56 protein-coding genes (2 of these 56 cut by a window edge) are annotated in these 55,220 nt (G+C 67.5%); 39 read left to right on the forward strand and 17 right to left on the reverse strand.

The genetic code is table 11. The features are described 5' to 3' along the window. The 3 genes in view from guaB to guaA are tightly spaced (at most 52 nt apart) and all read left to right on the forward strand, a layout consistent with a single transcriptional unit that may run on beyond the window. Nucleotides 1-50: the 3' portion of an IMP dehydrogenase gene (guaB, locus tag ACNI65_RS05730; protein ID WP_416761719.1), read on the forward strand. The gene continues 1,423 nt to the left of window position 1, outside the view; 50 of the gene's 1,473 nt are visible here — the last part of the coding sequence; the start codon falls outside the window, past its left edge; its stop codon occupies nt 48-50. Between the two features lie 5 nt (nt 51-55). Beyond that, entirely contained in the window at nt 56-1,351 is a 1,296-nt protein-coding gene (locus ACNI65_RS05735) for an MFS transporter (RefSeq protein WP_416761720.1), read from the forward strand. Between the two features lie 52 nt (nt 1,352-1,403). Continuing rightward, on the forward strand, nt 1,404-3,008 hold the full coding sequence (guaA, locus tag ACNI65_RS05740) for a glutamine-hydrolyzing GMP synthase (protein ID WP_416761721.1): 1,605 nt from the start codon (nt 1,404-1,406) through the stop codon (nt 3,006-3,008). A 124-nt stretch (nt 3,009-3,132) separates the two neighbouring features. Here guaA and ACNI65_RS05745 read toward each other — a convergent pair whose 3' ends face one another. Next, on the reverse strand, nt 3,133-3,639 hold the full coding sequence (locus tag ACNI65_RS05745; RefSeq protein WP_416761722.1) for a type II toxin-antitoxin system VapC family toxin: 507 nt from the start codon (nt 3,637-3,639) through the stop codon (nt 3,133-3,135). Continuing rightward, nucleotides 3,626-3,907, reverse strand: coding sequence for an AbrB/MazE/SpoVT family DNA-binding domain-containing protein (locus ACNI65_RS05750; RefSeq protein ID WP_416761724.1), 282 nt, complete (start codon nt 3,905-3,907; stop codon nt 3,626-3,628). The genes ACNI65_RS05745 and ACNI65_RS05750 overlap by 14 nt, the downstream gene beginning before the upstream one ends. 181 nt (nt 3,908-4,088) lie before the next feature. Here ACNI65_RS05750 and ACNI65_RS05755 point away from each other — a divergent pair, with 181 nt between their 5' ends. The 3 genes from ACNI65_RS05755 to ACNI65_RS05765 all read left to right on the forward strand — a co-directional run bounded on the left by ACNI65_RS05755 (nt 4,089) and on the right by ACNI65_RS05765 (nt 5,736). Continuing rightward, nucleotides 4,089-4,838, forward strand: coding sequence for an NIPSNAP family protein (locus tag ACNI65_RS05755; RefSeq protein WP_416761726.1), 750 nt, complete (start codon nt 4,089-4,091; stop codon nt 4,836-4,838). A gap of 98 nt (nt 4,839-4,936) precedes the next feature. Beyond that, nucleotides 4,937-5,161, forward strand: coding sequence for a hypothetical protein (locus ACNI65_RS05760; RefSeq protein ID WP_416761727.1), 225 nt, complete (start codon nt 4,937-4,939; stop codon nt 5,159-5,161). 23 nt (nt 5,162-5,184) lie between these two features. After that, entirely contained in the window at nt 5,185-5,736 is a 552-nt protein-coding gene (locus ACNI65_RS05765; protein ID WP_416761728.1) for a 2'-5' RNA ligase family protein, read from the forward strand. Between the two features lie 10 nt (nt 5,737-5,746). On the opposite strand, the gene ACNI65_RS05770 is transcribed toward ACNI65_RS05765, so the two are convergent. Then, nucleotides 5,747-6,874, reverse strand: coding sequence for a DUF72 domain-containing protein (locus ACNI65_RS05770; RefSeq protein WP_416761729.1), 1,128 nt, complete (start codon nt 6,872-6,874; stop codon nt 5,747-5,749). 142 nt (nt 6,875-7,016) lie between these two features. On the opposite strand from ACNI65_RS05770, the gene tadA reads away from it, so the two are divergent. The 13 genes from tadA (at nt 7,017) to ACNI65_RS05835 (ending at nt 24,108) form a co-directional block, all read left to right on the forward strand. Beyond that, complete coding sequence (tadA, locus tag ACNI65_RS05775; protein WP_416763579.1) at nt 7,017-7,652, forward strand: tRNA adenosine(34) deaminase TadA; 636 nt, start codon at nt 7,017-7,019, stop codon at nt 7,650-7,652. Next, the gene (locus ACNI65_RS05780) at nt 7,649-8,665 is read left to right on the forward strand and encodes an LD-carboxypeptidase (protein ID WP_416761730.1); all 1,017 of its coding nucleotides are present in this window, start codon (nt 7,649-7,651) and stop codon (nt 8,663-8,665) included. Before tadA ends, ACNI65_RS05780 begins: the two co-directional genes overlap by 4 nt. Before the next feature lie 141 nt (nt 8,666-8,806). Continuing rightward, nucleotides 8,807-11,161, forward strand: a complete 2,355-nt coding sequence (locus ACNI65_RS05785) for an ABC transporter substrate-binding protein (RefSeq protein WP_416761732.1) — start codon at nt 8,807-8,809, stop codon at nt 11,159-11,161. After that, nucleotides 11,161-12,144 (forward strand): ABC transporter permease, encoded by a 984-nt coding sequence (locus tag ACNI65_RS05790; protein WP_416761733.1) that lies wholly within the window; start codon nt 11,161-11,163, stop codon nt 12,142-12,144. The genes ACNI65_RS05785 and ACNI65_RS05790 overlap by 1 nt, the downstream gene beginning before the upstream one ends. A 24-nt stretch (nt 12,145-12,168) precedes the next feature. Next, complete coding sequence (locus ACNI65_RS05795) at nt 12,169-13,614, forward strand: ABC transporter permease (RefSeq protein ID WP_416761735.1); 1,446 nt, start codon at nt 12,169-12,171, stop codon at nt 13,612-13,614. A 10-nt stretch (nt 13,615-13,624) separates the two neighbouring features. Then, nucleotides 13,625-15,691: an ABC transporter ATP-binding protein gene (locus tag ACNI65_RS05800; RefSeq protein WP_416761736.1), complete on the forward strand. Its 2,067-nt coding sequence runs from the start codon at nt 13,625-13,627 to the stop codon at nt 15,689-15,691. A gap of 533 nt (nt 15,692-16,224) precedes the next feature. Continuing rightward, complete coding sequence (locus ACNI65_RS05805) at nt 16,225-18,909, forward strand: TonB-dependent receptor (protein ID WP_416761738.1); 2,685 nt, start codon at nt 16,225-16,227, stop codon at nt 18,907-18,909. 64 nt (nt 18,910-18,973) lie between these two features. After that, a complete protein-coding gene (locus ACNI65_RS05810) occupies nt 18,974-19,675 on the forward strand; it encodes a 2OG-Fe(II) oxygenase (protein WP_416761740.1) in 702 nt (233 codons plus the stop codon). A 609-nt stretch (nt 19,676-20,284) separates the two neighbouring features. Continuing rightward, a complete protein-coding gene (locus tag ACNI65_RS05815; protein WP_416761741.1) occupies nt 20,285-20,923 on the forward strand; it encodes an energy transducer TonB in 639 nt (212 codons plus the stop codon). 102 nt (nt 20,924-21,025) lie between these two features. Beyond that, nucleotides 21,026-21,877: a MotA/TolQ/ExbB proton channel family protein gene (locus ACNI65_RS05820; RefSeq protein WP_416761742.1), complete on the forward strand. Its 852-nt coding sequence runs from the start codon at nt 21,026-21,028 to the stop codon at nt 21,875-21,877. Nucleotides 21,878-21,899: 22 nt separating this feature from the next. After that, nucleotides 21,900-22,328: an ExbD/TolR family protein gene (locus tag ACNI65_RS05825; RefSeq protein WP_416761744.1), complete on the forward strand. Its 429-nt coding sequence runs from the start codon at nt 21,900-21,902 to the stop codon at nt 22,326-22,328. A 12-nt stretch (nt 22,329-22,340) separates the two neighbouring features. Beyond that, a complete protein-coding gene (locus ACNI65_RS05830) occupies nt 22,341-22,772 on the forward strand; it encodes an ExbD/TolR family protein (RefSeq protein ID WP_416761745.1) in 432 nt (143 codons plus the stop codon). Between the two features lie 85 nt (nt 22,773-22,857). Continuing rightward, entirely contained in the window at nt 22,858-24,108 is a 1,251-nt protein-coding gene (locus ACNI65_RS05835) for a hypothetical protein (RefSeq protein ID WP_416761746.1), read from the forward strand. Between the two features lie 98 nt (nt 24,109-24,206). Here ACNI65_RS05835 and ACNI65_RS05840 read toward each other — a convergent pair whose 3' ends face one another. From ACNI65_RS05840 to ACNI65_RS05870, 7 genes are all read right to left on the reverse strand, one after another. Further along, a complete protein-coding gene (locus ACNI65_RS05840; protein WP_416761747.1) occupies nt 24,207-24,965 on the reverse strand; it encodes a 3-hydroxyacyl-CoA dehydrogenase in 759 nt (252 codons plus the stop codon). 105 nt (nt 24,966-25,070) lie between these two features. Beyond that, complete coding sequence (gene adk, locus ACNI65_RS05845) at nt 25,071-25,724, reverse strand: adenylate kinase (RefSeq protein WP_416761748.1); 654 nt, start codon at nt 25,722-25,724, stop codon at nt 25,071-25,073. 157 nt (nt 25,725-25,881) lie between these two features. Continuing rightward, nucleotides 25,882-26,640: a 3-deoxy-manno-octulosonate cytidylyltransferase gene (kdsB, locus tag ACNI65_RS05850; protein ID WP_416761749.1), complete on the reverse strand. Its 759-nt coding sequence runs from the start codon at nt 26,638-26,640 to the stop codon at nt 25,882-25,884. Beyond that, nucleotides 26,637-26,840 (reverse strand): Trm112 family protein, encoded by a 204-nt coding sequence (locus tag ACNI65_RS05855; RefSeq protein WP_416761750.1) that lies wholly within the window; start codon nt 26,838-26,840, stop codon nt 26,637-26,639. The genes kdsB and ACNI65_RS05855 overlap by 4 nt, the downstream gene beginning before the upstream one ends. Further along, nucleotides 26,821-27,876, reverse strand: a complete 1,056-nt coding sequence (gene lpxK / locus ACNI65_RS05860; RefSeq protein ID WP_416761751.1) for a tetraacyldisaccharide 4'-kinase — start codon at nt 27,874-27,876, stop codon at nt 26,821-26,823. The genes ACNI65_RS05855 and lpxK overlap by 20 nt, the downstream gene beginning before the upstream one ends. An 18-nt stretch (nt 27,877-27,894) precedes the next feature. Next, nucleotides 27,895-28,308: an ExbD/TolR family protein gene (locus ACNI65_RS05865; RefSeq protein WP_416761752.1), complete on the reverse strand. Its 414-nt coding sequence runs from the start codon at nt 28,306-28,308 to the stop codon at nt 27,895-27,897. After that, nucleotides 28,305-29,009, reverse strand: coding sequence for a MotA/TolQ/ExbB proton channel family protein (locus ACNI65_RS05870; protein WP_416761753.1), 705 nt, complete (start codon nt 29,007-29,009; stop codon nt 28,305-28,307). Before ACNI65_RS05870 ends, ACNI65_RS05865 begins: the two co-directional genes overlap by 4 nt. Nucleotides 29,010-29,337: 328 nt before the next feature. Here ACNI65_RS05870 and xseA point away from each other — a divergent pair, with 328 nt between their 5' ends. After that, nucleotides 29,338-30,699: an exodeoxyribonuclease VII large subunit gene (gene xseA, locus ACNI65_RS05875; RefSeq protein WP_416761755.1), complete on the forward strand. Its 1,362-nt coding sequence runs from the start codon at nt 29,338-29,340 to the stop codon at nt 30,697-30,699. A 99-nt stretch (nt 30,700-30,798) separates the two neighbouring features. Beyond that, the gene (locus ACNI65_RS05880; protein ID WP_416761756.1) at nt 30,799-31,383 is read left to right on the forward strand and encodes a superoxide dismutase; all 585 of its coding nucleotides are present in this window, start codon (nt 30,799-30,801) and stop codon (nt 31,381-31,383) included. A 113-nt stretch (nt 31,384-31,496) separates the two neighbouring features. Here ACNI65_RS05880 and ACNI65_RS05885 read toward each other — a convergent pair whose 3' ends face one another. Then, complete coding sequence (locus ACNI65_RS05885; RefSeq protein ID WP_416761757.1) at nt 31,497-31,973, reverse strand: DUF192 domain-containing protein; 477 nt, start codon at nt 31,971-31,973, stop codon at nt 31,497-31,499. 35 nt (nt 31,974-32,008) lie between these two features. Here ACNI65_RS05885 and ACNI65_RS05890 point away from each other — a divergent pair, with 35 nt between their 5' ends. The 11 genes from ACNI65_RS05890 to icd all read left to right on the forward strand — a co-directional run bounded on the left by ACNI65_RS05890 (nt 32,009) and on the right by icd (nt 43,202). Next, on the forward strand, nt 32,009-34,387 hold the full coding sequence (locus tag ACNI65_RS05890; protein ID WP_416761759.1) for a heavy metal translocating P-type ATPase: 2,379 nt from the start codon (nt 32,009-32,011) through the stop codon (nt 34,385-34,387). A 27-nt stretch (nt 34,388-34,414) separates the two neighbouring features. Beyond that, nucleotides 34,415-34,561, forward strand: coding sequence for a cbb3-type cytochrome oxidase assembly protein CcoS (ccoS, locus tag ACNI65_RS05895; protein WP_416761760.1), 147 nt, complete (start codon nt 34,415-34,417; stop codon nt 34,559-34,561). Nucleotides 34,562-34,637: 76 nt separating this feature from the next. Then, complete coding sequence (gene ccoN / locus ACNI65_RS05900; protein WP_416761761.1) at nt 34,638-36,098, forward strand: cytochrome-c oxidase, cbb3-type subunit I; 1,461 nt, start codon at nt 34,638-34,640, stop codon at nt 36,096-36,098. A 24-nt stretch (nt 36,099-36,122) separates the two neighbouring features. Next, on the forward strand, nt 36,123-36,749 hold the full coding sequence (gene ccoO, locus ACNI65_RS05905) for a cytochrome-c oxidase, cbb3-type subunit II (RefSeq protein WP_416761762.1): 627 nt from the start codon (nt 36,123-36,125) through the stop codon (nt 36,747-36,749). Between the two features lie 11 nt (nt 36,750-36,760). Continuing rightward, complete coding sequence (locus ACNI65_RS05910; protein ID WP_416761763.1) at nt 36,761-36,937, forward strand: cbb3-type cytochrome oxidase subunit 3; 177 nt, start codon at nt 36,761-36,763, stop codon at nt 36,935-36,937. Further along, on the forward strand, nt 36,930-37,832 hold the full coding sequence (ccoP, locus tag ACNI65_RS05915) for a cytochrome-c oxidase, cbb3-type subunit III (protein ID WP_416761764.1): 903 nt from the start codon (nt 36,930-36,932) through the stop codon (nt 37,830-37,832). The genes ACNI65_RS05910 and ccoP overlap by 8 nt, the downstream gene beginning before the upstream one ends. Continuing rightward, nucleotides 37,819-39,246 carry a cytochrome c oxidase accessory protein CcoG gene (ccoG, locus tag ACNI65_RS05920; protein ID WP_416761765.1) on the forward strand — a complete coding sequence of 476 codons (1,428 nt, stop codon included), beginning with the start codon at nt 37,819-37,821 and terminating at the stop codon, nt 39,244-39,246. Before ccoP ends, ccoG begins: the two co-directional genes overlap by 14 nt. A 28-nt stretch (nt 39,247-39,274) precedes the next feature. Continuing rightward, nucleotides 39,275-39,562 carry a hypothetical protein gene (locus tag ACNI65_RS05925; RefSeq protein WP_416761766.1) on the forward strand — a complete coding sequence of 96 codons (288 nt, stop codon included), beginning with the start codon at nt 39,275-39,277 and terminating at the stop codon, nt 39,560-39,562. A gap of 46 nt (nt 39,563-39,608) precedes the next feature. After that, nucleotides 39,609-41,072, forward strand: coding sequence for an oxygen-independent coproporphyrinogen III oxidase (gene hemN / locus ACNI65_RS05930; RefSeq protein ID WP_416761768.1), 1,464 nt, complete (start codon nt 39,609-39,611; stop codon nt 41,070-41,072). Nucleotides 41,073-41,090: 18 nt separating this feature from the next. Next, the gene (locus ACNI65_RS05935; RefSeq protein ID WP_416761769.1) at nt 41,091-41,840 is read left to right on the forward strand and encodes a sulfite exporter TauE/SafE family protein; all 750 of its coding nucleotides are present in this window, start codon (nt 41,091-41,093) and stop codon (nt 41,838-41,840) included. Between the two features lie 108 nt (nt 41,841-41,948). Beyond that, entirely contained in the window at nt 41,949-43,202 is a 1,254-nt protein-coding gene (icd, locus tag ACNI65_RS05940) for an NADP-dependent isocitrate dehydrogenase (protein ID WP_416761770.1), read from the forward strand. A gap of 152 nt (nt 43,203-43,354) precedes the next feature. Here the strand turns inward: icd and ACNI65_RS05945 are convergent, their stop codons facing one another. Beyond that, nucleotides 43,355-43,660, reverse strand: coding sequence for a cold-shock protein (locus ACNI65_RS05945; protein WP_416761771.1), 306 nt, complete (start codon nt 43,658-43,660; stop codon nt 43,355-43,357). A 166-nt stretch (nt 43,661-43,826) separates the two neighbouring features. On the opposite strand from ACNI65_RS05945, the gene clpS reads away from it, so the two are divergent. Next, nucleotides 43,827-44,192, forward strand: coding sequence for an ATP-dependent Clp protease adapter ClpS (clpS, locus tag ACNI65_RS05950; RefSeq protein ID WP_416761772.1), 366 nt, complete (start codon nt 43,827-43,829; stop codon nt 44,190-44,192). Next, nucleotides 44,189-46,510, forward strand: a complete 2,322-nt coding sequence (gene clpA, locus ACNI65_RS05955; RefSeq protein WP_416761773.1) for an ATP-dependent Clp protease ATP-binding subunit ClpA — start codon at nt 44,189-44,191, stop codon at nt 46,508-46,510. Before clpS ends, clpA begins: the two co-directional genes overlap by 4 nt. 173 nt (nt 46,511-46,683) lie before the next feature. Here clpA and ACNI65_RS05960 read toward each other — a convergent pair whose 3' ends face one another. The 5 genes from ACNI65_RS05960 to ACNI65_RS05980 all read right to left on the reverse strand — a co-directional run bounded on the left by ACNI65_RS05960 (nt 46,684) and on the right by ACNI65_RS05980 (nt 49,992). Further along, a complete protein-coding gene (locus ACNI65_RS05960; RefSeq protein ID WP_416761774.1) occupies nt 46,684-47,475 on the reverse strand; it encodes a zinc-dependent peptidase in 792 nt (263 codons plus the stop codon). Continuing rightward, a complete protein-coding gene (locus ACNI65_RS05965) occupies nt 47,472-48,302 on the reverse strand; it encodes a UDP-2,3-diacylglucosamine diphosphatase (protein ID WP_416761775.1) in 831 nt (276 codons plus the stop codon). Before ACNI65_RS05965 ends, ACNI65_RS05960 begins: the two co-directional genes overlap by 4 nt. Next, complete coding sequence (locus ACNI65_RS05970; protein WP_416761776.1) at nt 48,299-48,802, reverse strand: peptidylprolyl isomerase; 504 nt, start codon at nt 48,800-48,802, stop codon at nt 48,299-48,301. The genes ACNI65_RS05965 and ACNI65_RS05970 overlap by 4 nt, the downstream gene beginning before the upstream one ends. Nucleotides 48,803-48,814: 12 nt before the next feature. Next, complete coding sequence (locus tag ACNI65_RS05975; RefSeq protein WP_416761777.1) at nt 48,815-49,390, reverse strand: peptidylprolyl isomerase; 576 nt, start codon at nt 49,388-49,390, stop codon at nt 48,815-48,817. A gap of 77 nt (nt 49,391-49,467) precedes the next feature. Then, entirely contained in the window at nt 49,468-49,992 is a 525-nt protein-coding gene (locus ACNI65_RS05980; RefSeq protein WP_416761778.1) for a tetratricopeptide repeat protein, read from the reverse strand. A gap of 210 nt (nt 49,993-50,202) precedes the next feature. On the opposite strand from ACNI65_RS05980, the gene cysS reads away from it, so the two are divergent. The 5 genes in view from cysS to ACNI65_RS06005 are tightly spaced (at most 36 nt apart) and all read left to right on the forward strand, a layout consistent with a single transcriptional unit that may run on beyond the window. Then, the gene (cysS, locus tag ACNI65_RS05985) at nt 50,203-51,600 is read left to right on the forward strand and encodes a cysteine--tRNA ligase (protein WP_416761779.1); all 1,398 of its coding nucleotides are present in this window, start codon (nt 50,203-50,205) and stop codon (nt 51,598-51,600) included. After that, a complete protein-coding gene (locus tag ACNI65_RS05990) occupies nt 51,600-52,253 on the forward strand; it encodes a DNA-3-methyladenine glycosylase family protein (RefSeq protein WP_416761781.1) in 654 nt (217 codons plus the stop codon). Before cysS ends, ACNI65_RS05990 begins: the two co-directional genes overlap by 1 nt. Before the next feature lie 2 nt (nt 52,254-52,255). Further along, the gene (locus tag ACNI65_RS05995) at nt 52,256-53,227 is read left to right on the forward strand and encodes an acetyl-CoA carboxylase carboxyltransferase subunit alpha (RefSeq protein ID WP_416761783.1); all 972 of its coding nucleotides are present in this window, start codon (nt 52,256-52,258) and stop codon (nt 53,225-53,227) included. Next, on the forward strand, nt 53,196-54,650 hold the full coding sequence (gene tilS / locus ACNI65_RS06000; protein ID WP_416761784.1) for a tRNA lysidine(34) synthetase TilS: 1,455 nt from the start codon (nt 53,196-53,198) through the stop codon (nt 54,648-54,650). Before ACNI65_RS05995 ends, tilS begins: the two co-directional genes overlap by 32 nt. Nucleotides 54,651-54,686: 36 nt before the next feature. Next, a protein-coding gene (locus tag ACNI65_RS06005; protein ID WP_416761786.1) for an aspartate kinase crosses the window boundary here: on the forward strand, nt 54,687-55,220 show its start. The gene runs 738 nt beyond the window's last position; the window shows 534 of its 1,272 coding nt (coding positions 1-534); it begins with the start codon at nt 54,687-54,689; its stop codon lies off the right edge, out of view.

Here is a 55,220-nt window from a genome sequence, read left to right on the forward strand (position 1 = left end):
TCCACGACGTGCAGATCACCAAGGAAGCCCCGAACTACCGCCTGGAGTGACGCTGGTGTCCGACACGGCCGACACGGCCCGGGGCGACAGCCCCGCGGCTGCCGCAGCATCCACGACGCATGGCGGCCGCAAGGCCGCCATGTCGTTCATCTTGATCGCCGTGCTGATCGACATGGTGTCGATCGGCCTGATCATTCCGGTGCTGCCGCCGCTGGTCGGGACCTTCACCCAGAACGAGACCCAGCACACGCTCGCCCAACTGGCGGTGGCGTTTGCCTTCGGTCTCGCCAATTTCTTCGGCTCGCCCATCCTGGGCGGGCTGTCCGACCGCTTCGGCCGCCGCAAGGTGATGCTGATCGGTTTCAGCGGGCTGGCGCTGAGCTTCTTCGTCACGGCGATGGCCGACGCGTTGTGGATGCTCGTCGTGGTCCGCCTGTTCTCGGGCGCGATGCAGGCCAACGCGGCCGTCGCCAACGCCTACGTCGCCGACATCACGCCGCCCGCCGATCGCGCCAAGCGCTTCGGGCTGCTGGGCGCGGCCTTCGGGATGGGGTTCATCCTCGGCCCGGTCATGGGCGGGCTGCTCGGCGCGATTGACCTGCACCTGCCGTTCTACGTCGCGGGCACGCTGGCGCTGCTGAACTGGCTCTACGGCTTCTTCGTGCTGCCGGAGTCGCTCGCGCCGGAGCACCGCCGGGCCTTCGACTGGCGCAAGGCCAACCCGTTCGCGGCGCTCGCGCGGCTGCGCCACCTGCGTGGCGTCGGCCCGTTGATCTACGTGATCGCGTGCTCGGGCCTGGCGCAGCTGGTGATCCAGACGAGCTGGGTGCTCTACAACCAGCACAAATTCGGCTGGGGCCCGAAGGAGAACGGCCTGTCGCTGTTCGTCGTGGGCGTGGTGGCGGTGCTCGTGCAGGGGGTGCTGCTGCAGCCGCTGTTGCGCTGGCTGGGACCGCGCCGGCTGGTGCTGATCGGCCTGGCGACCTCGGTGGCGACCAACCTGATCTGGGGTTTGTCCACCGAGGCGTGGATGATGGTCGCGGCGATCTTCCTGAACATCTGCGGCGTGGCGGCCGGCCCCGCGATGCAGGGCGTGATCTCCAACGCGGCCGACGCCCGCACGCAGGGCGAGACCATGGGCGCGGTGGCCGCGATCAACAGCCTGATGGCGGTGGTCTCGCCGATCGCCGGTCTCGGCCTGATGGCGCTGGTGGCCGATCTGCCCAAGACCGATTGGCGCCTTGGTGCGCCGTTCTACCTGTGCGCGCTGCTGCAGCTGGCCTCACTGGCCTTCGCCTGGCGCCACTTCAACATGGAGCCGCCGGCGCCGGTCGCCGCGGCCAAGGCATGAGCCCGTGGGCTCGGCCTGAACTCGAATTTCCAAGCATCGCTAGAAGCTGACCATGCACGACAAAGTCCTCATCCTCGACTTCGGCTCCCAGGTGACGCAGCTGATCGCGCGCCGCGTGCGCGAGGCCCACGTCTACTGCGAGATCCATCCCAACGACGTCAGCGACGACGTGATCCGGGCCTTCGCGCCCAAGGCGATCATCCTGTCGGGCAGCCACGCCTCGACCTACGAGGACCATGAGCTGCGCGCGCCGCAGTCGGTGTGGGACCTGGGCGTGCCGGTGCTGGGCATCTGCTACGGCATGCAGACGATGGCGGTGCAGCTCGGCGGCAAGGTCGAGTGGAGCGATCACCGCGAGTTCGGCTACGCCGAGGTCCGCGCGCATGGTCACACCAGGCTGCTGGACGGCATCCAGGACTTCGCCACGCCCGAGGGGCACGGCATGCTCAAGGTCTGGATGAGCCACGGTGACAAGGTGACCGCGCTGCCGCCGGGCTTCACGCTGATGGCGTCGACGCCGAGCTGCCCGATCGCGGGCATGGCCAACGAGGCCAAGGGCTACTACGCCTTCCAGTTCCACCCCGAAGTGACGCACACGCTGCAGGGCGCGGCGATGATCACGCGTTTCGTGCGCGAGATCGCCGGCTGCGCGGGCGACTGGATCATGGGCAACTACATCGATGAGGCCGTGGCGAAGATCCGCGAGCAGGTCGGTGACGAGGAAGTGATCCTGGGCCTGTCGGGCGGCGTGGACTCGTCGGTGGCGGCGGCGCTGATCCACCGCGCGATCGGCGACCAGCTGACCTGCGTGTTCGTCGATCACGGCCTGCTGCGCCTGAACGAGGGCGACATGGTGATGGACATGTTCGCGGGCAAGCTGCACGCGAAGGTGATCCGTGTCGATGCAAGCGAGCTGTTCCTGGGCCAACTGGCCGGGGTAACCGATCCGGAGCGCAAGCGCAAGATCATCGGCGGACTGTTTGTCGACGTGTTCAAGGCGGAAGCCGAAAAGCTCAAGGCCAGCGGTCAGGGTCACCAGGGCGCGACCTTCCTGGCGCAGGGCACGATCTACCCGGACGTGGTGGAGAGCGGCGGCACGAAGACCAAGAAGGCCACGACGATCAAGAGTCACCACAACGTGGGTGGACTGCCGGAACAGCTGGGCCTGAAGCTGCTGGAGCCGCTGCGTGAGCTGTTCAAGGACGAGGTCCGCGAGCTGGGCGTGGCGCTGGGCCTGCCGCCGGAGATGGTGTATCGCCATCCGTTCCCGGGACCGGGCCTGGGAGTGCGCATCCTCGGCGAGGTGAAGAAGGAGTATGCGGACCTGCTGCGCCGCGCTGACGCGATCTTCATCGAGGAACTGCGCAACACGCGCGACGAGGCGACGGGCAAGACCTGGTACGAGCTGACCAGCCAGGCCTTCACGGTGTTCCTGCCGGTGAAGAGCGTGGGCGTGATGGGCGACGGCCGGACCTATGACTACGTGGTGGCGCTGCGCGCGGTGCAGACCAGCGACTTCATGACGGCGGACTGGGCAGAGCTGCCGTACAGCCTGCTCAAGCGCTGCTCAGGTCGCATCATCAACGAGGTGCGCGGCATCAACCGCGTGACCTACGACGTGTCGAGCAAGCCGCCCGCGACGATCGAATGGGAATGAGCGCTTCGCGCAAGTGAACAAGGGCCCTGAGGGGCCCTTGTTTGCTATAGGGCTCAATCAATGGCGATCTCGCCCACGTCGACAACTATCCATGGATTCACCTTGAGCAAGTTCTCTCAGGGCGTCATTGCATCGGATCGGACATCTGGCGTGAAGTGGGCCAGCCGTTCCATTGCCCAGCCGCACCGCTCAAGGAAGCGTCGCCTCGTTGCCTTTCTCCCTTCGGGTGGTATTGAACAGAAGGCAGCTCCTTGAAGTGAGCGTCGCAGGTGACGACCTCGGCTTGAAACTTGAGCGCCGTGGCGTAGATCAGGGCATCAGCCATCGCGAGCTTGTGCCGCCGGTGCACCTGCGCAGCTCGTTTCGCCGTGGCCGTGTCGAGCCTGTCGACGGGGCAGTTGCCGAGTGTGCGATCGACATGCTCGTGCTGAACTTCGTCGAATGCCCTCAGTGCCCATTTTTCCAGTTCATGCTGGACGACGGTCGGAAGGATGCACTCCTCGAGCGGGGGCAATGACGGCTTGATGCGCTGGCCCAGCGCCGAGTCCGCGAAGTATTCGATCCAGGCCGAGGTGTCGACAACAACTCGTCCACGTTTGGAGCACTTTGGCGCGAGGTCAGTAGCGGTCATTGCGATCCCTGTAGCTGTCGGTATTGGCTCCACGGGCAATGCCACAAGCCATCTCAAGCGTCATCCGCTTGTAGATGAAAACGCCATCCTTGTGACGCTCGACGCTGAGGTCCTCGCCGGGTTTCCAATCGAGCGTGTCGCGAACTTCCTTCGGCAGGGCGACGCAATGCCGGGTCGATAGCTTGGTGTGGGGGATGGGCATGGCCTCTCCAGATGCAGGTGATGAAGGGAAGACCTGATTCTTCTCGTCCGGTTCGTCGCGATCCATGGCTTGAAACTGGGTTCGATCTCAAGGGCGCAACGGGAAGAGGTTGTGGCCTCACTTGAATGTGCTGAGGACGCATGGGATCGCCGCTCGCGGAGCGTTGACGCGCTTCCTGACACGCGATGACAGCACCGGTCTCCAGAATCGCCCGATCAATTCGAAGCCATCGCCGCAGGAGACCGCCATGTCCGACATCACCGATGCCCACCCCGTCTACGAGCTGCGCCAGTACAAGATCGTGAAGGGCGAGCGCGAGCGCTTCATGCGCCTGTTCGACGAGGCCTTCGTCGAATCGCAGGAAGCCGTCGGCATGCGGCTGTACGGCCAGTTCGCCGACCTCGATGACCCCGATCGCTTCGTCTGGATCCGCGGGTTCGACGACATGGCCGCGCGCGAGCGCAACTTGAGCGAGTTCTACTCCGGTCCCGTCTGGAAGGCCCGACGTGACGAAGCCAATCCGCTGCTGGTCGACAACGACAACGTGTTGCTACTGCGTCCGTCGCCAATGGAGGGAAGTCCTGCGCGCATCGATGTCGCGCGCGACGCGGCACGAGCTACATCAGGTGGCGGTCCGCGTTTCGTCGCGCTCCATGTCTGTCATCTCTGGAAGGATCCCGTGGATCCGGAGGAGGGCTTTCCTCGCTTCTTCGAGCAGACCTGCGTGCCTGCGATCGAGGCCGCGGGCCTGCCGGTGATCGGCACCTTCATCCCGGAGCGCTCGCCCAACAACTTCCCGCGACTGCCGGTGCGTGAGGGCGAGAAGGTCTTCGTGTGGATGACCCACGCAGCGGACGCGGATGATTGGGCGCTGCGCTGGAGCGCCTGTCGTCACTCGCCGGCCTGGCGCGCGCTGGAGCCGCGCTGGCGCGATGCGCTGGAACGCGCGCCGCAGATCCTGCGCTTGCGACCGGGCGTCGGATCGTCCACCGCTTGAGCACAGCTTTGACCGCTCGGTCTGCTTCACGGCCGAGCGCACTCGCTATGCTCCCGGCCTGTTCGTGCCCACCCCAACTGCCGACCTGGAGCCCTCGCATGCGCAGCGCCTTGTCCATCCTCGCCCTCGTCATCGTGCTGACCATCGTCATGCTGGTCGCCAAGAAGCAGATGCAGGCCATCAAGCCGCCAGCGGCGAGCGGCGCCGCCTCGTCCGCCACGGGAGGCGCTTCCGCTGCCGGTCTGCCTCAACCCGAGGCCGTCGGCCGCCAGGTCCAGGACCTGATGAAGCAAGGCGAGCAACGCGCCTCCGAGGCGCAGTGACGCCAATCTGAGCCCCAGCGCCCATGACGGTCCACGCGCTCTTCTTCTGCCTGCGGCCGGATCCGGTCACCGCGGCCCAGCTCACCGCGGTCTCCGACGCGCTCGTGCAGCGCTTCGGCCTGCGTGAGAAGCCGCCGCGCACCGAGCGCCTCCATGTGACCCTGCATCACCTGGGTTGGTTCGATGACGCCGATCCGGTCGCGCTCGCCGATGTGCGTCAGCGCGCCGAATCCGCCGCCGCGTCCTTGCGTGATGCGCCCGCGCGGGTCGACTTCGAGGAGATGCTCAGCTTCACGCGCAAGCCGCGCAACCGGCCCTTCGTGCTCAGCGGCGGCGCCTGCCTGGACGAGGTGCGCCGGCTTCGCGCCGCGCTGGGCGATGAACTCGCCGCGGTCGGACTGCCGGTCGATCCGCACTTCACGCCGCACCTCACGCTGCTCTACGACGACCTCGCCGTGCCCTCGCAGCCCCTGCCGATGCCCGCGCCCGGATGGACCGCCCGCCACCTTCACCTGATGGACAGCCTGCAAGGGCAGTCCACGCATGTGGCGCTCGCGCGCTGGTCGCTGGACTGAACGGCGCGAATCAGGCGGACGACGCTCCCGGCGTCACGATCTCCCTCGCCAGCGCCCGCAGGCTCAGCGGCGCCGAGCCCTCGGCGTGATTGGAGATCGTCACGTAGGCCGGATGACCGGCCTCAGCCGTCGCGCGGATGACCTTGGCCAGCACCGCGCGCGTGTCCGTGTCCGGATCCATCAGCTCGGCGTACTCGCCGTATTTCTTCTCCGCGTCCTCGTAGCCGAACGGGCCATGCATCCGGTGCAGGTTCCAGCGGCAGACCAAGGGCCCGGGCCACATCGCGCGCAACAGCGGCAACTGGTCCTGGATCGGCGGGAGCTTCGGATGCAGGCCCAGGCAGTAGCGCGCGCCCGTGTCCTTGAGCACCGCCACGAAATCGGGCGTCAGCCATTCCGGATCGCGCACCTCGACCGCCACGACCGCCTCCGGCGCGAGGTCCCGCAGCGAGGGCAGGGCGCTCAGCATCGCGTGGAGACGATCCAGCTGCTCGGGCATGCGGTCCAGCATCGCCAGCGGCAGCGGGCTGAGCTGGAAGACCAGCGCGCCGATGCGTGTCCCCAGGCCCTCCATCGCCGGTGCGAGGAACTCCTGCACCGCCAGCCGCGGATCGAGGAAGGCCGTGTTGGCCTGCCGGCCGCGCCCGTCCTCGGCGCGGACCTGCGCGTCGGTGATCACGCTGGGCGCCTTCACCGTGAAGCGGAAGTCCTCGGGCACGAGTTGCGCGTAACGCTCGTACTGGCTGGCCGTCAGCGATTGATAGAAGCCGCGATCGATGCCCACCGCGCGGTGCAGCGGTTGCGCCGCGTAGGCGGTCAGCCCGTTGCGCGACAGGTTGGACTCGCCGTGCCGGCCGGCCCAGACGAGGCCTTGCCAGCCCGGGTAGCTCCACGACGACGTGCCCAGCCGGATGCGCGGCGACAGCGTCTCGGCGAGGGCCTGTTGCTCGTCATCCACCGGCGCGGGCTGGATGCCGGCGCGCCGGCGCTTGGGCGCATCGCCGGTCGCCCCTTCGCCGACGCTGCTGTCGATCTCGTCATCGTCAGCGTCCTCGACCTGGGATGACTTCGGCGCCGGCGCCGGCGGCAGCAGCTCGCCGAAGAGATCGTCCTGAAGGGCAGGGGGCTCCTGTTGCATGGGGCGGCAGCATAGCGCTCGCGGCTACACTGCCGCGCGAGCCTCGCCAATGCCCATCGTGTCCGAAACTCCCCAGCCCACCGACGCCGTCGCGCTCCCACTCGTGGATCAGCCCGCGGATCAACCCGCCGACGAGTACGCGATGCGCCTGGCGCTGGACCAGGCCCAGAACGCGTGGCTCGTGGGCGAGGTGCCGGTGGGCGCGGTGATCATGCGCGGCGGCCAGGTGATCGCCACCGGCTACAACCGCCCGATCACCACGCACGACCCGACCGCGCACGCCGAGATCGTCGCGCTGCGACACGCCGCGCAGCTGCTGGGCAACTACCGGCTGCCCGAGTGCGAGCTCTACGTGACGCTCGAACCCTGCGCGATGTGCGCGATGGCGATGATGCATGCGCGGCTCAAGCGCGTGGTCTTCGCGGCTCCCGACCCCAAGACCGGCGTGGCCGGCTCGGTGCTGGACCTCTTCGGCCAGAAACAGCTCAACCACCACACCGCGCTGCACGGCGGCGTGCTGGCGGATGCGTCCGCGCGACTGCTGCGCGAGTTCTTCGCCGAGCGTCGCGAGGCCGCGCGCCAGCTGCGTGACGCGCGCCGGCGCGCCGCCACGTCGACCGATGCCGAGCTGGCCGGCGCGGTGGACCCGATGGCCGCGCTGCCCGAGGTGCAGGAGTTCCCGGTCATCCCGGTCGGCGACGCGCAGTACCTTTCCGTGAATCTCGATCCGCCCCAGGATCCCCCCTCGAATCCCCGACAGGACGACCCGCAGCGATGAGCTCCCTGACCCTCTACACCCCCTCCGGCGTCCTGGCCCAGGCCCAACCCCTCAAGCGCGCGGCCAAGCGGCTCGGCGCGCTGGGTTTCGACGTCAACATCGACGAGGCCGCGCTGGACAAGCATCAGCGCTTCGCCGGCGACGACGACACGCGACTGGCCGCGCTGCACCGCGTGGCGCAGGCCGCGCCCTCGGTGGCGCTGGCCACGCGCGGCGGCTACGGACTGACGCGCCTGCTGGACCGCATCGACTGGGCGCTGATGGCGCGCAGCGTCGAGCGCGGCACCCGCTGGGTCGGCCTGAGCGACGTGACCGCGCTGCAGCTGGCGATGCTCGCCCACACGAAGCAGACGAGCTGGGCCGGCCCGATCGCCTGCGACGACTTCGGCCGCGCCGACACCGACGGCGGCGTCGACGAGATCACGCGCGACTGCTTCCTCGAGGCGATGGACGGCTCGCTTGAAGCCATCGGCTTCCGCACCGAGACCGGCCTGGATGGCGTCGAGGCGCGCGGCACGCTGTGGGGCGGCAACCTGACGGTGCTGTGCTCGCTGCTGGGCACGCCGCACTTCCCCAAGGTCAAGGGCGGCATCCTGTTCCTGGAGGACGTGAACGAGCATCCGTATCGCGTCGAGCGCATGCTGCTGCAACTGTGGCAAGCCGGCGTGCTGGACGCGCAGAAGGCCGTGCTGCTGGGCAGCTTCAGCGGCTGGAAGAAATCGCCGCTGGATCGCGGCTACTCGATGAAGAGCTGCGTCGAGGCGCTGCGCCAGCGCGTGAAGGTGCCGTTGCTGACCGGGCTGCCGTTCGGGCATGTGCCGACCAAGGTCTGCCTGCCGGTGGGCGCGAAGGCCGAGATGATGGTCGAGGGCCGCGATGTCATCGTCGCCTGGGGGCACGTGGGTCCGGGCCATGACCACCATGACCATGGCGATCACGGCCATGACCACGGTCATCACGGTCACGGCCATGCGCACGGGCATGACCACGACCACCACGGGCACGACCACTGACGGACGTCACAGGCGCGCCGCGAACCGGCCCGCTATGATCCGCCCCGGCATCGGCCGGCCTCCACGAGAGGCACGGCCTTGGCAACAATCTGGCAATGCCGCATCCGCACGATGCGGCGTTTGCTTTTTGGAAGGATGACGATGTCGTCGGGGCTGTGGAACGCGTCGCTGCACGCGGCTGAAGGCTGGCGCGGGACGTGGGCCCGATGGACGGGAGCTCGCCGCCTGGCCGGGGCCGTGACGACGGCGTTGACCGCGACGCTCGCGGCCACGCTGCTGGCGGCCTGCAACAACAGCCCGTATCCGGCCGGCGCCGGCAAGGACAACACGCTGTACCTGTCCTTCGATGAACGCTCGCCGCGTTACCTCGATCCGACCGCGTCCTACACCGCGCCCGAAGCGGTCTACACCTACCAGATCATGGAGCCGCCCTACGGCTACCACTATCTGAAGCGGCCCTACGAGCTGATCCCGCGCGCCGCCGCCGCGGTCGTCAAGCCGTATTACCTCGACGCCCAGGGCAAGCGCCTGCCCGAGGACGCGCCCGCCGAGCAGATCGCGCAGAGCGTCTACGACGTGCCGATCCGCCCGGGCGTGACCTACGCGCCCAGCCCCGCCTTCGCCAAGGACGCGCAGGGCAATTACCGCTATCACCACCTCACCGCCAAGGACCTCGGCGACAAGCGCTCGCCGTGGCAGTTCGAGCACCTGGGCACACGCGAGCTCGAGGCCGAGGACTTCGTCTACGCGCTCAAGCGCCACGCGACGCCGCGCATCGAGGCGCCGATCTTCGGGCTGTTCTCCGAGCACGTGGTCGGGCTCAAGGAATACAGCGCGCTGATCCGCGCGGAGAACGCCAAGCTGCTGAAGGGCCTGCCCGAGAGCACGCCCGACAAGCCCTTCCTGGACTTCCGCAAGTGGCCGCTGGCCGGCGCGGAGGCGGTCGACAAGCACCTGCTGCGCGTGCGCATCAAGGGCAAGTACCCGCAATGGTCCTACTGGCTGTCGACGACCTTCATCGCGCCGGTGCCGTGGGAGGTCGACCTGTTCTACGCGCAGCCCGGCATGGCCGAGCACGGCCTGTCGTGGAACCAGTGGCCCGTGGGCACGGGTCCGTACATGATGACGGAGTACCAGCAGGACCGCCGTCACGTGTTGTCGCGCAACCCGAACTACCGCAAGGACGACCTGTATCCCTGCGAGGGCATGCCTGACGACGGCCCCGCGGGACGTCTGGCCGACTGCGGCAAGCCCATGCCGTTCATCGACAAGATCGTCGCCACGCTGATCAAGGAACGCGTGCCGCGCAAGGAGATGTTCAAGCAGGGCTACCTGGACATGCCCGACCTGGAGCGCGCGGACTGGGGCGTGGAGTTCTACGCCGACGCGAGCGATTCGGCGCAGACCGAGGCCTTCTTCAAGCAGCGCGGCTTCGCCTTCCCGCGCACCACCGAGCCCAACAACTGGTACCTCGGCTTCAACATGCTGGATCCGGTGGTCGGCAAGGGCAAGACGCCCGAGGACGAGCTCCGCCATCGCAAGCTGCGCCAGGCGCTGTCCATCGCGATCGACTGGGAGGAGGGCTACGGCCGCATCTTCAAGAACCGCGGCGGGGTGGCTGCATACGGGCCGGTGCCTCCTGGCGTCTTCGGCTCGCGCGAGGCGCAGCCCGGCTTCTTCAATCCGGTCACGCACAAGCTGGTCAATGGCAAGGTGGAGCGGCGCTCGATCGAGGATGCTCGCCAGCTGTTGGCCGAGGCCGGTTACCCCGACGGACGCGATGCCAAGACCGGCGCGCCGCTGGTGCTGAACTACGACTTCATGCGCGTGGTCACGCCCGAGGTGAAAGCCGAGAACGACTGGCTGATCAAGCAGTTCGCCAAGATCGGCGTACAGCTGGAAGTGCGCGCCACCGACTACAACCAGTTCCAGGAAAAGCTCCATCAAGGCAAGCATCAGATCTTCTGGTGGGGCTGGCTGGCAGACTACCCGGACGCCGAGAACTTCCTGTTCCTGCTCTACGGGCCCAACAGCAAGTCGCTGCATGAGGGCGAGAACTCGGCCAACTACGTGAACCTCGAGTTCGACCGCTTGTTCAAGCAGATGCAGGTGTTGGACGACGGCCCGGAGAAGCAGCGCGTGATCGACCGCATGGTGCAGATCGCGCAGGACGATGCGCCCTGGGCCTTCGGCTATTGGGCGTGGACCGGGCAGGCCTATCAGAGCTGGGTCCACAACGGCAAGCCGAGCATCGTCATCCGCGACCCGGTGCGCTACCACCGCCTCGATCCCAAGCAACGCGCCCAGCTGCAAGGCGAGTGGAACCGCCCGGTGTGGTGGCCGCTGCTGGTGCTGGTGGTGGGCTTCGCCGCCATCGTCTGGATGACCCGCCGCAGCTTCCGCCAGCGCGAGACCGCCACCGCGCGCGGCACCGCCGTCTCGACCCTTGCGCCGACCGTTGCGCCGACCGCCACCGCTGAGCGGGGATCCGACTGATGTTCAAGTACCTCGCACGCCGGCTCGCCTACGGGCTGGCCATCCTGGTCGGCGTCAACCTGCTGACCTTCTTCCTGTTCTTCACGGTCAACACGCCGGACGACATGGCCCGCCTGAACATCGGCGGCAAGCGTGTCACGCAGGAACAGATCGACAAGTGGAAGGCCGAGCGCGGCTACGACAAGCCGCTGTACTGGGACGCGTCGAAGAGCGGCACCGCGGCGGTCACGCACACGGTGTTCTGGGAACGCTCGGTGTCGCTGATGCTGCTGGACTTCGGCCGCTCGGACGCGCGCCAGGCCGTGGACATCGGCCATGAGATCAAGACCCGCATGGGGGTGAGCCTGCAGCTGGCGGTGCCGATCTTCGCGCTGCAGCTGATCGTGAGCGTGGCCTTCGCGCTGCTGCTCACGTTCTTCCGCAACTCGCGCATCGACTTCTGGGGCGTCGTGCTGTGCGTGCTCATGCTGTCGATCTCCAGCCTGTTCTACATCATCGTCGGCCAGTTCTTCTTCTCGCGCGTGCTGCGCCTGGTGCCGATCAACGGCTACGAGCCGGGCCTGGACGCGATCAAGTTCCTGGCGCTGCCGATCGTGCTGTCGCTGCTGTCGCGGCTGGGCGGCGAGGCGCGGCTGTACCGCGCGATGCTGCTGGAGGAGGTGGGCAAGGACTACGTGCGCACCGCCCGCGCCAAGGGGCTGTCCGAACCCGTCGTGCTGATGCGCCACGTGCTGCGCAACGCGCTGATCCCCATCATCACCAGCGCCGGCGCCTATCTGCCCTACGTCTTCCTGGGCAGCCTGGTGTTCGAGAGCTTCTTCGGCATTCCCGGCCTGGGCGCCTTCGTCATCGAGGCGATCACCGGACAGGATTTCGCCATCGTGCGCACCATGGTGTTCCTGGGCGCGCTGCTCTACATCGCCAGCAACGCGCTGATCGACGTGATCTACACCTGGGTCGACCCGCGCGTGCGGCTGACCTGAACACTGCGAGCATTGGGATTCGACATGGGATTCAAGGTCGTCATCCTCTGGACCGACGTGGCGCTGTGGGCGATGTTCGCGGCGCTGGGCTTCTACATCGTGCGGCTGATCCGCCGCCCGCACCTGCGCTCGAACTGGCAGCGCGTGCTGCGTGATCCGGCCGCGCTGAGCGCCGGCGTGGTGCTGGCGCTGTTCCTGGCGATCACCGCGCTGGACAGCCTGCACTTCCGGCGCGCGCTCGCCGACAGCCCGGCCGGGCAGCAGTTCTACGAGACCCGCACCGAGTCCGTGCTGGACCTGCTGCTGGCGCGCCAGATCGAGATGCGCGAGACGAGCTACTCGGCGCCGCTCGCGTACCAGGGCTTCACGCTGGACAGCGTGGCGCACGGCGACGAGATCGTGCGCGAGTATCCGCGGCTGGCCTTCGGCGGGGCGCACCTGCAGGACCCCGCGCGCGACTGGCACGCCGACCTGACGCGCCGCGCGCTGACCGGCCTGGCGCTGGGCGCGCTGGCCGCGGTGCTGATGGCGCTGGCCACGGCCGCGACGCTCGCGTCGCATCACGGCGGATTCGGCGCCGGACTGCGCGACCTGCTGGCCGACCGCACGCATTACCCGTGGCGCGCGGCGCTGGGCACGCTGACGGTGATCGCGCTGCTGGCCGGTCCGACGATCGCGCTGATGGGCCATTACCACGTGTTCGGCACCGACCAGACCGGCAACGACGTGCTGTACCAGGCGCTCAAGAGCATCCGCACCGCGTTCGTCATCGGCGCGCTGTCGACGCTGGCGACGCTGCCCTTCGCGCTGGTGCTGGGCATCCTCGCGGGCTACCTCAAGGGCTGGGTGGACGAGGCGATCCAGTACTTCTATACGGTGCTGACCTCGGTGCCCAACGTGCTGCTGATCGCGGCCTGCGTGCTGATGGTCCAGGTCTTCCTGGACAAGCACCCCGAGGCCTTCGCCACCGGCGCGGAACGCGCCGACCTCAAGATCTTCCTGCTGTGCGTGATCCTGGGCGTGACCGGCTGGGCCACGCTGTGCCGCCTGGTGCGCGGCGAGACGCTCAAGCTGCGCGAGGCGGACTTCGTCCAGGCCGCCACCGCCTTCGGCGTGCGCGACACGACGATCATGGTCCGCCACATCGTGCCCAACGTGATGCACCTGGTGCTGATCTCGCTGGTGCTCAACTTCTCCGACCTCATCCTCTACGAAGCCGTGCTGACCTACGTCGGCGTGGGCGTGGACCCGGGCATGAACAGCTTCGGCGGCATGATCAACCTGGCCCGCTCCGAGATGAGCCGCGACCCGGTGGTGTGGTGGAGCTTCGCCGCGGCCTTCGGTTTCATGGTCAGCCTGGTGCTGGCCGCCAACCTGTTCGCCGACGGCGTGCGCGACGCCTTCGACCCGCGCGCGCGCAAGCTGCGCCCGCAGGTGCTGTCGCTCAAGAAGAAGAACGCCCAGGCCTGAGGACCGCGCCATGCTCAAGATCGACGACCTCCACGTCCACCTGGACGCCGACGCCGGCCTGGTGCGCGCCATCGACGGCATGCGCCTCACGCTCGCCCAAGGCCAGACCTTCGCCCTGGTGGGCGAGTCCGGCTGCGGCAAGAGCATGACCGCGCTCGCGCTCATGCGCCTGCTGCCCGACAACGGCCGCATCGCCTCAGGCCGCCTCGAACTCGACGGCCAGGACCTCTTCGACCTCAGCGAAGCCCGCATGCGCGATGTGCGCGGCGGCCGCATCGGCATGATCTTCCAGGAACCAGGCACCAGCCTGAACCCGGTGATGAAGGTCGGCGATCAGATCGTCGAGGCCATCCAGGCCCACACGCCTCTCCGCGGCCAGGCCGCCCGCCAGAAAGCCATCGACTGGCTGCGCCGCGTCGGCATCCCCGAACCCGAACGCCGCATCGACGAATACCCGTTCCGACTCTCCGGCGGTCAGAAGCAACGGATCATGATCGCGATGACCCTCGCGGCTGAACCCGACTTCCTCATCGCCGACGAGCCCACCACCGCCCTCGACGTCACCATCCAGGCGCAGATCCTCGACCTCCTCAAGGACCTCCAGCGCGAACGCGGCCTCGGCCTCCTCCTCATCACCCACGACCTCGGCGTCGTCTCCGGCATGGCCCACCAAGTGGCCCTCATGTACGCCGGTCAGATCGTCGAGGTCGCCCCGGCTTCCGAATTCTTCGCCGCGCCTCGGCATCCGTACGCCCGGCTGCTGCTCCAAGCCCTGCCCGACGCGCAGCGCCGCGGTGAACCCCTCGCCGCCATCCCCGGGACCGTGCCCGCGCTCTGGCAAACCTTCGAGGGCTGCCGCTTCGCTCCGCGCTGCGATCGCGCCATCACCGCGTGCGCCTCCACCCCGCCCACGCTCGATGCGCTCGCCGCTTCAGGCGCACCGCATGAGGTCCGCTGCCTCATCTATTCGGAACCCGGGCTGTTTGTTGAAGACGCCACTTCGGCGCGAGAACGCGCCGGCAGCACCGGTGCCCCCTTCCGCGCCAATGTTCCCGCACGCTCCACAGGCGCTCCAGGGGGCACCGGTGCCGCCGTCGCTTCCGACGTTCGCTACGCCCCCCACACGCCCGATACCGTGGACAAGGCGGATACCGCGGACACCGCGGAACGCAGTGCGGGCAGTGCAGCTCTCGCGGGCGGGGCCCGCGGCATGCTCCTCGAGATCAAGGACCTCCGCGTCCGCTACCCGCTCTCCCGCGGCTTCTTCGGCGGCACCCGGCAGTGGTTCGACGCCGTCGGCGGCATCTCGTTCTCCATCGAATCCGGCCGCACCCTCGCCCTCGTCGGCGAATCAGGCTGCGGCAAGACCACCTCCGGCAAAGCCATCGTCCAGCTCCTCCGTCGCGTCGCCGTCATCGAGGGTCAGGCCTTGCTCCATCCGCCCGCGCCAGGCCTCCCGGGGCTCACGGGCACCGCGGCCGGGCAGGGCGGGGCGCCGCGCGACCTCTTCCAGCTCGACGGTGAAGCCCTCCGCGACGCCCGCCGCCAAGTCCAGATCATCTTCCAGGACCCGTTCGCCTCCCTGAATCCGCGTCTGCGCGTCCAGGAAGTCCTCGAGGAAGGCCTCCTCGCGCTGCGCCCCGAACTCGACGCGCCCGCCCGACTCGCCCTCCTGCTCGACCTCGTCGACCAGGTCGGCCTGCGCCGCGACGCCCTCGGCCGCTTCCCCCACGAGTTCTCCGGCGGTCAGCGCCAGCGCATCGCCATCGCTCGCGCACTCGCGGTCGAGCCCCGCCTCATCGTCTGCGACGAACCGACCTCGGCTCTCGACGTCTCCGTCCAGGCGCAGATCCTCAACCTGCTGCGCGAACTCCAACGCAGCCGCGGCCTGTCCTACCTCTTCATCACCCACAACATCGGCGTCGTCGAGTACATCGCCGACGAGGTCGCCGTGATGCAAGCGGGTCGCATCTTGGAATCCGGCACCTGCGACGCCGTCCTGGGTCAGCCGCGCGAGGCCTACACCCGCACGCTGCTCGCCGCCGTTCCCCGCGTCGAGCGCCGCACCCCCGCCTGACGAGACCCCCGGCGCCTCATTCCTCCCCCCAAGGGCCGCCTCGTTCGGCCCTTTTCTCTTCCTTTCGGGGTAACCCTTTCGAGGCCGCCGTGCCCGGCACCGTGACGGTGCAACGGGCGTAACTGGGCGTTTCGTGAAGCCGTACGGCGTGTCCTCGCACAAGGGCTGTCGCGGCGAAATGCACCTGATACGCGCAACGGGGCGATAAACGCGCTGCTATCCACAGATATTGCGCACAAGTGGTGCGTTGAATCGGGTTTTCCAGGTGTTAAGGGCCCGTTTCGGGCGTTACGCGCGCGTCGCGTTGCCGCAACGGATGCCGCAATGCGCACTTTGGTGTTTACCCGCGTTTTCCGGCCAGAAACAGGCCTGTCACGAGCCGCTTAGGGTGTTCACGGGGGATTCCATGTCGAAGGCGACAAGAAACTGGCCCGGCCCTGACCCGGGAACACAGCTCGGAGGGCGTTGGCCGAAACACGGCCGCCTCGTGTTCCCGGGAACAAGTCACAAGTGTTTCTGGATAAGGAGTCCTCATGTTCAAACGTAAGAGCATCAACACCGCCGCGCTGCTCGCGCTCGGTGTGATCGCCGCCCCGGCGATCGCCCAGCAGCAGCTCGACCGCGTGGAGATCACCGGCACCTCGATCAAGCGCATCGACGCCGAGACCGCGCTGCCTGTGAGCGTCATCACCCGCGACAACATCGACAAGAGCGGCGCGTCCAACGTGCAGGAACTCGTCGATCGCCTGAGCTACAACAACGGCGGCGGCATCGCGATGGGCCAGTCGATCGGTGACTCGTCCGCCACCGGCCAGACCGGCGCCTCGCTGCGCGGCCTGGGCCGCGCCCGCACCCTGGTGCTGCTGAACGGCCGCCGTCTGCCGACCTACCCGTTCTCGGGTCAGGGCGTCGACCTGAACTCCGTGCCCCTGGCCGCCATCGAGCGCATCGAAGTGCTGCGCGACGGCGCCTCGGCGACCTACGGCTCCGACGCCATCGGCGGCGTGATCAACTTCATCACCCGCAAGGACTGGAAGGGCGGCGAACTGTCCGTCGGCCTGGAAACCCCGCACTCGGTCGGCGACGTGTTCTCGCTGTCCGGCGGCCTGGGCTTCGGTGACCTGAACAAGGACAAGTTCAACATCCTGGGCACCTTCAACTACCAGAAGTACGACGCGATCCGCGCCAAGGACCGCGCCTATGCCTCGACCGGCAACCGTCCGGACCTGGGCATCATCAAGGACTCCGGCAACACGTTCCCGGCCAACGCCGTGATCCCGTCCACCGGCCAGTACGTGCCGCTCGCGGCGAACTTCCCGAACTGCGCGCCGCCCGACAGCTTCTCGTATCCCGGCGCCACCAACTGCCGCTACGACTACACCCATTACATCGACCTGGTCCCCGAGCAGGAACGCTACGGTGCCCTGGTGAAGGCCACCCTGGCCCCGTCGCAGGACCACACGCTGTTCGCCGAAGTGGCCTACAGCCGCAACGAGATCATCCTGGGCTCGTCGCAGACCCCCTCGACCACCACCGGCAAGCCGGCTTACCTGTACCCGGGTGGCGGCAAGTGGTACCCGACCGCCGCCGTGGACGCGGTGCTGCCGGGCTACCGTGGCCCGCTGCGCATCTCCTGGCGGATGGTCGACGGCGGTCAGCGCCGCGACAAGGTCACCAGCGAGGTGCTGCGCACCGTCGCCGGCGCCGAAGGCACCTTCGCGGGCTTCGACTACAAGGCCGCGTTCGTGTACGCCGAGGGCAAGGCCCGTGACGACTACGTCAGCGGCATCTTCTCCGACGCCCGCCTGGTCCAGGCGCTGGCCACCGGCCTGATCAACCCGTTCGGCCCCAATGACGCCGCCGGCCTGGCCGCGCTCAAGGGCGCCGAGCTGTCGGGCAACAACCGCTCGTCCAAGACCAGCAACACCGGCGTGGACTTCACGCTGTCGCGCGAGCTGTTCAACGTCGGCGCGGGCAACATGGGCCTGGCGGTCGGTGGTGAGTTCCGCAAGGAAAAGTACCACGACGGCTACTCCGAGATCGCCGGCTCCGGCGACATCGTGGGCGGCTCGGGCAACGCCGGTGCCGTCACCGGCCAGCGCGACGTGAGCGGTGTGTTCGCCGAAGCGAACTTCCCCGTGCACAAGATGCTGGAGCTGAACGCCGCCGTCCGCTACGACAAGTACAGCGGCACCAAGGGCGATTCGCGCGACGGTTCGTTCTCGTCGCCCAGCCTGTCGTCGACCAGCCCCAAGCTGTCGCTGCGCTTCACCCCGATGAGCGGCATTCTGCTGCGCGCCTCGGCCGGCAAGGGCTTCCGCGCCCCGGCGCTGGACAACCTGTACGCGCCGTCCGCAGGCACGAACACGGGTTCCAACTTCACCGACCCGTTCTATGAAGCGCTGAAGGGTTGCACGGCCTTCCCGAACACGGACCACTGCTCCACGCAGCTGACCGCGGTGAACAACAGCAACCCGAACCTGAAGCCGGAGAAGTCCAAGACCTTCACCGCCGGCCTGGTCTTTGAAATGATCAAGGACACGACCATCGGGATCGACTACTTCGACATCAAGATCACCAACGGCATCCGCGCGCTGACCGGCGACGACATCCTGAAGGACTGGTTCAAGAACCAGACCGGCCCGACGACCAGCTCCTCGGTCTTCGCCAACCGCCTGATCCGCGACCCCGTGACGGGCTACCTGGATTACGTCAACGCGTCGCTGGAGAACGTCGGCCAGGCCCGCGTCAAGGGCTTCGACCTGAGCGCCCGCACCCGCCTGCGCACCGACTGGGGCACCTTCACCCCGGGCTGGGAAGGCACGATCCTGACCAAGAGCTCGGAAACCAACATCATCTCCGGCGACACCATCGACAACCTCGGCAAGTACGCCGTGGGCGGTCCGGTGATCAAGTTCAAGCAGACCTTCACGCTGGACTGGGACATGGCCAACTGGGGCGTCGGCGCCCGCTACTTCCGCCAGAACGGCTACCAGGACTATGACGAGGTCCGCCACGTCAAGGCCTACGACCTGTTCGACCTGCAAGGCACCTACAAGGGCGTGAAGAACATGGTGTTCACGCTGGGCATGCGCAACGTGTTCGACAAGAAGCCGCCGGCGACCGTCCAGGAAGACTACTTCCAGGTCGGCTTCGACCCGACGTACGCCGACGTCAAGGGCCGCACCCTGTACGTGCGCGGCACCTATCGCTTCTAATCCATCGGGTCTCCTGACCTGACCATGCAGGCCCTTCGGGGCCTGCTTTTCTTTGGGCGATCCCATGGACTACATCAACCCCGCACTGGATTTCACCGCCCTGGGCCGCACGCTGCGGACCGAGGGGAGGGTGCTGATCCGCGACTTCTTCTCGCCACAGGTCGTCGACGCGCTGGACCGCGCGCTGCAGGCGATCGACTGGGAGCTCGTCTACCGCGACCTCAATGGCGACCGCCGCCTCACCGGCGAGCAACTGCGCGCCCTGACGCCCCAGCAGCGCATGCAGCTCACCGAAGGCATCCATTCGGTCGCGCGCGAGAGCTTCCAGTTCTCGTTCTTCTCGGACTCGCTGGTCAAGGCCGTGCAGGATGGCCGAGACGATCTGCTCGCCCGTTTCATGCGCTGGATGGCCGAGGAGGAGTTCCTCTCACGCATGCGCGAGCTGAGCGGTGACCCTGAAATCAATGGCGTGTTCGCGCAGGCGACCATGTACTCGCGCGGTAACTTCCTCACGACCCACGACGATCATGTGGACCGCGAGGACCGCCGCATCGCCTACGTGATCAACCTCACCCGGCGCTGGCGGCCGGACTGGGGCGGCCTGCTGCACTTCACGGCCGAGGACGGATCGGTGCTGGACACCTTCTTCCCGCACTTCAATTCCTTGTCGCTGTTCACCGTGCCTCAGCGACATTTCGTGTCCTACGTGCCGCCATTCGCCATGGCGGAGCGCCAGGCGATCACCGGATGGCTGATTTCGGCCTGAATTCCGCCTGAATCCGGTCTGAGCGGCACGCGGATTGCCCGTTCGCTAAGCAATCTGACCGGCGCCTGACGTTCGGGTTAGCCCTAGCATCCCCACCGGGGGTGCTCAGGGTCATACCAGTAGAATACCAGGGCCGGTTCTCATGGCTGATCAACGAGTCCCGGTGGCGGTTGCCGCCGTAACCGGTGGTGATCCGTGCGATGGGCGATGCGCGCATGGTCGGGCAAACCCCATGGCTTGCGACTTGTGCATGTCGTTTATGATCTAGGTCGTGAAAGGTGGTCGAAATCTGTAGTTTTGCTACAGGTTTTTGATCGATCCTTGAGACGCCCGCGGCCACAAGCTGACGGGCATTTTTGTTGAGTCGGGTTCGTATCGTGCCCTGGGTTTTCGAGTCTTCGTGTGTCCATCCTGCATTCGGCGGGTCGGCGGTCCGTGGCGCTTCGGCGGCTCGGCATCACCGCATTCCGTCGCTCGCACAGCCGGCAAGACAGGCGCTGCTGACCCCAGGTTGCGGCGCGAACGCCTGATCCGACCAGACGCTGTGTAGAGTCGAACTCCCCTTGTAGCTTCGATGAAAGAAATTCGCAGTTTGATGAAGGAGCGCGCATGAACTTTGCGCAGGATAAAGGCGGGTCTTCGCGCCTGACGGGCTTCGGCCTTGTCGTCTTGGTCCACGTCCTGATCGTCGGCGCCCTGGCCAGCGGCCTGGCAACGAAGATCAAGGAAGCGGTGAAGGGTCCGATCGACGTCAAGGTCGTCGAGGAAAAGGTCAAGCCGCCGCCGCCGCCTGAAAAGGTCGTGCCGCCGCCGCCGGACATCAAGGCCCCGCCGCCGCCGTTCGTGCCGCCGCCGGAAGTCGTCGTGACGGCCCCGCCGCCCCCGACGCAGACGGTGGCCGCGGTGTCGACCACGCCGCCGCCCGCGACCAACTTCACCCCGACGCCGCCTGCGGCCGCACCGGCGCCTCCGGCACCGCCGCAGCCCAAGGTCCGTTCGGCGATCGGCAACTGCACCAAGATGGCCAAGCCCGAAATGCCGGCGCTCAACTGGAGCGGTACCGCCAGCTACAAGGCCACGTTCGTGGTCAAGGGCGGCAAGGTCTCGGAAGTGAGCTTCGTCTCGCTGCGCGGCGCCAACGACCGCAAGGCCGAGCGCGCGCTGAAGAACGCCATCCAGGCCGCGCTGACGGAATACGAATGCACGGACGCGACGCTCGAACAAGAGTTCGTGTTCAACATGGAATGATTTGCGGGACGTCCTGACCCGCGATTCGACCGATCACGGGGCGCCTGACGCGCCCCGACCCCTCAACCTGAGTTCAAGACTTTTTGCGTAGGAGCTAACTCCATGATCTCTCGTCTGTCTGCCATGTTCGCGGCCATCGCGTGCGCCGCGACCCTGGCCGTCTCCCCGCTGGCCGCCCAAGCGCAGGACCAGGCTGCCTCGGCCGCCGCTTCCGCTGCTGATTCCGCTCCCGCTCCTGCCGACATCGCTCCTGCCGCCGTCTCCGAGCCGGCCGCCGCCAAGCCCGTCGACAACCCCTACAGCCTGGGCAACATCGTCGCCCACGGCAACGTGGTCGACCAGGCCGTGCTGGCCATCCTGGCCATCATGTCCATGGGCTCCTGGTACATCCTCTTCACGAAGCTGTGGGACACCTCCAAGATCGCTCGTGAAGCCAAGGAAGTCCGCGCCTCGTTCTTCAAGAAGGCTTCCCTGCAGGAAGGCCTGAAGAGCCTGAGCGAGACCGGCGCTTTCCGCTTCATCGCCCAGACCGGCGTGGAAGCCTCGGAGCACCATGAAGGCGCCCTGACCGAGAACATCGACCACAACACGTGGGTCACGATGAACATCGACCGCGCCGTGCAAGAAGTGAACTCGCGCCTGCAAGGCGGCCTGGGCTTCCTGGCCACCGTCGGCTCGACCAGCCCCTTCATCGGCCTGTTCGGTACCGTGTGGGGCATCCTGCAAGCCCTGACGCAGATCGGCGTTGCCGGCCAAGCGTCGATCGACAAGGTCGCCGGCCCCGTGGGCGCCGCGCTGATCATGACCGCCATCGGTCTGGGCGTGGCCGTTCCGGCCGTGCTGGGCTACAACTGGCTGGTCAACCGCAACAAGTCGGTCATGGGCCAAGTCCGTGCCTTCGCTGCTGACCTGCACGGCGTCCTGATGGGCAGCCGCAAGGTCGCAGGCCGCTAATCCGCAGTCCCGGAGACGCAATATGGGGATGAACGTAGGTTCGTCCGGTGGCGACGACGAAGTGGTCTCGACCATCAACACCACGCCCCTCGTGGACGTGATGCTGGTGCTCCTGATCATCTTCCTGATCACCGTTCCGGTGGTGACGCAGTCGGTGGGGGTGACCCTGCCGAAGGAGACGAACGTCGTCCGCGTCACCAAGCCGGAGAACATCGAGATCGCGGTGACCAAGGATGGCGACATCTACTGGGGCGTGCAGCTGGTTCCGGACACGGAAACGCTGGTCACGCGCCTGAAGAAGGTGGCGGTTCTGAATCCTCAGCCGGAAGTTCACATCCGCGGCGACGAAAAGTCGCGTTATGAGAACGTGGGCAAGGTGATGGTCGCGTGCCAGCGCGCGGGCATCATGTCCATCAAGTTCGTCACCGAGCCGCCGGCTCGTGGTGGCTGAAGGAGCTGAAGAATGGGTATGAATGTCGGAAGCTCCGGTGGTGGTGACGATCCCGAAACCATGCTGGACGTCAACACGACGCCGCTGATCGACGTGATGCTGGTCCTGCTGGTGATGCTGATCATCACCATCCCGATCCAGTTGCACTCGGTGAACCTGGACATGCCGCCGCCGAACAACCAGACGCCGCCGACCGAACCGATCGTCCACGAAGTGGCGATCGACTTCGACGGCACCGTGTTCTGGGACGGCGCCGCCGTGCCGAATCACGCGGCGCTGGAAGCCAAGCTGTCCGAGATCGTCGCGATCCCGGACCAGCCGGAAGTGCACATCAAGCCGAACAAGCTGGCCGAGTACGGCTACGTCGCCAACGTGATGGCGTCGGCGCAGCGCCTGGGCGTCAAGAAGATGGCGATGGTCGGGAACGAACAGTTCCTGAACTGAACCGGATGACCATCTGATTGGTGTCTGACCAGAACGCGCTGCCTGCGAGGGCAGCGCGTTTTTCTTCTTTCTGGAGAGCAAGCGAATGAAACTCAAACTGCTGGCAACCGCCGCTGTCGGCGCCGCGGCGCTGGTGCTGGGCCAAGCGCCCGACGGCAGCCTGAGCGTCCTGACCCAAGCCGCCGCGCAAGTGCGCCCGCCCGTCGGCACGCCGCTGAAGGCGGCCTCCGACCTGCTCAAGCAGGGCAAGGCGCAGGAAGCCATGGCCAAGATCCGCGAAGCCGAGGCGGTGCCCGGCCGCAACGCGGACGAGAACGCGACGCTGGAAGGCCTGCGCCTGTCCGCCGCCTCGCGCCTGGGCGATGCCGATGGCATGGTCAAGGCCTATGACGCGCTGAGCGCCGCCGGCAAGCTGCCCGCGGCCAACAAGCTGCCCACGATGGAAGCCATCGCCGGCACCTACCTGCGCGCGGGCAACGGCGCCAAGGCGCTGGAGTGGGTCAACAAGTACAACGCCGCCGGCGGCAACAGCCCCGCGATCAAGCAGATCCAGGCCGCGGCCCAGCTGCGCTCGGGCGACGTCACCACGATCCTCAAGGACACGCTGGCGGACATCTCCGCCGACGAGAAGGCCGGTCGCACGCCGTCGCAGGACAAGCTGAACACCGCGCTGTGGGCCGCCAACAAGAAGGGCGACGGCGCTTCGGAATCCGTCCTGATCCAGAAGCTGCTGAACTACTACCCGACCAAGCAGCTGTGGGCGCAGTCGCTGGGCACGCTGCAGGCCAAGAAGGGCTTCGCTGCCGGCCGTTACCAGGTCGACGTGCTGCGTCTGAAGCTGGCGACCGAGAACATGTCGGGCGCCAACGACTACATGGAGCTCGCGCAGCTGGCCGGCGCCGCCGGTTATCCGGATGAAGGCAAGAAGGTCCTGGACAAGGGCTTCTCGACCGGCATCCTGAAGCCGACCGACGACAACGCGCGTCCGAAGCGCCTGGCTGATCTGCTGGACAAGCGCATCGCCGAGGCCAAGGCCGGCGCCGCCGCCGCCGAGACCGCCGCCCGCAGCGCGCGCGAAGGCGACGAGCTGGTGAAGGTCGGTTTCGCGAAGGTGCAGCGTGGCGAAGCCGCCGCCGGCATCAAGCTGATGGAAGAAGGCATCGCCAAGGGCAACCTGAAGCGTCCGGACGACGCCAAGCTCTACCTGGGCCTGGCCCAGTTCCTGGGCGGCGACAAGGCCAAGGCGCAAGCCACCTGGCGCACCGTCAAGGGCACGGATGGCTCGGCTGACCTGGCGGGCCTGTGGTCCGTCTACGCCCGCAGCGCCAAGCGTTGATCGAGCGTTCCGCTCAGCTTGCGCTGAGCGGAAACCCAAAGGCCTCCCGGCTCGCGCCGGGAGGCCTTTTTCATGGGCGCCAGGTCAGGCGCCGCGCTTCACTTCGGCGCCATGCGGATCGCGCCGTCCAGGCGGATCACCTCGCCGTTGAGCATGTCGTTGGTGACGATCTGGTGGACCAGCTTGGCGTAGTCCTCCGGACGGCCCAGGCGCGAGGGGAAGGGCACGCTGGCGGCCAGCGCGTCCTGCACCTCCTGGGGCATGCCGAACAGCATCGGCGTGCCGAAGATGCCGGGGGCGATCGTCATGTTGCGGATGCCGTTGCGGGCCAGGTCGCGCGCGATGGGCAGCGTCATGCCGACCACGCCACCCTTGGAGGCCGCATAGGCCGCCTGACCCATCTGGCCGTCATAGGCGGCCACCGAGGCGGTGGAGATCATCACGCCGCGCTCGCCGGTGGCTTCGGGCTCGTTCTTGCTCATGGCCTCGGCGGCCAGGCGGATCATGTTGAAGCTGCCCACCAGGTTCACGGTGATGACCTTGGCGAAGGTCGACAGCGCATGCGCGCCGTCCTTGCCGACGGTCTTGGCCGCCGGCGCGATGCCAGCGCAGTTCACCAGGCCCATCAGCTTGCCGAGCGACACCGCCTTGGCGACGACCGCCTGGGCATCGGCTTCCTGGCTGACGTCGCACTTGACGAAGGCGCCGTTGAGCTCCTTGGCCAGCGCCTCGCCGCGCTCGACCTGCAGGTCGGCGATGACCACGGTCGCGCCTTCGCGCGCCAGCATGCGGGCCGTGCCCTCGCCGAGTCCCGACGCGCCGCCGGTGACGATGAAGACCTTGTTCGCGATGTCCATGGGGATGTCTCCTTCAGAGTTGTTGGTTGCCGTTGACGTAAACGTCAATTGTGGACGAAAAAATGGCGGCCACGCGGGCCGCCATCGTCACGCGTCGGGGTGAGCTCAGCCCAGCGCGGCGAGGGCGCGGCCGGTGATCTCGTCCACCGAGCCGATGCCTTCGATGCGGCGGTACTGCGGGGCCTGCGCGTCGCCGCTGGCGGCCCAGGTCGAGTAGTAGTCGACCAGCGGACGCGTCTGGGCTTGGTAGACCTCCAAGCGCTTCTTGACGGTCTCTTCCTTGTCGTCATCGCGCTGGATCAACTCCTCGCCGGTGACGTCGTCCTTGCCTTCGGTCTTGGGCGGGTTGAACTTCGTGTGGTACGTACGGCCCGAGCCGACGTGCACGCGACGGCCGCTCATGCGCTCGATGATGGCGCTGTCAGGCACGTCGATCTCGAGCACGAAATCCAGCTTCACGCCGGCGGCCTTCATCGCGTCCGCCTGCGGGATGGTGCGGGGAAAGCCGTCGAACAGGAAACCCTTGGCGCAGTCCGGCTGCGTGATGCGTTCCTTGACCAGGCCGATGATGATGTCGTCGCTGACCAGGCCACCCGCGTCCATCACCTTCTTGGCGGCGACGCCGAGTTCGGTGCCTGCCTTGACGGCGGCGCGCAGCATGTCCCCGGTGGAGATCTGCGGGATGCCGAACTTTTGGCAGATGAAAGAGGCCTGGGTGCCTTTGCCGGCGCCGGGGGCGCCCAGAAGAATCAGTCGCATGGGTCTCCTCGATATGGGGAGAGGGCGCGCCGCACAGGTCGACGCGCCCTCGAAAACTGCGGGCGAGGATAGCATGGGCCGGCCTACGCCCCGCTGACGCGACAGTCGAATGAACTGGGGTGTAACCCGGTCGAGCCAAGGGCCCGACCGCCGCGAATCAGCTGCCCATCAGGTGTCTGACGCGCTCGAGGTCCTCGGGCGTGTCCACGCCGGGACCGGGCCGCTCGGCGCTCACATGCACGGCGATGCGCTCGCCGTGCCACAGCACGCGCAGTTGCTCCAGCGCCTCGATCTGCTCCAGCGGCGAGACGGCCAGCGTCGGGAAGCGGCGCAGGAAACCCGCGCGGTAGGCATACAGGCCGACGTGGCGCATCACCGCCTCCGGCTTGATCCGCGCGCCGCCGCCCGGGGCGTCGCGCCACCAGGGGATGGGGGCGCGCGAGAAGTACAGCGCCAGCCCCGCGGCGTCGGTGACGAGCTTGACCACGTTCGGGCTGGCGAACTCGGCGTCGTCATCGATCGCGTGCGCCACCGTGGCCATCGCGCACGCCGGCTTGGCGGCGAGCAGCTCGGCGCAGGCCCGGATCATCTCCGGCGCGATCAGCGGCTCGTCGCCTTGCACGTTCACGACCAGCGCGTCATCGGCCAGGCCGAGCAGCTCGCAGGCCTCGGCCAGGCGATCGCTGCCGCTGGCGTGGTCGGCGCGCGTCATCAGCGCGCGAACGCCATGGCCCTCGCAGGCGGCGCGGACTTCCTCGGCATCGGTGGCCACGACGACCTGCGCCGCGCCCGCCAGTGCCGCGCGGCGCGCGACCTGCACGATCATCGGCGCGCCGGCGATGTCCGCCAGCGGCTTGTTGGGCAGTCGCGTCGACGCGAGTCGCGCCGGGATGACGATGTGGAAGGGCGTGCTCACGCGGCGTCGCCCTCGGCGTCGGTGGCGCGGGCCTCGTTGGCCAGCATCACCGGGATGCCGTCGCGGATCGGGAAGGCCAGCCGGTCCGCGGGGCACAACAGCTCGCGCTCGGGCAGCCCGGTGGCGGCGGCGTTGCGGCGGTCTTCTAGCGGGCCCTTGCAGACGGGGCACACCAGCATCTCAATCAGTCGATGGTCCATGGGGGAGCAGTCGCCGCAGCTCACGCTGCAGCGCCTCTTCAAAAGCGGGTTCGGGGCGGAAGTCTAGCGCCACCACCCAGATGCGGCAGCCCTGGAGCGACTCCGGACGCAGCTTGACGGCGTCCTTCTCGGTGATGACGACTTCATCCGTGCGCGCCCAGGGCAGCGGGTCCAGCGTGGCGTGGTCGGGCAGGGCCAGCGCGCGGAAGTTCAGCCCCTGCTCGCCGAGCATGTCGAAGAAGCGCTGCGGCCGGGCCAGACCGGCGGCGGCCAGCAGTGGCTTGCCGCGCAGGGCATGGAGCTTGTCCATGCGTCCGGGCTCGCCGCGCCACCAGTCCGCGAGCGCGACCGCGCCGGCCAGCGAGCGCGTGCCGACGTAGCCGGGCAGGGCGGTGCTGGGGCGGCCCGTGCTGTAGAGCACCAGCGTGTCGGCGGTCGATCCCGGCAAGGGCGGCAGCGCGCGCGCCTGACGCAACGGCCCGGCGGGCAGCAGGCGGCCATTGCCCAGGCCGCGTTCGTCGAACACGAGCAGGCTGAGCTGGCGCGGCAGCCGCCAGTGCTGAAGCCCGTCGTCGGAGACCAGCAACTCGAGATCAGGATGCGCGGCCAGCAGCGCGCGCGCCGCGGCGATGCGATCGCGCCCGACCGCGACCGGCACGCCCGCGCGGAGCTTGATCAGCAGCGGTTCGTCGCCGACGTCCTCGGCGCGGTCGCCCTCGGCGATCACGCGGACCTGGGCATCGTCGGCACGGCCGTAGCCTCGCGAGATCACCCCGGCGCGAATCCCCAGGCGCTGGAGCATCTCCAGCAGCGCGAGCGTGGTCGGGGTCTTGCCGGCGCCGCCGACGACCCAGTTGCCCACGACGATCACCGGGACCGGCAGCGTGTCGGTCTTCTTCAGGCCGAGCCGGTACAGCCAGCCGCGCAGGCCGAGCACCGCGCCATGCAGCGCGGCCAGCGGACGCAGCAGGTGCGCGAGGCGGTCGTCGTCGCGCCAGGCGCGCTGGAGCCGGTCCTCGAGGCCGGCGCGGCTCATCGCGCGCTCACCGCGGGGTCATTGCGGCTTGTTGGCCGCAAAGGTCAGACGCGTCAGGTTGGCGCGTCTGGACGCGTCCATCGCGTTGATCACCGCCTGGTGCGGCGTGGCCGCGTCGGCGGAGATGATCACCACGGGTTCCTGGCGCCCTTGCGCCGCCTGCAGCAGCGCGGCGGTCAGCAGGTCCACGCTGCGGCCCTCGACCGCGTTGCGGTCGATCGAGTAGCGGCCATCCGCCGAGATCGCCACGATGATCTCCGCCGGCCGGTCCTTCAACTGCTGGGCGTCGGCAGTGGGCAGCGTGAGCTGCAGCTCGGTGAACTTCGAGTACGTGGTCGACAGCATCAGGAAGATGAGCACCACGAGGAGCACGTCGATGAACGGGATCAGGTTGATCTCCGGTTCCTCGCTCTGGCGACGGCGGAACTTCATGCCTTGGCCTTGCCTGGGGCGGGGGCCGCGACCGGCGGGGGCACGGTGACCGGGCCGCCATTGCCACCGGCGTGCGCGCCCGTGGGCATCGCGCGATTGACCAGATGGGTCAGCAGGCGTTCGCTGGCCTGTTCCATGTCGACGATGTAGCCCTCGATGCGACCGCGGAAGTAGCGATAGAACATCAGCGACGGGATCGCGACCACCAGGCCGAACGCGGTGTTGTACAGCGCGATCGAGATCCCGTGCGCGAGCAGTCCCGGGTTGTTCCCGGTGGGGCTCTGGCTGCCGAAGATCTCGATCATGCCCACCACCGTGCCGAGCAGGCCCAGCAGCGGCGCCGCCGCGGCAATGGTGCCCAGCGTGTTGAGGTAGCGCTCCATCTGATGGATCGCATGGCGGCCGGCCAGTTCAAAGACCTGGCGCAGGCGGGTCTCGCCGGCACGCGGATCGGCCTGCGAGGCGCGCAGCCCGGCGGCCAGCACCTGGCCCAGCAGCGAGTTCTCGGCGAGCTTGCCGACGACTTCGCCGCTCGGGATCTGCAGCTGGGTCACGCCCAGCACTTCCTCGATCAGGCTGGGCGGCGCCACGCGGGCGGCGCGCAGGCTCACGACACGCTCGATGATCAGCGCCAGCGCCACCACGGAACACAGCAGCAACGGCCAGATCGGCCAACCAGCGGCTTGTATGATCGAAAACAAGGCTTTCCCTCCGTTCGGGCATCTCCGGCCCGGCGGCGCATTATGGCGCCACGCCGCCCCCGCGCCGACCACCTCGGCCCCTCATCACAAGCCCTTACAAACATCCACCGATCCTGTGGATAACTTTGTGGGCAACTGGTCTCGGAACCGCGCCAGGGCCCGTCGCCAAACGGCAAAGATTAGCCTGCTCCAAAAAAAGGCAGGAAAAAGCTTTTGAAAAACAAGCGCTTATCGATCTGTGACGCGGGCATGACGGGCAATGTGGCCCGCAGAACCAGCATTGGCGCGGCTGTGGAGTTCCAGACCCGCGCCAGCATTGGGTTTGCGCATGATTGACGCCTCCAAACCCGCATCGCCACGGATGGTCTGGGGGGTAGCGGCCCTGTTGACGGCCCTTTCCGACGCATTGCAGGCCAGATTCCCCGTGGTGACGGTGCAGGGCGAGCTCTCGGGATTCACGCGAGCGGCCAGCGGGCATTGCTACTTCAGCTTGAAGGACGCCGACGGCCAGCCGGCGATGCTGCGCTGCGCGATGTTCCGGCGCGCGGCGTCGCTGATCGATTTCGCTCCCCGCGACGGCATGACCGTCGAGCTGCGGGGCCGCCTGGACCTCTACGGCGCGCGCGGCGAACTGCAGTTCATCGTGGAGGCGATGCGGCGTTCCGGCGAGGGGGCGCTGTACGAGCAGTTCCTGCGGCTCAAGGCGAAGCTGGAGTCGCTCGGCTACTTCGACGCCGACCGCAAGCGGCCACCGCCGCCTTACGCGCGGCGGATCGGGGTGATCACGTCCACGGGCGGGGCGGCGCTGCACGACGTGCTGACCGCGCTGCGCCGGCGCGCGCCACATGTGCGGGTGTACATCTATCCGACGCTCGTGCAGGGCGCCGAGGCGCCGCCGGCGATCGCGCGGGCGCTGGCCGTGGCCAACGAGCGGGCGGACGCCGAGGTCTTGCTGCTGGTGCGCGGCGGGGGCTCGCTGGAGGACCTGTGGGCGTTCAACGACGAACGCGTCGTGCAGGCGGTGGCCGAGTCGCCGCTGCCGGTGATCTGCGGCGTCGGCCACGAGACCGACCTCACGCTGGCCGACCTGGCCGCCGATCTGCGCGCGCCCACGCCCACCGCGGCGGCGGAACTCGCCACCGTCGCGCGTCAGCAGTGCCTGGACACGCTGGAGGCGCTGGAGCGGCAACTGCATCGCCGTGCCGAGCAGCGCCTGGATGCCTCGGCGCAGCGGCTGGACCGTCTGGCGCTGCGGCTGGCCCGGCCGGGCGATGCGCTGGCCCGCCAGCGGCGCCGGCTCGATCTGCTGTCCCAGCGGCTCGGCCAGATCGCGCCGCGCACCGTGTCGATGGAGTCGCAGCGCCTGCGCCACCTCGAGCAGCGGCTCGCGCAGGTCGCGCCTCGCACGGCCGCGCTCGAGCAGCAGCGGCTGCGGCACCTGTCCCAGCGCCTGGAGCGTGCCTTGCCGCAGCAGGCGCAGCGCGGCGCGCAGCGGCTGGAAACGCTGGCGGCGCGGCTGGAGGCGCTCGACCCGCGCCAGGTGCTGGCCCGCGGTTATGCGTGGCTGGACGACGGCCAGGGCCGGGCGCTGAGTTCGGTCGCGCAGCTCAGCGAGGGTCAGGACTTGCGCGCCGTGCTGGCCGACGGCGAGGCGGATCTTCAGGTCACACGAATCGCTCCAGGCCGCTGACGCGCGCGGCCCAATCCGGGGACGCGTCAGGGGCTTGGATCGCTGCCTACAATCGCCGGCGACACCCGTCCACCACCATCAACCGATTAGGAGTTCTTCATGGAACACACCCTGCCCGATCTGCCGTATGACAAGAAGGCGCTGGAACCGCACATCAGCGCGGAGACCTTCGAGTACCACCACGGCAAGCATCACAAGGCCTACGTGGACAACCTGAACAACCTGCAGAAGGGCACCGAGTTCGAGAACAAGACCCTGGAAGAGATCGTCAAGACCTCCAGCGGCCCGATCTACAACAACGCCGCGCAGATCTGGAACCACACCTTCTTCTGGTCCTGCATGAAGCCCAATGGCGGCGGCGCGCCGACCGGCAAGCTGCTGGACGCGATCAACGCCAAGTGGGGCAGCGTCGATGCCTTCAAGGAAGCCTTCCAGAAGAGCGCCGTGGGCAACTTCGGTTCGGGCTGGACCTGGCTGGTGAAGAAGGCTGACGGCACCGTCGACATCGTCAACACGGGCGCCGCAGGCACCCCGCTGACCACCGCCGACACCGCGCTGCTGACCATCGACGTGTGGGAACACGCCTACTACATCGATTACCGCAACGCACGTCCGAAGTTCGTCGAGACCTTCCTGAAGAGCCTGGTCAACTGGGACTTCGCGCAGGCCAACTTCGGTCAATGACCTGAGGCGTCCGCCGCGGTGGGCGCCTTCGGAAAAGAGAACGGCCCGGGAGCGATCCCGGGCCGTTCTTCATGGCGCGTGCGAGGAGCGCCGCCTCGCGGGCCTTGCGGACCTCACTTCGGCCAGGGACCGCCGCGCAGCTTGGCGCCGGCCTTGAAGCCGCGCTTGTCGAACCAGCCCTTGTTCATTTCGAGCACGTAGCGGACCGGCTTGGTCGAGCAATGCGACTGGTCGGACAGCGGCTGCATGTCGACGATGTTGACGATCGTGCCATCGTCGGCGACGAACGCGGCCGACAGCGGAATCAGCGTGTTGCGCATCCAGAAGCATTGCTGGCTGGGCTGCTCGAAGACGAAGATCATCCCGGCGTTCTGGGCCATTTCCTTGCGGGCCATGAGGCCGATCGCGCGTTGCTCGTCGGTCTGCGCGACCTCGGCGTGGATCAGGTGCATGCCGGCACCGATCTCGACGACCCGCAGGCCTGATTGCGGGATCTGCTGCGCCAACGCAGGTTCCGCGGCGAGGAGGGCGGAGATCAAGCAGGCCGCCGAGAACAGGGCGGACGATGCCGCGCGTTTGATATTGAGCATGAGTTGACCTCGATGTTTGGCGGATTATGGCGGCCATGTTGCCCGCCCCTGCCGCCACGGCGCCCGCCGGCGCCCTGGGCGCCGATACCGGACGCGCCAATCGCCCCCACCCCGACGCGTCGCTGACGGACCCCGGTCCGCTGGACGGGTTCACCGACTGGATCGAAGACCCCCGCGGCGGTCGCTTCGCGCGCTCGCGGCTTCGGCTGTCGGGCATGCACTGCGCGGCTTGCGCGGGCCTGATCGAGGCCACGCTGCGTGGCCGACCCGGCGTGCTGCAGGCCCAGGTCAACGCCTCGACGCAAGGTCTGGTGCTGGACTGGCGGCCGGAGGCCGTCTCGCTCGAGGATCTGCGTCAGGCGTTGTCGGGCGCCGGTTACGACTTCTCGCCCGATCTGGCCGGTCCGACACGGGCATTGCGCCAGCGCGAGCATCGACAGGCGATCTGGCGGCTGTTCGTCGCCGGCTTCCTGATGATGCAGGTCATGATGCTCGCGTGGCCCTCCTACGTGGCGGCCCCGGGCGAGATGGCCCCGGACCAGGCGGCGTTGCTGCGCTGGGGCCAGTGGGTGCTGACCTTGCCGGTGATGCTGTTGTCGGCGGGCCCGTTCTTCCAGGCCGCCTTCTCGCAATTGCGCGCCAGGCGGCCAGGCATGGACGTGCCGGTCTCGCTGGGCCTGGCCGTGGCCTTCGTCGCCGGCACGGGCGCGACGCTCGACCCGAGCGGGCCCTTCGGGCACGAGGTCTACTTCGACTCGATCACGATGTTCGTGGCCTTCCTGCTGGGCGCGCGTTATCTCGAGTTACGCGCTCGCCATCGGGCCGCCCAGGCGCTGGAGCAGGCCGCGGATGCGCTGCCGCAACGTGTCGAGCGACAGGATCAGCAGGGCGCGTGGGCCTGGGTCGCCGTGGAAGCGCTGTCGCCGGGCGACCGCGTGCGGGTGAGCGCCGGACAGCGCGTGCCCGCCGATGCGGTGGTCGAGTCAGGGATCGGCGCGGTGGACGAATCACTGCTGACCGGCGAGTCCCGACCCGTGGCCAAGCAGCCGGGCAACGCGGTGCTCGCGGGCAGCATGAACCTGGGTACTGCGCTGACCTTGCAGGTGACGCACGTCGGGGAGCAGACCCGCCTCGCGGGCATCCGGCAATTGATGGCGCAGGCCTTCCAGGATCGACCCGCCACCTTGCGCCTCTCCGAACGGGTGGCCGGCTGGTTCTTGGGTGTCGTTCTCCTGCTGGCGGGAGGCGCGGCGCTGGCGTGGCAATTCGTGGACCCCGCCAAGGCCGTCGCGGTCGCGGTCTCGGTCTTGATCGTGACCTGCCCCTGTGCGTTGTCGCTGGCAGCACCGGCGGCTTGGGTCGCCGCGGCGGGCCAGCTCGCCAGACGCGGCTTGCTGCTGGTGAGACTGGAGGCGATCGAGGCCCTGGTCGGCGTTGATCGCGTGGTGCTCGACAAGACGGGGACCCTGACCGATCCCGCGCCCGGCGTTCGTGGGCAATGGCCGCCGACCCTCGAGCCGGACGACCGGGCCGCTGCGATCGCCCTGGCCGGGCGTTCGAGCCATCCGTTGTCGCGTGCGTTGAACGCTTGGCTGGGGGACAGCGCGTCGTCCGACGACGCGTGGTCGATCGAGGAGTTCAGCGGTCGAGGTCTGCAAGGGACCGATGCGCAAGGTCGGTGCTGGCGCCTGGGATCGCCTGATTGGGCATGTCAGGCGCGAGTCGATGACGAGCGCGTCGCCGTACATGGCCCAGATCGCCTTGCCGATGCTGACCACGAAGCCGAAGCCGAAGCCGAAGCCGCAGACCGGTTGCTGGATCCGCGCATCGTCCTGACGCTCGACGCTCGACTGCGAGCGATGTGGGAGATCGACGAGACCTTGCGCCCTGGAGCCACCGAGGCGATCGCTGACTGGCAGGCTCTGGGCCTGACCGTCGAACTCCTGTCCGGCGATCTGCCGCGGCGCGTGGGCGACGTCGCGGCCCTGGCCGGCATTCATCGATGGCGAGGCGGCGCGAGTCCCGAGGACAAGCTGGCGCATGTGGCCGCGTTGCAGGAGCGCGGCCATCACGTGCTGATGATCGGAGACGGGATCAACGACGCACCCGTGCTCGCGCGCGCGCAGGTGGCCGTGGCGATGGGGCAGGGCGCGGATCTCGCGCTGTCCCGCGCTGACGCGCTGCTGGTGTCGGAGCGGCTGGCGGCCATCGGCGACGCGCTGCGCGTGGCGCGCCGCACGCGACGCGTCGTGCGGCAGAACCTCGCCTGGTCCGCGCTCTACAACGCCACCTGCGTGCCGCTCGCGCTCATCGGTTGGCTGCCGCCCTGGGCCGCGGGCCTGGGGATGGCCGCCAGCTCGCTGCTGGTGATCGGCAACGCCGCCCGGCTGGGGCGCGTGTCGCGGTCGTGTTGATCGCCCCTCAAGTTTCAGAGGCCTGAGATGGACATCCTCTATCTGCTCATTCCGCTGTCGGTCGTGCTCGTCTTGCTGGTGCTCGGCGTGTTCGGCTGGGCCGTGCAAGCCGGGCAACTCGAGTCGCTCGATCGCGAAGGCCAACGAATCCTTGAGGACGACGCGCAGGCTTGACAGCCGTCAACACGCTCCCGCGGGCGGCGCAAAACAATGACGCCCATTCGCGCCACGAGCGCCCCCAGGAGCCAGCATGCCAAGTCTTTCAAGGTCCAACGCAGCGCACGATCATGTGCCCGTGTATGAGGACGGTGTCGTCCGCGCGTTCGCGCTGGCCGCCGTCCTCTGGGGAGTGGTGGGAATGCTGGTGGGCGTCATCATCGCTGCCCAGCTGGCATGGCCGGAACTCAACCTCGGCATTCCCTGGCTCAGCTACGGGCGTCTGCGGCCCTTGCACACGAACGCAGTGATCTTCGCGTTCGGTGGCTGTGTGCTGATGGCCACGGCCTTCCATGTCGTGCAGCGCACCTGCCATGTGCGGCTCTTCGCGCCGGCGCTGGCCTGGTTCACGTTCTGGGGATGGCAGACGGTCATCGTGCTGGCCGCCATCACCTTGCCGCTGGGGCTGACCACGGGCAAGGAATACGCCGAGCTCGAATGGCCGATCGACGTGCTGATCACCATCGTCTGGGTCGCCTACGCGATCGTCTTCTTCGGCACGGTGGGCGTGCGGCGCGTGCGCCACATCTACGTCGCCAACTGGTTCTTCGGCGCGTTCATCATCGCGGTGGCGCTGCTGCACATCGTCAACAGCGCCGAGATTCCGGTGTCGCTGACCAAGAGCTACTCCGCCTACGCCGGCGTGCAGGACGCGATGGTCCAGTGGTGGTACGGCCACAACGCGGTGGGCTTCTTCCTCACGGCCGGCTTCCTGGGCCTGATGTACTACTACATCCCCAAGCAGGCCAATCGTCCGGTCTACAGCTATCGCCTGTCCATCGTCCACTTCTGGGCGCTGATCTTCACCTACATGTGGGCGGGCCCGCATCACCTGCACTACACGGCGCTGCCGGACTGGGCGCAGAGCGTGGGCATGCTGTTCTCGCTGGTGCTGCTTGCGCCGAGCTGGGGCGGGATGATCAACGGCGTCATGACGCTGAGCGGCGCGTGGCACAAGCTGCGCGACGACCCCATCCTGAAGTTCCTGATCGTGGCGCTGTCGTTCTACGGCATGTCGACCTTCGAGGGTCCGATGATGTCGATCAAGACGGTGAACGCGCTGTCCCACTACACCGATTGGACGATCGGTCACGTGCACAGCGGCGCGCTCGGCTGGGTGGGATTCATCTCGATGGGCGCGCTGTATCACCTGATCCCGCGCATGTATGGCCGCGTGGACATGCATTCGACGCGCGCCATCGAGCTGCACTTCTGGATCGCGACCCTGGGCGTGGTGCTCTACATCGCCGCGATGTGGATCGCCGGCGTGATGCAGGGCCTGATGTGGCGGGCCGTGAATCCCGATGGCACCTTGACCTGGACCTTCGCCGAGAGCGTCAAGGCCACCTATCCGTTCTACGTGGTGCGCCTGCTCGGCGGGCTGCTGTACTTCGGCGGCATGTGCCTGATGGCCTGGAACGTCGTGATGACGGTCCGTTCGGGACGTCCTGCGCGTCACCCCATTCCCGGCGCCGCGCTCGCGGCTGCCGCCTGACCTCGAGGATCCAAGGAGCACGTCATGGCCAACACCCATGCCCAAGCCGTCGGCCACGAGCGCATCGAGACCAGCAATTTCCTGATGATCGTGCTGGTGCTGCTGACGGTGATCGTCGGTGGCATCGTCGAGATCGTCCCGCTGTTCTTCCAGCGCTCCACGACGCAACCGGTCGAGCATCTGAAGCCCTACACGCCGCTGCAGCTGGCTGGACGGGATGTGTACATCCGCGAGGGTTGCTACAACTGCCACTCGCAGATGATCCGCCCCTTGCGTGCGGAGACCTTGCGCTACGGCCCGTACTCGGTCGCCGGTGAGTTCGTCTACGACCACCCCTTCCAATGGGGCAGCAAGCGCACCGGTCCTGATCTCGCCCGAGTCGGCGGGAAGTACAGCGATGACTGGCATCGCCTGCACCTGACGAACCCTCGCGACCTGGTGCCCGAGTCCAACATGCCGGCCTATGCCTGGCTGTCCGGCGCACCGCTGGATCCGGCCGAGCTCGCGCCCAAGATGCGCGCGCTGCGCACGGTCGGCGTGCCCTACACCGATGCGGAGATCGCCGAGGCCGGCGAGGCCGTCAAGGGCAAGACCGAGATGGACGCGGTGGTGGCCTATCTGCAGGTGCTCGGCACCGCGATGAAACGCTGAGCGGAGGTCCCATGCCCGACATGGATCTGAACGGCTTGCGTTCCGCGGTGACCGTGCTGTCGCTGCTGGTGTTCGTCGGCATCGTGATCTGGGCCTATGCCCGGCACAACCGCGAACGTTTCGAAGACCTGAGCGGGGCGGTCCTGAACGACGAGGACACGCCATCGCAAGGAGGTCCCCATGAGTGATTTCGTATCGAACGGCTGGTCGCTGTTCGTGGCCGCAGCGACGGTGCTGGGCCTGGTGCTTTGCCTGGTGCTGCTGGTCATTGCCAGCCGTCGCAAGACGATGGCTGAGGACAACTCCACCGGACATGTCTGGGACGAAGACATCCGCGAACTCAACAACCCCTTGCCGCGATGGTGGATGGTGTTGTTCGTGCTGACCGTGGTCTTCGCCGGGGTGTACCTGGCGTTGTATCCGGGGCTGGGCAGCCATGCGGGACGACTGCAGTGGTCCAGCGCCGATCAGTACCGGATCGAGCAGGAGCAGGCGAGGGCCGCCATGCACGCGATCTACGCGAGATTCGATGGGCAGTCCGTCGAGACGATCGCTCGCGATCCGCAGGCCCAGGGCATCGGAGAACGGCTGTTCGCCAACAACTGCGCGACCTGTCACGGGTCGGATGCCAAGGGCTCCAAGGGCTTCCCCAATCTGACGGACAACGACTGGCTGTACGGCGGCAGCGGCGAGGCGATCGTCCAGAGCATCACGCAGGGCCGCGAGGGCACGATGCCCCCGATGGCCGCGGCGGTAGGAAGCAGCGAGGACGTGCGCAATGTGGCCCATTACGTGCTGAGCTTGTCCGGCAGTCCGCACAACTCGGTGGCCGCGGCGCTGGGCAAGTCGAAGTTCTCGGCTTGCGCGGCCTGCCATGGCATGGACGGAAAGGGCAATCAGGCGCTGGGCGCTCCGAACCTGACTGACCGCGTCTGGTTGCACGGCTGGGGCGAGGCCGCCATCGTGGAGATCGTCAACAACGGCAAGCACAGCCACATGCCCGAGCATGGTTCGCGGCTGAGTCCTGAGCAGATCCGCGTGCTGTCGGCCTATGTCTGGGGCTTGTCGCATGAGCGGCACTGAGGTCCGGACGGTCTCGCTGTACGCGGCCGAGGCCAAGATCTACCCCCGCGCGGTGCATGGCTGGTTCGCCGTGTGGCGCTGGGGTCTGGTCTGGGCGACACAGCTGCTGTTCTACGGACTGCCCTGGTTGAACTGGCATGGCCGGCAGGCGGTGCTGTTCGACCTGGAAGCCCGGCGATTCCTGATCTTCGACCTCGTCCTGTATCCCCAGGACTTCATCTATCTGACGGCGCTGCTGGTCGTTTCGGCGTTCGGCCTGTTCTTCTTCACTGCGGTGGCTGGACGTCTGTGGTGCGGTTATGCCTGCCCGCAGACCGTGTACACCGAGATCTTCCTGTGGATCGAACGCCGCACCGAAGGAGATCGCGCTGCCCGCATGCGACTCGACAAGGGACCGTGGACCGCCGAGCGGCTCTGGCGAAAAGGCATCAAGCACGCCGGTTGGTTGGTGGTGTCCCTGTGGACGGGCTTCACCTTCGTCGGTTACTTCGAACCCATCCGTGCGCTCGGCGCGAACGCGTTGACCGCGGCGGTCAGTGGTTGGGAGATCTTCTGGATCCTGTTCTATGGCCTGGCGACCTACGGGAATGCCGGCCATCTCCGTGAGCAGGTGTGCAAGTACATGTGCCCGTATGCGCGCTTCCAGAGCGCGATGATCGATCGCGACACCCTGATCATCAGCTACGACGACGAGCGCGGAGAGCCGCGCGGCCCGCGTTCGAAAAAGGCGGACCTGTCGACGCTGAGCCAGGGCGCCTGCGTCGACTGTCGGCAATGCGTGAATGTGTGTCCGACCGGGATCGACATCCGCAATGGTCTGCAGTACGAGTGCATCGGCTGTGCCGCCTGCATCGACGTGTGCAATGACGTGATGGACAAGTTCGAGTACCCGCGCGGCCTGATCCGATACGCGACGCAGAACGGCCTGCAACATCGTTGGTCCTCCGCGCGACAGTGGCGCCGTGTAATGCGTCCGCGCGTGCTGATCTACGGGGCGATCCTGATGATCGCGTCCGCGCTGCTGGTGGGCAGCCTCGCGATGAGGAAGCCGTTCAAGCTGGACGTCGTCCGCGATCGCGCCACCCTGGCCCGAGAAGTCGAGGATGGCGAGATCGAGAACGTCTACCGCCTGCAGCTGATGAATGCGGCGGATGCCGTTCAGCACCTCGGACTCGAGGTCCAGGACATCGATGGTCTGCGAATCTCACAGCCCGTCGGTCCGATCACACTGGCGCCGACGGAAGCGCGATGGGTCACCGTGTCCTTGCGCCTGCCGCCCACCGACGCGAGACGCCTGGGCCCGGGGCCGCATCCGATGCGCTTTGCCGTCCGACCCGTGACCCCCGCCGGAGACCCGATGGATCCCGGCAGCTCGGCGCTGCTCGAGAAGTCCACCTTCATCGTTCCGAGATGACACCTCGCGTGTCCATGAGGAGTTCCACATGATTACTTCGCCCCGACTTCCGGATACCCAGCTGCCTGGCAGCGGTCCGTGGTGGCGTCACCCGATGATGTGGCTGATCGTTGGCGGCCCCAGCATCGTGGTCGTCGCTGGCATCGCCACGTTGATGCTGGCGGTCGCCTATCCGGACCCCGTCGTCGGGTCGGCAGCGGTGGCGAACACGGATCGCGCTGCTCCACAGCCTCACGCCGCCGAAGCGACCGGTGCGACCCAGGTGCCGGCGATGACGGCGCGCAACCACGCGGCCACCGGCGGCCGCTCGCCATGACATCCATCAAGGACGCGCTGACAACAAGAGGTGAGGATGCCACCCCATGAGCCTCGATCCAAACACGGGAGACCGCAGCCTCCCCGATGCTGAACTGCTGCGGCGATTCGACATCGCTGGCCCGCGCTACACGTCCTATCCGACCGCCGATCGCTTCGATGCCACGATGGACGCGGAACGCTACGGCGAGACGCTGGCCCTGCGGGCGTTCGGCCCCTCGGACCAGCAGCCGCTGTCCGTCTACGTGCACATCCCGTTCTGCGAATCGGTCTGCTACTACTGCGCCTGCAACAAGGTGGTGACGCGACACCACGAGCGGGCCGCCGAGTATCTGGAGGCGCTCGCCACCGAAATGGCGCTTGTTCAGGAGCGTCTCGGGGGGCGCGCCCCGGTCTCGCAACTGCACCTAGGTGGCGGCACGCCGACCTTCCTCGATGACCGGGAACTCGCTACGTTGACAGCGTTGCTGCATCGCCACTTCCAGGTCACCGTCGATGCCGAGATCTCCATCGAGGTGGATCCGCGCACCGTGGATGCGAATCGGCTCAGCCATCTGCGCGCGATGGGGTTCAACCGCCTGAGCTTCGGCGTGCAGGACTTCGATCCCGACGTCCAGCGTGCGGTGCACCGTGAGCAGAGCATGGAGAGCGTGGCCGCGCTCATGGCGTCGGCCCGGGAACTGGGTTTCCGGTCGATCAACGTGGATCTGATCCACGGCTTGCCCTTGCAGACCCCCGAGTCGTTCGCCCGCACGATCGAGCAAGTGGCCATGCTGCGCCCGGATCGTGTGGCGCTCTACGGCTATGCGCATCTTCCCCATCGCTTCAAGCCGCAGCGGCGCATCGACACGGCGGCGCTGCCCGGCCCGGCGGACAAGCTGCGGATGCTGTCCGGCGCGATCGCGGGGTTCATCGCACGCGGCTACAGCTACATCGGCATGGATCACTTCGCGCTGGCCGATGACCCGTTGGCGGTGGCCAAGCGGGAAGGGCGGCTGCACCGCAACTTCCAGGGCTACAGCACGCACGCCGACAGCGACCTGGTGGCGCTGGGGGTGTCGGCGATCTCCAAGGTCGGCGCGGTCTTCGCGCAGAACGAGAAGACCTTGGACGCGTATTACGCCGCGCTGCGGTCGGGCCGGTTGCCGGTCGAGCGCGGCCTGGCGCTGGCGCAGGACGATCTCGTTCGCCGCGACGCGATCATGGCGCTGATGTGCCAGGGACAATTGGCCTTCGAACCGATCGAACGCTCGCATGGCATCGTGGTGTCGGACTACTTCAAGCCTGAGCTTGAACGGCTGCGCCGACTGGAGGCCGATGGGCTTGTCGTGATCGAGCCGCGCGCCATTCAGGTCACGCCGATGGGGTGGTACTTCGTCCGAGCGGTGGCCATGGTCTTCGATCGTCACCTCACGCAGGCTCGCGTCGGCGCCGATGAAGCCATGGCGGGGTCGGATGCTGCATCGACGTCGCACGCGACGGCTTCGGTGCGCTTCTCGCGGCTGCTCTGAATCAACGGGTGGCCGGGCATGCTCGTGCTGACATTGGCCGGATCCGCGTTCCTCATGGGGCTGGCCGGCAGCCTGCATTGCGCGGCGATGTGCGCGGGGCCCTGCGCGGCCGTGACGGGCGGCGATCGGGCCTCGAGGTGGGCGCTGCAGGTGGGACGCCTCCTCGGTTATGCCGCCGGGGGCGCCGCGGTAGCGGCGAGCGTCGGTGGCTTGCTGCGATGGGAGGCCGTCTCCGGCGCCTTGCGGCCGGTCTGGCTCGCCATGCACCTGGGGCTGCTGGCGCTGGGTGTGTTCCTCTTGTGGCGCGCCCGGTGGCCGGCGTGGATGCAACGGATCTGGTCGCCGCGAACGCCGGAGCTCGTCGGATTGCCGGCGGTGGCGTTGATGGGCGGGGGTGTCGCGACCGTCCCGGTCAGGCCAAGACGTTCCCGGCCCGCCCTGATCGCCGGGATGCTCTGGCTGGCCTGGCCCTGCGGGCTGTTGCAGGCCGCCTTGATGGTCGCCGCCTTGGCGGATGGACCCTGGCAGGGGGCGGCAGTGATGGCGGCGTTCGCGCTGGGATCGTCGCCAGGCTTGGCGGCAGGCACGGGTCTGCTGGCTTGGCGCCCGGGATCGACGCGAGGTGCCGGGGGCGCCACCTCAGCCGCGGCTGACGGCGGGCGTAGCGTGCGATTGGCGACACGACTGTCGGGAGGGATGCTCGCGGCAGGGGCCTTGTGGGCGCTGGGACACGGCATGTGGGCGCAGATCCGCGCGTACTGCGGTTGACGCGGTCAGGGGCTTGCGCGAGGCATCAGCCGATTGAAAGTTTCGCTGTCATAGAATCGGCGCTTCCGGTTTACCCCACCCACCCACGCGATTCGCGGAGACGACTCCATGTACCAGCACATCAAGGTGCCCGAGGGCGGCCAGAAGATCACGGTCAACACCGACTTCTCGCTCAACGTTCCGAACAACCCGATCATCCCGTACATCGAGGGTGACGGCACCGGCTTCGACATCACCCCGGTGATGATCAAGGTGGTGGACGCGGCCGTGGCGAAGGCCTACGGCGGCGCCAAGAAGATCCACTGGATGGAGATCTACGCCGGCGAGAAGTCGACGAAGGTCTACGGCCCGGACGTGTGGCTGCCCGAAGAGACGCTGCAGGTACTGAAGGACTACGTCGTGTCGATCAAGGGCCCGCTGACGACGCCGGTCGGCGGCGGCATCCGCTCGCTGAACGTCGCGCTGCGCCAGGAACTGGACCTGTACGTCTGCCTGCGCCCCGTGCGCTGGTTCAAGGGCGTGCCCTCGCCGGTCAAGGAACCCGAGAAGACCGACATGGTCATCTTCCGTGAGAACTCGGAAGACATTTACGCCGGCATCGAGTTCGAAGCCCAGAGCGACAAGGCCAAGAAGCTGATCAAGTTCCTGCAAGAGGAATTCGGCGTCAAGAAGATCCGCTTCCCCGAGACCTCGGGCATCGGCGTGAAGCCGGTGTCGAAGGAAGGTACGGAGCGCCTGGTCCGCAAGGCGATCCAGTACGCGATCGACAACGACAAGCCCAGCGTCACGATCGTCCACAAGGGCAACATCATGAAGTTCACCGAAGGTGGCTTCCGTGACTGGGCCTACGCCCTGGCCCAGAAGGAATTCGGCGCCGAGCTGATCGACGGCGGCCCGTGGTGCAAGTTCAAGAACCCGAAGACCGGCAAGGACATCGTGGTCAAGGACAGCATCGCCGACGCGTTCCTGCAGCAGATCCTGCTGCGCCCGGCCGAGTACTCGGTCGTCGCGACGCTGAACCTGAACGGTGACTACATCTCCGACGCACTGGCCGCGCAGGTCGGCGGCATCGGCATCGCCCCGGGTGCGAACCTGAGCGATTCCGTCGCGATGTTCGAAGCCACCCACGGCACCGCGCCGAAGTACGCGGGCAAGGACTACGTGAACCCGGGTTCCGAGATCCTGTCGGCTGAAATGATGCTGCGCCACATGGGCTGGACCGAAGCGGCCGATCTGATCATCTCGTCGATCGAGAAGTCGATCCTGTCGAAGAAGGTCACGTACGACTTCGCCCGCCTGCTGGATGGCGCGACGCAAGTGTCGTGCTCCGGTTTCGGTCAGGTGATGATCGACCACATGTGATCGGCAGCCCGGCCCATGGCCGGGCCGTGATCGACATGAAGAACCCCAGCGCGGTCATCCGCCTGGGGTTTTTTGTCGTTGGGAACGCTCAAGCAAGACAAAAGGCCCGCTTGCGCGGGCCTTTGTCGTGGGGCGAGAGCGTCAACCGGCGATCAAGCCGCCGCTTGTTGCTGCCCGATCTGCGATTCGGCCATCAGCGGGAGTACCACGGGGGTCTCGATCGCGTCGCTGCCGTCGCCTTCGTCCAACGGACGGATGTCCTGGGCCAGTTGTCCCTTGGGACCCTGCACCAGCTCGTAGCTCACCTTGGAGCCTTGCTTCAGCGTACGGAAGCCGTCCATCTGAATGGCCGAGAAGTGCGCGAATACGTCCCCTCCGCCTTGTTCGGGCTCAATGAAGCCAAACCCCTTGGCATCGTTGAACCACTTGACCGTGCCTTTTGCCATGTTCTTCTCCATCCCGGTGTCATTTCTCGCACCGGGGCGGATTCTCAAATCCGTGTCAAGTCAGTGTCAATTGAGGAACTCCCCGGGGTGGGGCGCCGCGAAGGTGACAAACTCGGGGCATTGACAGGCAGAGGCCTGTCCCCATGTAGGGTGCTCCCGCTGTTTATAGAATCGGTTCATGCCATTGTTTGCCCAACAGCCCCCACCCGCGGGACCGCCCGGCGCTCAGCCGCCGGGGACGGAGGACGGTGGGAATTCCACCACGCTGGAGCGTGTCGCTCAGAAGACCGAGCCGCCGCGCCTGTACCAGGTGCTGATGCTCAATGACGACTTCACGCCGATGGAGTTTGTGGTGATGGTCTTGCAGGAGTATTTCCGCCATGACCTGGATACGGCCACCCAGATCATGTTGAAGATCCATCACGACGGTCGCGGCGTCTGCGGTGTTTTCACCAAGGACGTCGCGGCCACGAAGGTCGAAATGGTGCTGGCTGCCGCACGGCGAGCCGGCCATCCCCTGCAGTGCATTATGGAGGCCGCATGATTGCGCAAGAGCTTGAAGTCAGCCTGCACATGGCGTTTGTCGAAGCGCGTCAGCAGCGCCACGAATTCATCACCGTGGAACACCTGTTGATGGCGCTGCTGGACAACCCGTCCGCGGCGGAGGTGCTGCGCGCGTGCGCGGCGAATATCGAGGACCTGCGCAAATCGCTGGCGCAGTTCATCAAGGAAAACACGCCCACGGTGGGCGGCACGGACGAGGTCGACACGCAGCCCACGCTGGGATTCCAGCGTGTGATCCAGCGCGCGATCATGCATGTGCAGTCCACGGGCAACGGCAAGAAGGAAGTGACCGGCGCGAACGTGCTGGTCGCGATCTTCGGCGAGAAGGACTCGCATGCCGTGTACTACCTGCATCAGCAGGGCGTGACGCGTCTGGACGTCGTGAACTTCATCGCTCACGGCATCAAGAAGAGCGAGCCGCCCGAGCCGCCGAAGGGGCCGGAAGGCAGTGGTCCGGAGTCCGAGCGCGAAGAGGGCGAGGGCGGTCAGGGCCAGGGCGGCGGCAAGGGCAGTCCGCTCGAGCAGTTCACCCAGAACCTCAACCAGATGGCGCGTGACGGCAAGATCGATCCGTTGATCGGCCGCGAGCACGAGGTCGAGCGCGTGGTCCAGGTGCTGTGCCGCCGCCGCAAGAACAACCCGTTGCTGGTCGGTGAGGCCGGCGTGGGCAAGACGGCGATCGCCGAGGGCCTGGCCTGGCGCATCACCGAGGGTCTGGTCCCCGACGTGCTGGCCGAGGCGGTGGTCTATTCGCTAGACATGGGCGCGCTGCTGGCGGGTACCAAGTACCGCGGCGACTTCGAGCAGCGGCTCAAGGCCGTGATCAAGCAGCTGAAGGACCAACCGGGCGCGGTGCTCTTCATCGACGAGATCCACACGCTGATCGGCGCGGGCGCGGCCTCGGGCGGGACGCTGGATGCGAGCAACCTGCTCAAGCCGGCGCTGTCCTCGGGTCAGCTGAAGTGCATCGGCGCGACCACCTTCAGCGAGTACCGCGGCATCTTCGAGAAGGACGCGGCGCTGTCGCGGCGCTTCCAGAAGATCGACGTGGTCGAGCCGACGGTGGACCAGACCGTGGAGATCCTCAAGGGTCTGAAGTCGCGCTTCGAGGAGCACCACAGCGTCAAGTACGCGCTGGGCGCCTTGCAGGCCGCGGCGGAGCTGTCGGCCAAGTACATCAATGACCGTCATCTGCCGGACAAGGCGATCGACGTCATCGATGAAGCAGGCGCGGCGCAGCGTGTGCTGCCCAAGAGCAAGCAGAAGAAGACCATCACGCGGGCCGAGGTCGAGGACATCGTCGCGAAGATCGCGCGCATTCCGCCGGCCTCGGTGTCGTCGGATGACCGCGGCAAGCTCAAGAGCCTGGACCGTGATCTGAAGAGCGTGGTCTTCGGCCAGGATCCGTCCATTGATGCGCTGTCCGCGGCCATCAAGATGGCGCGTTCGGGTCTGGGCAAGCCGGACAAGCCGATCGGCTCGTTCCTGTTCAGCGGCCCGACGGGCGTGGGCAAGACCGAGGTCGCCAAGCAGCTGGCCTACATCCTGGGCATCGAGCTGATCCGTTTCGACATGTCGGAGTACATGGAGCGTCACGCGGTCAGCCGTCTGATCGGCGCGCCTCCGGGCTACGTCGGTTTCGACCAGGGCGGTCTGCTGACCGAGGCGATCACGAAGAAGCCGCATGCGGTGCTGCTGCTGGACGAGATCGAGAAGGCGCATCCGGACGTCTTCAACGTGCTGCTGCAGGTGATGGACCACGGCACGCTGACTGACAACAACGGACGCAAGGCCGACTTCCGCAACGTGATCATCATCATGACCACGAATGCGGGCGCGGAGGCGATGACCAAGTCGACGATCGGTTTCACGACCAAGCGCGAGCAGGGTGATGAGATGGCCGACATCAAGCGGCTGTTCACGCCCGAGTTCCGCAATCGTCTCGATGCGATCGTCAACTTCGGCGCGCTGAACGAGGACATCATCCTGCGGGTGGTGGACAAGTTCCTGCTGCAGCTCGAGAGCCAGTTGGCGGAGAAGAAGGTCGAGGTCACGTTCAGCGACGCGTTGCGCAAGCATCTGGCCGCGAAGGGTTTCGATCCGCAGATGGGTGCGCGTCCGATGCAGCGCCTGATCCAGGACACGATCCGTCGCGCGCTGGCCGACGAACTGCTGTTCGGTCGCCTGGTCGATGGTGGTCGTCTCAGCGTCGACGTGGACGACAAGGGCGAAGTTCAGTTGGACATCGCGCCCAACAAGAAGGACAAGCCCAAGTCCGAGCCGGCCACGGCCGACTGACAGGCCCCACCCCACAAAAGCCCGCTCACGCGGGCTTTTTCGTTTCAGCGCTCGATGCTTCGCATCAGGTGACAGCGGGTTCCCTCTCCCGAGGTAAAGGAAGGAATTCGCTTGCTGGAAGCAAGCGAAGGGGGGACAGGAGGGAGAGGGGACCCGCTGGTGCCTGATGGCGCTTAGCCCAGGGCAGGGTCCTGGAGGAAGAACTCGGTAAAAAGCCGATAGAGCCGCGGCTGCTCGGCGAGCAGCTCGCGCGGCGCGACGAAGAATGCCTCGACGGCGACGGCGAAAAATTCCTCGGGGGCTTCCGCGCCGTAGGGGTCGATGAGTGTGGCGGCGCCGGCGTCGACCTGATCGCAGAACCATTGCCATTCGGCTTCCATGGTGGCGGACCAGCGCAGGCGCAGGGTGGCGTCGTCGATGGGAGGCATGCCGTCGGGGTTGCCGTCGCGCATGTCCAGCACGTGGGCGAATTCGTGGATGACGACGTTGTAGACGGTGTCATGGCCCTCGACGCGGTCGACGGCTTCGGGCGCGATCTCGCTCCAGGCGAGCATGATCGGGCCGCCTTCCATGGCTTCGCCGGCGAGGGTTTCGTCGTACTCGTGGACGACGCCGTCGTCGTCCATGATTTCGCGCGCCGCGACGACCTCGCCCTCGTGCATGACGATGCCCACGAAGCTGTCGTACCAGGACAGGCCGAGCCGGAGCACGGGCAGGCAGGCCTGGGCGGCGACGGCCACGGCGACCTCGTCGGTGACGTCGAAGCCGTTGACGCCGTGGAACTCCTTCGAGCCGAGGAAGAGCGAGCAGAGCCGGCGGAGTTCGCTTCGGTCGGCTTCGCTGCGGCGGGCGATGAACGGGTACTGCGCGAGCGTCAACGCCCAGAGCGTGTCGGGGATCGCGAAGTCCTCGAGCAGCTTGCGCTCGCGGCGTTCGCGCCAGCGCTGGAGCAGGCCGCCGATCATCGGGGGAGGGGTGTCTCGACCGCCGAGGTCATCGGCGCGATCCGGCGCAGCCCTGTGGCCTCGATCACCAGCACATCGCCGCGGCCGGGGCCGTGGTCGTAGTCCCAGTCGGACAGCACCGCTCGGGAGAGGCCGTCGCCCAGGTCGTGAAGGGCGGGCCGATGCGTGTGACCGTGGATCAGCGTGTCGCAGCAGGATGCGCGCAGCCAGGCGCGGGCAGCGGCGTCGTCGACATCGGCCCAGGTGCTGGGGTCGGTCTGGCTGGCGCGGCTCTTGGCGCGCAGATGACGGGCCAACGCGCGTCGCGCGAACAGTGGCATCGCCCGCAGCGTCGCGAGCACGCCCGGCCGCCGCACGACGGCCCGAGCTCGCAGATAGGCGACGTCGGCCAGGCACAGCTGATCGCCATGGCTCAGCAGCCACGAGCGGCCGAAGGCGTCCAGGCGTGTCGGGTCGTCGAGCAGGCGCAATCCGGCGTCGTCAGCCATCGGCTGGCCAAGCGCGAAATCGCGGTTGCCGTGCATGAAGAAAAGGGGCTTGCGCGCGGAGACCGCGCGCAGCATCTCGAGCATCTGCTGCTCGAAGGTGCCGGCCTGCCAGCGCGCGTCGTCGCCGATCCAGGCCTCGAAGATATCGCCGAGCAGGAACACGGCGTCGGCGGGTGTGGCCGCCAGGTGGGCGCTGAAGCGCGCCAGCGTCGCCGGGAGGTCCGGCGACAGGTGCAGGTCGGACAGCACATCGATCCGCCGCCAGCCCGGCGCCGCCCGCAGGGACGTCTCGGACGTCAGCGGGCGGGGCAGGGGGAAGGCGGCGGACGGGGGACTCACTCGACCGCGACGGCGCGCTCGATGATCACCGCCTCGACCGGCACGTCGTCGTGGAAGCCCGAGCGGCTGGTCTTGACCTTCTCGATCTTGTCCACGATGTCCTGGCCGCCCACGACCTTGCCGAACACCGCATAGCCCCAGCCCGACGGGCTTTCGCTCTTGAAGTTCAGGAAGTCGTTGTCGACGGTGTTGATGAAGAACTGGGCGCTCGCCGAGTGCGGCGCGTTGGTGCGCGCCATCGCCAGCGTGTACTTGTCGTTCTTCAGGCCGTTGTTGGCCTCGTTCTGGATCGGGGCGTCGGTGGGCTTCTGCTTCATGCCGGCCTCGAAGCCGCCGCCCTGGGCCATGAAGCCCTTGATGACGCGGTGGAAGATGGTGCCGTCGTAGTGGCCCTTGGCCACGTAGGCCAGGAAGTTCTCGACGGTCTTGGGGGCCTTCACGTCATCCAGCTCGATGGTGATCAGACCCTGGTTGGTGTGCAGTTCGACTTTCTTGCTCATGTCGTTGACTCCTTATTTCTCGACGGTGGCCTTGTTGATGAGGATGGGCGTGGTGGGCAGGTTCTGGAACGCCGGATTTTTCGGCGACACCGCAGTTTGCGCCGCGCGGATCTTGTCGACGACCTCCATGCCCTCGGACACGTAGCCGAACACCGCGTAGCCGCGGCCGTCCGACGCGAAGCCGGGATCGAGGCCGGGGTTGTCGACGACGTTGATGAAGAACTGCGAGGTCGCCGAGTTCGGATCCCCGGTGCGGGCCATGGCCACGCTGCCGCGGATGTTCATGAGACCGTTGCCCGCTTCCAGCGGGATCGGCGCCTTGGTGGGGCGCTGCTTCAGGTCGGGCGTGTAGCCGCCGGTCTGCACCATGAAGTCGCCGATGACGCGATGGAAGATCACGCCGTTGTAGTGACCGGCCTTCACGTAGGCCAGGAAGTTGGCGACCGACTTGGGCGCCTTCTCGGCGTCCAGCGTGATCTTGATGTCGCCGACGCTGGTGTTCAGTTTGACGACCTGCGCCTGGGCGAGCGAGGCGGCCAGGCCCAGCGCGAGGGCGCCGGCGGCGAGCAGGAGACGGGAAGTCCGCATGGTCCTGGAGTCCTGGTAAGGGGGTGAGGGGAGGGACCGCGCCCGCCGCGAGCGCGCCGTGTGGCGCACTCCGGCGTTCAGCGCTGGAGGGTCTTGGCGTTGTTGAACGCGGTCACGCGCTGCAGCTTGACCTTGAGCCCGGTGTCGTCGCCGAGCGCCTGCTTGAGCGCGCGTTCGTAGGACTGCTGGGCCAGGCGCATCAGCACGTCGCCCATGTTCTCCTGGGCCTGCGCGTGGTCGGGCTGCAGGTCCAGCGCACGGGTCAGGGATTGACGCGCCGCTTCATACTCGCCGCGCGCGGCGTGGATGACAGCCAGGTTGTTGTAGGGATCGGCGAGGTCGGGGAAGTCCTCGGTGAGGGCGACGAACAGCACCCGGGCGCGCTCGAGCTGCTGCTGCTCGAGCAGCATCGTGCCGAGCGCGAAACGCAGGCGCGGATCGTCGGGCGTGGCCTTCAGGCCGGCTTCGGCCGTCTGGATGGCCTGGTCGCGTTTGCCGGAGGCCCACTGGGCCTGCGCTTCGTCGAGCGCGGCGGCGTGGGTCAGGGTCGCGCCGGTCATCGCCAGGGCGATGCACAGGGCGCGGACCAGGGCGGGGAACAAGGCGGGAGGTCTTGGCATAAAAAGCGGGCCGCTATACTGCCGGGCATTCTAGAGCGAGCTTTCGTCTCCCGCTCGCCTCCCGGCCGGCCCTCCGCCTCACCCGTACCGCACCGCCGAATGCGCCGACGCCAGCGACCCCTCGCCGGCCCGGCGATGGCGGCGTCGTCGCGTCGGCGGACCCGGCCCCGAGGCACGCGGCGCGACACACGTATGTCCTCCTTGCGCATCTACAACACGCTGACCCGTCAGCTGCAGCCCTTCCAACCGATCGAGCCGGGCAGAGTCCGCATGTACGTCTGCGGCATCACCGTGTACGACCTGTGTCACATGGGGCATGCGCGCATGAACATCGCGTTCGACGTCGTGTACCGCTGGCTCGCTGCCAGCGGCTTCGATGTCACCTTCGTGCGCAACATCACCGACATCGAGGACAAGATCATCCGCCGCGCGCTGGAGCGCGGCATCACGATCCGCCAGCTGACCGACGAGATGATCGCCGCCATGCACCGCGATTTCGCGGCGCTGGGCATCGCCACGCCGACGCACGAGCCGCGCGCGATGGACTACGTCCCGCAGATGCTGGACATCATCGACACGCTCGAGCGCAAGGGCCTGGCCTATCAGGCCGAGGGCGGCGACGTGAACTACGCGGTGCGCAAGTTCGAGGGCTACGGCAAGCTGAGCGGCAAGTCGCCGGACCAGTTGCGCGCCGGTGAGCGCGTCGCGGTGGACGACGGCAAGCGCGATCCGCTGGACTTCGTGCTGTGGAAGTCCGCCAAGGCCGAGGAACCGGCCGAGGCCAAGTGGGCCAGCCGCTGGGGCGAAGGCCGTCCGGGCTGGCACATCGAGTGCTCCGCGATGAGCTGCGCGCTGCTGGGCGAGCGCTTCGACATCCATGGCGGCGGCATGGACCTGCAGTTCCCGCACCACGAGAACGAGATCGCGCAGAGCGAGGGCGCGCTGGGCCATCCGTTCGTCAATGTCTGGATGCACAACGGCTTCCTGAACATCGACGGCGAGAAGATGTCCAAGAGCCTGGGCAACTTCTTCACCATCCAGGAAGTGCTGCGGAAGTTCGACGGCGAGTCGATCCGCTTCTTCATGCTGCGCACGCAGTACCGCAGCCCGTTCAATTTCAGCGACGTGAGCCTGGACGACGCGCGCACCGCGCTGCGCCGCCTGTACACGGCGCTCGACGCGGTGGCGCCGGCGGACGTGGCCATCGACTGGACGCAAGGCCATGCGGCCGCGTTCAAGGCGGCGATGGACGACGACTTCAACACGCCGGGCGCGCTGGCGGTGCTGTTCGAGCTGGCCAATCAGGTCAACCGCGATCGTTCGGCGCAGGACGCCGGGCTGCTCAAGGCGCTGGGCGGCGTGCTGGGCGTGCTGCAGCAGTCGCCCAAGGTCTTCCTGCAGTCGGGCGCGGGCCTGGACGAGGGCGCGATCGAGGCGCAGATCGCCGCGCGCGCCGCGGCCAAGGCCGCGCGCGACTTCGCCGAGGCGGACCGCATCCGCAAGGCGCTGGCCGAACAGGGCATCGAGCTCAAGGATTCCGCCGCCGGCACCACCTGGGTGCGCGTGGCCAAGGGTGGAGAGCTGGCCTGATGGCGCGTGTGGCGACTGCCGGGGTGACCCCGGACTATTGGGATGAAGCCTGCCGTCACCTGGTCAAGCGCGACCGTGTGATGAAGAAGCTGATCCCGCAATTCGGCGAGGCCCGGCTGCAGAGCCGCGGCGACGCGTTCACGACGCTGGCGCGGTCGATCGTCGGGCAGCAGATCTCGGTGAAGGCCGCGCAGAGCGTGTGGGACAAGTTCGCCGAGCTGACCTCGGGGCCGTCCAACCGCATCAAGCCGGTGGAGGTGCTGGGCCTGGAGAAGGACGCGCTGCGCGGCGTGGGCCTGTCGGCGCGCAAGGTCGAGTACCTCAGCGACCTGGCGCAGCATTTCGAATCGGGTCAGGTCCATGTGCGCCAATGGGCGCAGATGGAGGACGAAGCCATCATCGAGGAACTGGTCGCGATTCGCGGCATCGGCCGCTGGACGGCCGAGATGTTCCTGATCTTCCACCTGATGCGCCCCAACGTGCTGCCCCTGGATGACCTGGGACTGCTCAAGGGCATCAGTCAGCATTACTTCAGCGACGAGCCGGTGTCGCGGGCCGAAGCCCGCGAACTCGGCGAGGGCTGGGCCCCGTACCGCTCGGTGGCCACATGGTACATTTGGCGGAGCCTCGATCCGCTACCCGTGGATTACTGAGAATGAGCAAGAAACACTTCCTCGAATTCGAGCAGCCCATCGCTGAGCTCGAAACCAAGATCGACGAACTCCGCTACGTGCAGAGCGAGTCGGCGGTCGACATCTCGGAAGAGATCGACCGACTGGGCAAGAAGAGCCTGCAGCTGACGAAGGATATCTACGCGAATGTCCTGCCGTGGCAGGTCTACCAGATCGCCCGTCACCCCCAACGCCCGCAGACGCTGGACTACTGCAACGAGGTCTTCACCGAGTTCCAGGAGTTGCATGGCGACCGCCATTTCGCGGATGACGCCGCGATCGTGGGCGGCCTGGCGCGCTTCAATGGCCAGGCCTGCATGGTCATCGGCCACCAGCGCGGCGCGGACGCCAAGGAGCGCACGCTGCGCAACTTCGGCATGCCGCGTCCCGAGGGCTACCGCAAGGCGCTGCGCCTGATGAAGCTGGCCGAGAAGTTCGGCCTGCCGGTGTTCACCTTCATCGACACGATGGGGGCGTACCCCGGCATCGGCGCCGAGGAGCGCGGTCAATCGGAAGCGATCGGCCGCAACATCTTCGAGATGGCGCAGCTGGAAGTCCCCATCATCGCGACGGTGATCGGCGAGGGCGGCTCCGGCGGCGCGCTGGCCATCGGCGTGGCCGATCAGGTGCTGATGCTGCAGTTCTCCGCGTATTCGGTGATCTCGCCGGAAGGTTGCGCGTCGATCCTGTGGAAGACCGCGGCCCGCGCGTCCGAGGCCGCCGAGGCCCTGGGCATCACCGCGCATCGCCTGAAGGCGCTGGGCCTGATCGACAAGATCGTCAATGAGCCGGTGGGCGGTGCCCACCGCGATCAGAAGCAGGCCGCGTCCAACCTGAAGCGCGCGCTGGGCGATGCCCTGCGTCAGGTGTCCGACCTGAAGACCAAGGATCTGCTGGAACGCCGTTATGAGCGCCTGCAGGCCTATGGCCGATTCGGCGACACCAAGAGCCGCTGATCCCTGCGCCGACCCCGCGGGCGACCTTCACGCCCGCCGCGTGATCGCGGTCGCCTGCAGTGGCGGCCGGGATTCGACGGCACTTCTCCACGCCACCGCTGTCGCGGCCCGTTCGTCCGGGTCGTGCGTGGTGGCGTTGCACATCCATCATGGGCTCAACGCGCAGGCGGACGCCTGGCTTGATCACCTGCGCTTGCAGGTCGCGGACTGGGCGGGTCAGGGCTTGCCTGTCGAGCTGATCGCCGAGCACCTGAGCGGCGCGCCCGGACCCGGTGAGAGCATCGAGGCCTGGGCCCGCGAGGGCCGCTATCGGTCGCTGCAGGCGCTGGCCCTCGCCGCCGGCGCTGATCTGTTGCTGTTGGCCCATCACCGCCGCGATCAGGCTGAGACCTTCCTGCTGCAGGCGTTGCGCGGCGCGGGCGTGGCCGGGCTCTCGTCGATGCCGCGGACGCAATGGCGCGATGGCGTGTGCTGGGCGCGACCCTGGCTGGACCGCCGACGTGAGGCGATCGAGGCCTACATCGCCGAACACGACCTGCGCTTCATCGACGACGACAGCAATGGCGACGAGCGCTTCGCCCGCAATCGCCTGCGCCTGAACGCGTGGCCCGCGCTGACCGCGCAGAGTCCCGGCGCGGAGGCCGCGCTGGCCCAGGCCGCGGCGTGGGCGCAGGAAGCGACCGAGTTGCAACGCGAGATCGCCGCGGAGGACCTCGCGCGCTGGTCCGATGCCGACGGCCTGTCGCAGGCGATGCTGCGTGAACTGAGCCCGGCGCGTGCGTCCAATGCCTTGCGCGCGTGGCTGCATCGCGCGACGGGCCGCACCGCGCCGGCGACGCTGATCCGCCGCCTGCTGGACGAGGCGCCGACCGCGGGCGTCGCGCGATGGCCGCTGGGCGGCAATGAGCTGCATCTCTATCGCGGGCGCTTCTTCGTGCAGGCGCCGCCCACGGTCCGGCGATCCGCGCGCGCCGAGCCGATGCCCGCCTCGCTGATCGGACTGGGCATCGTCGCGGCCGGCGCGGCCACGCACGAGCGCATGGATCTGTCGACCGCGGGCCGGCATCCGGTGCCGGGCTGGGGTGGGGCGATCGAGGTCCGACCCGTGAGCGCGGGGGGCGTCGCGCTTTCTGCGCTCAGCAATGTCGAGTTGCGTCCGCGCGAAGGCGGCGAGCAGTTCCAGGCGCAGGCCAAGGGGCTCGCGCGCGCGCTGCGCAAGTGCTGGCAAACGGCGGGAATCCCCGCTGTCCAGAGGGAAGGACCGCTGATCCACGTCGACGGACTTCTGCTCTTCGCGCCCGGTCTGGGCGTGGACGCGCGCTGGTGGGGCGCGCCCGGTGAAGCACAGATGGGGCTGACTTGGGTGCCCGATGCATGCGGATCGTGCATGGACACCGACGTTGCGGGTGAGGGCGCGTCTTAGAATCCGCCGTTCCCCCTGCAGTCACCAGACACTCCCATGGCATTGATCGTTCACAAGTACGGCGGCACCTCGATGGGGTCGACCGACCGTATCCGCAATGTCGCCAAGCGCGTCGCCAAATGGGCGCGGGCCGGCCACCAGATGGTGGTGGTCCCGTCCGCGATGAGCGGCGAGACCAACCGCCTGCTCGGCCTGGCCAAGGACCTGTCGCCCGGCAGCTCGTCGCCCGCGCTGATGCGCGAGCTCGACATGATCGCCTCCACCGGCGAGCAGGTCTCGGTGGGCCTGCTGGCCATCGCGCTGCAGGCCGAGGGCATGGACGCGGTCAGCTACACGGGCTGGCAGGTGGGCGTGTCGACGGACAACTCGTACACCAAGGCCCGCATCGAGAGCATCGATGACGCCAAGGTCAAGGCCGACCTGGATGCCGGCCGCGTGGTCGTGATCACCGGGTTCCAGGGCGTGGACGAGGACCGCAACATCACGACGCTGGGCCGTGGCGGCTCGGACACGTCGGCGGTGGCGATCGCCGCGGCGATCAAGGCCGACGAGTGCCTGATCTACACCGAC

The organism is Roseateles sp. So40a (genome assembly GCF_048081605.1).
Taxonomy (GTDB): domain Bacteria; phylum Pseudomonadota; class Gammaproteobacteria; order Burkholderiales; family Burkholderiaceae_C; genus Roseateles.

Excerpts from the sequence above, each read along its gene's own strand:
- guaA (WP_416761721.1), top strand. The coding sequence starts at position 1,404 with ATGCACGACAAAGTCCTCATCCTCGACTTCGGCTCCCAGGTGACGCAG.
- ACNI65_RS05745 (WP_416761722.1), bottom strand. The coding sequence starts at position 3,639 with ATGACCGCTACTGACCTCGCGCCAAAGTGCTCCAAACGTGGACGAGTT.
- ACNI65_RS05750 (WP_416761724.1), bottom strand. The coding sequence starts at position 3,907 with ATGGATCGCGACGAACCGGACGAGAAGAATCAGGTCTTCCCTTCATCA.
- ACNI65_RS05755 (WP_416761726.1), top strand. The coding sequence starts at position 4,089 with ATGTCCGACATCACCGATGCCCACCCCGTCTACGAGCTGCGCCAGTAC.
- ACNI65_RS05760 (WP_416761727.1), top strand. The coding sequence starts at position 4,937 with ATGCGCAGCGCCTTGTCCATCCTCGCCCTCGTCATCGTGCTGACCATC.
- ACNI65_RS05765 (WP_416761728.1), top strand. The coding sequence starts at position 5,185 with ATGACGGTCCACGCGCTCTTCTTCTGCCTGCGGCCGGATCCGGTCACC.
- ACNI65_RS05770 (WP_416761729.1), bottom strand. The coding sequence starts at position 6,874 with ATGCAACAGGAGCCCCCTGCCCTTCAGGACGATCTCTTCGGCGAGCTG.
- tadA (WP_416763579.1), top strand. The coding sequence starts at position 7,017 with ATGCGCCTGGCGCTGGACCAGGCCCAGAACGCGTGGCTCGTGGGCGAG.
- ACNI65_RS05780 (WP_416761730.1), top strand. The coding sequence starts at position 7,649 with ATGAGCTCCCTGACCCTCTACACCCCCTCCGGCGTCCTGGCCCAGGCC.
- ACNI65_RS05785 (WP_416761732.1), top strand. The coding sequence starts at position 8,807 with ATGTCGTCGGGGCTGTGGAACGCGTCGCTGCACGCGGCTGAAGGCTGG.
- ACNI65_RS05790 (WP_416761733.1), top strand. The coding sequence starts at position 11,161 with ATGTTCAAGTACCTCGCACGCCGGCTCGCCTACGGGCTGGCCATCCTG.
- ACNI65_RS05795 (WP_416761735.1), top strand. The coding sequence starts at position 12,169 with ATGGGATTCAAGGTCGTCATCCTCTGGACCGACGTGGCGCTGTGGGCG.
- ACNI65_RS05800 (WP_416761736.1), top strand. The coding sequence starts at position 13,625 with ATGCTCAAGATCGACGACCTCCACGTCCACCTGGACGCCGACGCCGGC.
- ACNI65_RS05805 (WP_416761738.1), top strand. The coding sequence starts at position 16,225 with ATGTTCAAACGTAAGAGCATCAACACCGCCGCGCTGCTCGCGCTCGGT.
- ACNI65_RS05810 (WP_416761740.1), top strand. The coding sequence starts at position 18,974 with ATGGACTACATCAACCCCGCACTGGATTTCACCGCCCTGGGCCGCACG.
- ACNI65_RS05815 (WP_416761741.1), top strand. The coding sequence starts at position 20,285 with ATGAACTTTGCGCAGGATAAAGGCGGGTCTTCGCGCCTGACGGGCTTC.
- ACNI65_RS05820 (WP_416761742.1), top strand. The coding sequence starts at position 21,026 with ATGATCTCTCGTCTGTCTGCCATGTTCGCGGCCATCGCGTGCGCCGCG.
- ACNI65_RS05825 (WP_416761744.1), top strand. The coding sequence starts at position 21,900 with ATGGGGATGAACGTAGGTTCGTCCGGTGGCGACGACGAAGTGGTCTCG.
- ACNI65_RS05830 (WP_416761745.1), top strand. The coding sequence starts at position 22,341 with ATGGGTATGAATGTCGGAAGCTCCGGTGGTGGTGACGATCCCGAAACC.
- ACNI65_RS05835 (WP_416761746.1), top strand. The coding sequence starts at position 22,858 with ATGAAACTCAAACTGCTGGCAACCGCCGCTGTCGGCGCCGCGGCGCTG.
- ACNI65_RS05840 (WP_416761747.1), bottom strand. The coding sequence starts at position 24,965 with ATGGACATCGCGAACAAGGTCTTCATCGTCACCGGCGGCGCGTCGGGA.
- adk (WP_416761748.1), bottom strand. The coding sequence starts at position 25,724 with ATGCGACTGATTCTTCTGGGCGCCCCCGGCGCCGGCAAAGGCACCCAG.
- ACNI65_RS05855 (WP_416761750.1), bottom strand. The coding sequence starts at position 26,840 with ATGGACCATCGACTGATTGAGATGCTGGTGTGCCCCGTCTGCAAGGGC.
- lpxK (WP_416761751.1), bottom strand. The coding sequence starts at position 27,876 with ATGAGCCGCGCCGGCCTCGAGGACCGGCTCCAGCGCGCCTGGCGCGAC.
- ACNI65_RS05865 (WP_416761752.1), bottom strand. The coding sequence starts at position 28,308 with ATGAAGTTCCGCCGTCGCCAGAGCGAGGAACCGGAGATCAACCTGATC.
- xseA (WP_416761755.1), top strand. The coding sequence starts at position 29,338 with ATGATTGACGCCTCCAAACCCGCATCGCCACGGATGGTCTGGGGGGTA.
- ACNI65_RS05880 (WP_416761756.1), top strand. The coding sequence starts at position 30,799 with ATGGAACACACCCTGCCCGATCTGCCGTATGACAAGAAGGCGCTGGAA.
- ACNI65_RS05885 (WP_416761757.1), bottom strand. The coding sequence starts at position 31,973 with ATGCTCAATATCAAACGCGCGGCATCGTCCGCCCTGTTCTCGGCGGCC.
- ACNI65_RS05890 (WP_416761759.1), top strand. The coding sequence starts at position 32,009 with ATGTTGCCCGCCCCTGCCGCCACGGCGCCCGCCGGCGCCCTGGGCGCC.
- ccoS (WP_416761760.1), top strand. The coding sequence starts at position 34,415 with ATGGACATCCTCTATCTGCTCATTCCGCTGTCGGTCGTGCTCGTCTTG.
- ccoN (WP_416761761.1), top strand. The coding sequence starts at position 34,638 with ATGCCAAGTCTTTCAAGGTCCAACGCAGCGCACGATCATGTGCCCGTG.
- ccoO (WP_416761762.1), top strand. The coding sequence starts at position 36,123 with ATGGCCAACACCCATGCCCAAGCCGTCGGCCACGAGCGCATCGAGACC.
- ACNI65_RS05910 (WP_416761763.1), top strand. The coding sequence starts at position 36,761 with ATGCCCGACATGGATCTGAACGGCTTGCGTTCCGCGGTGACCGTGCTG.
- ccoP (WP_416761764.1), top strand. The coding sequence starts at position 36,930 with ATGAGTGATTTCGTATCGAACGGCTGGTCGCTGTTCGTGGCCGCAGCG.
- ccoG (WP_416761765.1), top strand. The coding sequence starts at position 37,819 with ATGAGCGGCACTGAGGTCCGGACGGTCTCGCTGTACGCGGCCGAGGCC.
- ACNI65_RS05925 (WP_416761766.1), top strand. The coding sequence starts at position 39,275 with ATGATTACTTCGCCCCGACTTCCGGATACCCAGCTGCCTGGCAGCGGT.
- hemN (WP_416761768.1), top strand. The coding sequence starts at position 39,609 with ATGAGCCTCGATCCAAACACGGGAGACCGCAGCCTCCCCGATGCTGAA.
- ACNI65_RS05935 (WP_416761769.1), top strand. The coding sequence starts at position 41,091 with ATGCTCGTGCTGACATTGGCCGGATCCGCGTTCCTCATGGGGCTGGCC.
- icd (WP_416761770.1), top strand. The coding sequence starts at position 41,949 with ATGTACCAGCACATCAAGGTGCCCGAGGGCGGCCAGAAGATCACGGTC.
- ACNI65_RS05945 (WP_416761771.1), bottom strand. The coding sequence starts at position 43,660 with ATGGAGAAGAACATGGCAAAAGGCACGGTCAAGTGGTTCAACGATGCC.
- clpS (WP_416761772.1), top strand. The coding sequence starts at position 43,827 with ATGCCATTGTTTGCCCAACAGCCCCCACCCGCGGGACCGCCCGGCGCT.
- clpA (WP_416761773.1), top strand. The coding sequence starts at position 44,189 with ATGATTGCGCAAGAGCTTGAAGTCAGCCTGCACATGGCGTTTGTCGAA.
- ACNI65_RS05960 (WP_416761774.1), bottom strand. The coding sequence starts at position 47,475 with ATGATCGGCGGCCTGCTCCAGCGCTGGCGCGAACGCCGCGAGCGCAAG.
- ACNI65_RS05970 (WP_416761776.1), bottom strand. The coding sequence starts at position 48,802 with ATGAGCAAGAAAGTCGAACTGCACACCAACCAGGGTCTGATCACCATC.
- ACNI65_RS05975 (WP_416761777.1), bottom strand. The coding sequence starts at position 49,390 with ATGCGGACTTCCCGTCTCCTGCTCGCCGCCGGCGCCCTCGCGCTGGGC.
- cysS (WP_416761779.1), top strand. The coding sequence starts at position 50,203 with ATGTCCTCCTTGCGCATCTACAACACGCTGACCCGTCAGCTGCAGCCC.
- ACNI65_RS05990 (WP_416761781.1), top strand. The coding sequence starts at position 51,600 with ATGGCGCGTGTGGCGACTGCCGGGGTGACCCCGGACTATTGGGATGAA.
- ACNI65_RS05995 (WP_416761783.1), top strand. The coding sequence starts at position 52,256 with ATGAGCAAGAAACACTTCCTCGAATTCGAGCAGCCCATCGCTGAGCTC.
- tilS (WP_416761784.1), top strand. The coding sequence starts at position 53,196 with ATGGCCGATTCGGCGACACCAAGAGCCGCTGATCCCTGCGCCGACCCC.